Source organism: Xenorhabdus sp. PR6a (genome assembly GCF_028599065.1).
GTDB lineage: Bacteria > Pseudomonadota > Gammaproteobacteria > Enterobacterales > Enterobacteriaceae > Xenorhabdus > Xenorhabdus doucetiae.
Map to the genome: position 1 here is coordinate 1 of NZ_JAQRFJ010000007.1, position 57671 is coordinate 57671.

Consider the following 57671-nt stretch of genomic DNA (forward strand, 5'->3'; position numbering starts at 1 on the left):
TAGTAGACCTTCTCGCCGTCCACGATGGACTTGATCCACTTGTTCTGAAAGCGTCCGGCAAATGGTTGTGCTGACGGTGGTAATGTCGTTATGTCAATAAAAAATACAGGCGGTTGAGTGTGCGCAGGGATTACGAATGAATATTGGTACTCTTCTTCTTAACGCCGTCATTCAGGGAACAGAGGACTACTTTGATTATCTTAATACAAATGCACTTCCCTCAGCATTCTCCTTTTATGAACGGACTGGCTTCATTAGGCTAAATACTCCGATTGAATTCAAGCCAGTGTCCATATAGTATTTAGATAGCGTAAGTAAAGTAACGCATCGCTTGATACCGTAACGCATTCAGCATAATTGTCAGCATTGATTTGCATATCGATACCGAATTTTTGATACAAAATTACGGCAGCATTATGTTAAAAACCCTGCTATTAGCAGAGTTTTTCTTGTAAGTTTACTGATTATTTTTCTCTTGAGCCTTTAAATATGATGCTCGGTTAGTTGCTCTATTAATGTAATCATTGATAGCTGGACTTATGCTGATACCACATACTTTAGCCCAAAGAAGCGTATGTGACATAAAAATATCCGCTAAAGTAAAGTTATTACCTGCAATCCACTCGCTACCTTTATCAAATTTAAGTTGGTTAATTACTTGCTCGGATTCCTTTCTAAAGTAATTAACTAATTCTAAAGAACGTTTTTTTTCGGAGATAAAAATCAGTTGTTTTAGTAAATTCCAGATTGGAGATTCTAAGTCTGTAAGAGCAAAGCTTAGCCAAGAATTGATGATTGATTTTTCTTTTAAAGCAGTTGGATAAAAATTTTTCTCTGGGTATTTCTCGCATAAATAAAGACATATCGATAATGTTTCTTCTATCGATATATCGCCATCCACCATAAAAGGGACTTTTCCGCGAGAGTGAGGAGATGTAACGCTAGGAATATCGTTAAGTAAATCAACTTTGATCGTATCATACGATACACCAAGCTCTTCCAATGTCCACAAAACTCTTAATGAGCGACTTTTAGGAAAAGTGTATATTTTCATGTGAGATCCTTAATTGGAAATGTAAAACTAAGGTGTGTTGACATTTCGTGAGTAAAATTTGAACAAAATCATGATTTGGTATAATTATTTTTGCCAAAAAACAACCCAACCTCACCATTGTTAAAAGTTAGGATGCGTTCAGTACATCCCCTTCACACTGGATAAATGAAAAGCCGCATTTCTGCGGCCTGGATAGGGAGATAATTGTCGTCTTGGTTCAAGTCAAGAACAGACTATTTTTTATCTGCCCGGAAGACGTCGAAATAGTCAGGTGTGACAAGAAAAGGAACAAACTCGCCATTAGACAATGATGAGTTGGAAACATCTGATAATCTGAATTTCATTTCCTTAGCCAGATTTATCCCATTTGCCACAAGAGGATAGTCTTTATTTTTCGCACTTGTCATATAAGTTCCAAGGCTAATTAACGTTGGTACAGGTTTGGTTCCCCTCTCCAGAATAATGCTCATCCTGATATCCAGTTTTCCCATCATATCTTTTTGGGCCTTTTTTATTCTATCAAGCACATCTTTTGGGATCACCGCACCCGCATAAGCCTTTTGGTGAGAAAGAATAAATACATCCGCATCATTACCCAATTGACCATCGTCCGGTAATACACCCACAGCGACAGGAATAGTGAAATGTGCATAGGAATCAAATTTCTTACGATAGCACTCCACATACTCGGCATTTTTAAAAATAGTAGGGACTTTCTGTTTTAATTCAATGAGGCTTTTTGATTCTTTACGTGAATCTTCATAGTCATTACAGGATGACACTTCGATATCGATGTCACCCTTAACCAGTTTATGCTCAATTGAGGTGAGATCATCTGTATTTACTTTCGTTTCCACATCAACCTTACAACCGGAAAGAACCAGCGTTGAAGCCGCAATAACTAACCATTTTTTCATTTAAATACCTTTAGATAATTTAAAGTATGTTCATATTGTCATCGCATTTAATCATAAACTCTGCATGATTTTCACTATTTTTGTAACGCGCTAGCTATTCGTTATAACGGTTTGTGATGGCGATCTCCCTAGCGATATTTGGTTTGAACTTAAAAAAGCTCACTCATGACGCAATGGTTTAAATGATGAGCAAGCTTACCCTCTACTATCATTATTTACGATAATTCTCCATCCAATGTACTGCATAATCCAATATCTCTTTAGCCGGAACAAGCAATGTATTAGCAGAACCAATGGTACCTTTAAGAGTCAATTTTGGGTGCGAATAACAAAAATGTTCAACAATATCCTTAAAATAACCTTGATAAAACTGTTCACAAACGGAATCTATAGTGTCAAATTCCTCTAACATAACCCATACTATTTGGTTATTTTGCAATAATGGTACCTCCATCTTTCTAATATTCTTGTTTGGAATATTTGCCAAATGTTCAGCATGATGCAAAAGGCTCATAGTGTCATATGGAGCACCAATCATAAGAACTTTTCCCTGATGCTCTACCAATTTGGCAAATGGTGAGTCACTACCATAGCCATAATTTAATGAATGATTTTCGACGAAATACTCAGCATTATTTCCAATAGCAACTACAGAAGCACCAGGATTTTGACTTCGAATAGCTCCTTTAGTTGTCCTGACACACTCAGCAAATACACCATGATCTCTGCTTGCTCGTGAAAATGCTCGATCATATGGCATGATTTCTGGTTTTAATTCAGATGGAACATAACCATTAACATCCAGGCGATCTTCATAATTTTGTTCCCAATTCGTATAACATAGCAATGTTCCTCCAATTCCCACTACAGTTAAAAGAGATTGAATAAGATCATCTGCACCATTCAAACAATTGCCAACAGATCGCATAGCGACATGAGCCATAACAACATCGTCTTGTTTTATACCTATTTTTTGTAGTTGTTGAACAAGCATTGTCTTTGACCAATATTTATCTTCGCCTATTTGGATCATATATCTAACCCTATATGTGATTGGGATCGACTGACATTTTGGCTAATCCCGTGTGCCTAAGACTCACTGCCTTTAGCAAGGATATCAAACGATGATGATTCATAAAGAGGATAAAAAAACAACACAACAACTAAAAAGTCAATATATTGATTTTAAAAGAATTAAATCAAATAGCCGTCGTTTAAGGTTGGTTTATTGCATATTCTTCCATTTGGGTCTACCTTATCTATGTGTACTCAAAATCCTACTTGTTTAGTACACCCTCATTTGCTTCTTATTTCGCTCTTCCCCTCCCTGAATTCAGGGAGGGATTTTTGTTATTAAAAAATACCCTAAAACAAAATTTTCCTGTCATCCGTAATCGTATCAAAATCAACGATAATGATATCTTTTAATAATATCTTCCTGGCACACCTCTGTCATAAATTGAGTATTTATAATTAACTAAATTTGTTATAAATATTTCTACGCAATTCCATTATCAGTAAATTAAGCCTCATTATTTAATGAATATAATAACAAAAAGGTAATTTTACTCATTTTACAGTCAAGTACGGAAAAAATAGGAAATTCATCATGAATATGAAAAAGTCATTACTTTTTGCGGGATTGACAGTTTTTGGTACAATTCCATTTTCCAGTATTGCTGAACCAAATTCAAATCATGGATATATCGACACACCACCAAGCAGAGCACTTTTATGCCAAAAAGGCATTAATAAAAACTGTGGGTCTATCATGTATGAACCACAATCGGTTGAAGGTCCCAAAGGTTTTCCTCAAGGAGGGCCTCCAGATGGACAAATTGCCAGTGGCGGTGTTGGTCAATTCAAACAACTCAATGAACAAAGTGTAGATCGCTGGCATCATGTCACTATCAATAAAGGAATAAACCAATTTAAATGGACAATAACAGCCAGGCATAGTACCACTTCATGGCAGTTTTTTATTACCAAACCTAACTGGGATCCAAACAAGCCTTTAACACGCGCTCAATTTGATTTAAAACCCTTCTGTGAACATTTTGATCATGGCAAAAGACCAGACAAAACTGTCTCTATAAATTGTGATGTTCCTGAGCGCTCAGGGTATCATGTTATTCTCGGTGTGTGGACAATTGCTGATACTGCTAATGCTTTCTACCAAGTTATTGACGCTGATATTAAATAATATTTTTTAATTAATTTGACATATTATTTATCAGTGTTAGTTGAGTACAAAAAGTGCTGGTTATTTACCAGCACTTTTACCTAAAAAATTAAAATATTTTCGGATAAAATATATTTTCCGATTCAATTCCATATATGGAAAAACATGAAAAAATCAACTATTCTTAGAATCGCCAGACCAACAGATAACCTTAATAAAATTGCAGAAATGTATTGTCATGGCTTAAATTTTATTATATTAGGTGAATTCAAAAATCACGACAGTTTTGATGGTATTATGCTCGGGCACCCTAACCACTCTTGGCATCTTGAATTTACTCATCATCACAATACACAGGTTGGTAAGGCACCAACTAAAGATAATTTATTAGTATTTTATATAGAAGATAAAGTTGAATGGCAAGAGCAAGTAAAATCAATGCAAGATGCGGGATTTATTCTCGTTCCTTCTTATAACCCTTATTGGGATAAAAGTGGAAAAACTTTTGAAGATATTGATGGTTATCGTGTTGTATTACATCACAGTGCATCAGAGATTTAATTATTTATTTCATCGTTAATTGCTCACTTAAGAGATTATTTTTACCATATTGAAAATTTATTCAATTAGGTTATTAGTGATAGTTTTATTAAAGTAGACTTCTATTTTTCATCTCTAATAGCCTAAATAAACCACTATTAATACTTATCTTATGATAAAAACATTTTCTGTTCAGATTCCCTTCGTATACGTAGATCTGTTAATTCGCTCCCATCGGCACGATCCCATTTCAAAAATTCCCCTGCTGCACCTTGGTAATCACCTGCATTCAATTTCTTCAATAATGTTGAATGGGTAAAATTACCGATTCCCAAATTGAAAATAAACGAACATAAAGCATCAAATTGTCCTTGAGTTAGAGGCACTTTAACTAATCGCTCAATGGCTCCATAAATAGAGATAAGATCTTGATGCAAAAATGCTTCAGCCTGTTGCGCAGTAATCACTTGTCCGGGCTTTACTCCCTTTGTATGACCATATCCAATTGTCCACGGCGCTGCTCCAGTGGCGGGATCTGGATAGGCTTTCAACCTCAAACCTTCATAATTTTTGAGTTTACTAATACCGCTTTCACTAATTTCCATTCATCTTCTCCACGGCTAAATTGAGTGCCAGAGTTCATTTTTGTATAAAAAACAACCCGCAAACCAAGTGTAGACTAAAAAACAATCAATGAAGCTATTATTGTTAAGGGGTAATAGAGTCGCAACAGAGATAAATGCAAAATAAAATATTAAATTTCAATGTATTATGAGCATTTGCAAGATTTTTTTAAATTTTAAAAAAATAATTTAATAAATGCCTTGACTCTTTTTGCTTTGAGCATAAAATCTACCTCAGAATTTAGATTTTCGTGAAGTAAATCACAATTTATAACCCTCAAAGGAAATCATCATGAAATCTGTAAAATCTTTCCTCTCAAATGTACATTGCGTTGTTATCCGGTTATCAGCAACTCATTTTATGTAAGCTCTGCCGCAGCGATGTATTTATTATCTCCCCGCGATGCGAGGAGATAATAGGTTGCTTTCGTCTTGCGAACGGCAACTTGACACCTATGGAATATATTCCATCAGAAATTAGGGGTTGCTATCAAAATATTTTTCAACTAAGGCATATAAAATAGCAATGGTTTCAATATCTGGCACGCCGTCATAATATGTCGAACGAAAGTGCATTTGAAATGCTTTGATTAACAATTGAAAATTTTCTTCTTTTTCTGCTCCAGTAACGTCATAGCCATAGCGTTTAAACTTTTCTAAAATCTCGGCGACATCAGGCAAACGATGATCAAATTGTTCAATATATTTCTGCTTAGTTTCTTCGTCATACCATGCTCCAATTCCCGCATCATATAACTCTTTCCACGGAAAATGGGGACCCGGATCAGTTTTTCTTTGCCATGCAATATCTGAATGCCCGACAACATGAGTTGGCTGAATATCTGGATAACGTTGTAATATATTGATGGCAAGCTCTTTGATCGCATCGATTTGGTCAGGATGATAAGGAGGGAAAGTGAAAATACCATCATCATCACTGGCTTCATTCACAATCTCAATGCCAATGGATGTATCATTTAACCCTTCTCGTCCAGACCAATAACTTATTCCCGCATGCCAAGCCCTTTCAAGTTCATCAACTAAATTGAATATATGAATTTTATCAAACCCAGCAGCCCGATAAGTTGGATCATCTGGGTTTGGAACTAAGTAATGAGCACTGACAAACTCTCCGGTCAATGCCTGAACAGATTTTTCAAAGTTCAGAGCGGTATAGTGCATAACTAAAAAGCGGGAGCGTCTGTTAAAACTTTTAGTTGAACGGTATGAATTACAATCAATTTTATACATCGTTGTTCTCCTTTATTTTTTTGCTCTATGTAACACTGTAAACGTTTAATTACCTCTAAAAAACATATTTTTTATCACAGTTATAATAAATCAGCAGGCATTTGAATCCACTCTATTCCATTAGATAAAAAAAGACACTTGTCAGGCAAGTGTCTTTTTTTATTACTTTGGTTTCTTTATTTTTAATTATTGTGACTTTATCAATTACACACTGATTTAATGAATAATTTTATAGTCAAAAATGAATTACAGATTGCAAGGTAGCGAGTTGATAATAAAAAAAGATGTATCTTGCTTGCGCATAAAACTATACCAACTTAAGGTTCAATTTCAATATCTGTCAGCGGATAACAACTACAGGGTAAAATTTCCCCTTCATTGACAAACGCCAATGGCTTACAAGGATATCCTACCTTTCCTTTTACCAGACGAACACGGCAAGAACCGCAATATCCCTGCCGACATTGATATTCAAGCTGAACTTTACCGTGCTCCAGTGCTTCCAATAAATTATCGTGGGAACTTGAAGAATAATGGATGTATAAGCCCTGCCGTGACGGCAGGGTAACTTTATAATCAGCCATATCAGAGTTCGAAACCGCTGAGATCCTCAGTATTGACTTCCGAATCAATCTGACCAACCAAGTAAGAACTGACTTCGACTTCCTGTGGAGCCACTTGAACATTATCAGAAACCAGCCACGCATTGATCCACGGGATCGGGTTAGAGCGGGTTTCAAATGGCAACTTCAAGCCAACTGCCTGCATCCGAATATTGGTGATATATTCGACGTACTGACACAGAATATCTTTGTTCAGGCCAATCATGGAGCCATCTTTAAACAGGTAATCAGCCCACTCTTTTTCCTGTTCTGCTGCCTGTACAAACAGTTCGTAGCACTGTTGTTCACACTCTTTGGCAATTTCCGCCATTTCAGGATCATCCTGACCAGAGCGCAGCAGATTCAGCATGTGCTGCGTTCCCGTTAAATGCAGGGCTTCATCACGGGCAATCAGTTTGATGATTTTGGCGTTACCTTCCATCAATTCACGTTCAGCAAAAGCAAATGAACACGCAAAACTGACATAGAAGCGGATGGCCTCCAGCGCGTTAACGCTCATCAAACACAAGTAAAGCTGCTTTTTCAATTCTCGCAGATTGATGGTGACAGTTTTGCCGGCAACATCATGCGTTCCTTCACCGAACAGATGATAATAGTTGGTCATTTCGATCAGATCATCGTAATACGCGGAAATGTCTTTAGCGCGTTTTAAAATCTGTTCATTTTCCACAATATCATCAAATACGATAGCAGGATCGTTTACGATGTTACGGATAATATGCGTGTAAGAACGCGAATGGATCGTTTCTGAAAACGACCACGTTTCAACCCAAGTCTCCAATTCTGGAATGGAAATCAATGGTAGAAAAGCCACATTCGGGCTACGACCCTGAATAGAATCCAACAGCGTCTGGTATTTTAGATTGCTGATGAAGATGTGCTTCTCATGATCTGGCAGCGCGTTGTAGTCAATGCGATCACGGGAAACATCCACTTCTTCTGGACGCCAGAAGAAGGAGAGTTGTTTTTCAATCAACTTCTCAAAAATAGGATATTTTTGTTGATCAAAACGCGCCACATTCACAGACTGGCCGAAAAACATCGGTTCTTGTAGCTGATTATTTTTTACTTGCGAAAAAGTGGTATAGGACATAGCTTCCTCAAATTAAATCTTACACGCGCCGCCTTCACAATCGGAATCCGCTGACTCAACAACTTCTTCCAGATCACCCTGAACGTCTTCTGCTCCATCACGGGTGTTGTGGTAATACAATGTTTTCACACCATATTTATAAGCAAGCAGTAAATCTTTCAGCAATTGGTTCATCGGAACCTTGCCATTAGGGAAACGTGCCGGATCATAGTTCGTATTGGCAGAAATCGACTGATCGATAAATTTCTGCATAATCCCGACCAATTGTAGGTAGCCGTCGTTGCTCGGCATTTGCCACAACAGCTCGTAAGCGCCTTTCAGAAGAAAGTAATCAGGGACAACTTGACGCAGGATACCGTCCTTAGAGGCTTTTACACTGATATAACCACGTGGTGGCTCAATGCCGTTGGTCGCATTAGAGATCTGCGAAGAGGTCTCTGATGGCATCAATGCTGACAATGTTGAGTTACGCAAGCCATGTTGCTGAATGTCACGGCGTAGTGCTTCCCAATCCATGTGCAAAGGTTCACTGGTCAGTGTATCCAGTGTCTTTTTGTAAGTATCAATCGGCAAAATACCCTGTGCATAAGTGGTTTCATGAAACCACGGACAAGCCCCTTTCTCTTTTGCCAGCTCGTTTGAAGCTTTCAACAGATAGTACTGAATAGCTTCAAACGTTTTATGAGTCAGATTATTCGCGCTACCATCAGAATAACGTACGCCGTGTTTCGCCAGATAATAAGCGAAGTTAATGACGCCAATACCCAGAGTTCGACGCCCCATAGAGCCTTTTTCGGCAGCAATAATCGGATAATCTTGATAATCCAGCAAGGAATCCAGCGCACGAACGGCCAATTCGGCCAGTTCTTCCAATTCGGTCAGGCTTTCGATAGCTCCCAAGTTGAAAGCGGACAATGTACACAGTGCAATTTCACCATTTTCATCGTTAATATCGTTCAATGGTTTAGTTGGCAGTGCAATTTCCAGACACAGATTCGATTGGCGAACAGGTGCGATAGCCGGATCAAACGGGCTGTGAGTATTACAGTGGTCAACGTTCTGGATATAAATACGTCCCGTTGAAGCACGTTCCTGCATCATCAATGAGAACAATTCAACCGCTTTAATGCGTTCCTTACGGATATTGCTGTCATTTTCATACTGAGTATACAGGCGTTCGAACTCATCCTGATCCGCAAAGAAAGCATCGTACAATCCCGGAACATCAGACGGACTGAACAGAGAAATGTCGGCCCCTTTAATCAGGCGCTCATACATCAGTTTGTTAACCTGTACGCCGTAGTCCATGTGGCGGACACGGTTGCCTTCAACACCACGGTTGTTTTTCAATACTAATAGGCTTTCCACTTCCAGATGCCACAGTGGATAGAACAGCGTTGCTGCCCCGCCACGAACACCGCCCTGAGAACAGGATTTCACCGCAGTCTGGAAGTGTTTGTAGAATGGAATACAACCCGTGTGGAATGCTTCACCTCCACGGATTGGGCTACCCAATGCGCGGATACGACCAGCGTTTACACCGATGCCGGCACGCTGGGAAACATATTTAACAATCGCACTGGATGTCGCATTAATAGAATCCAGGCTGTCACCACACTCGATCAGAACACAAGAGCTAAATTGACGCGTTGGTGTACGAACCCCCGCCATAATTGGCGTTGGCAGCGAAATTTTAAAGGTGGAAATCGCATCATAGAAACAGCGGATATAGTCCAGACGCGTTTCTTTGGGATAAGTGGAAAACAGGCACGCAGCAACCAGAATGTAGAGGAACTGGGCGCTCTCATAAATCTCGCCAGTCACACGGTTTTGTACTAAATACTTCCCTTCCAGCTGCTTGACCGCCGCATAGGAGAAATCCATATCACGCAAATGATCAATAAAACTATCCATTTGCTCGAATTCTTCTTTGGAATAGTCTTCCAGCAAATGTTTGTCGTATTTACCCAAATTGACCATTTTTGCAACATGGTCATACAGCGCAGGCGGCTCAAACTGACCATAGGCTTTTTTACGCAGATGGAAGATCGCCAGACGTGCCGCCAGATACTGATAATCAGGCGCATCACCGGAGATCAGGTCAGCCGCAGCTTTGATCATGGTTTCATGGATATCGGAGGTTTTGATACCATCGTAAAATTGAATCTGGGAACGCAGTTCTACTTGTGATACTGAGACATTTTTCAGACCTTCGGCAGCCCAGGCAACAACCCGGTGAATTTTATCAAGATCAATTTGTTCTTTATGTCCATCACGTTTGGTAACTAGCAGACTCTGGTTCATGGGGAAATACACCTTCTCTCTTTTCGTATCTCACCTATATTCGTTTTCCTTGACCTCATGGCAGCACAATGCACCCAAAATGGCTGTGAGCCAGTTGGGGCTGAGTTAGCTACAATTCGCTACTGTTTTCACTACTACACAAGCTGCTACTACAAGATGACAAGAAACACAATATATAGGGGGAAATTAAAACGGTAATAACAAGATAATGTTATTTTCGGGTTTTATCAAGTGCACAAAGTCGAGAAGTTTTGTGGATAACTTGAGGATTAATTTTGGCAAAAAGCCGATAACCTGCGTAGTTACTTGATGTTACTTTCATAAGGCTATCGGCGAAACAGGGAAAATAAAATCTTAAAAATAATATCCAGTTGCCGTTTTATTAATCCCTTAGCGACCTTTGTCAGACAAATCGGGTGTGCAGCATATAATTCACGTCGACATTATGCCCAAGGCGAAATTTGTCTGTTAACGGATTGTAATGTAAACCAATAATATGTTGCTCTTTCAGCGTCGTCTTATCGACCCAACTTATCAGTTCAGAAGGACGGATAAACTTTTTCGCATCATGCGTGCCTTTTGGCACCATATTCAAGATATATTCCGCGCCAACAACCGCCATCAACCAGGCTTTCCGGTTGCGGTTAATGGTTGAAAAGAAAACATGGCCACCGGGTTTGACGAGTTTGGCACAGGCCTGAACCACAGACTCTGGGTCGGGCACATGTTCAAGCATCTCCAGGCAGGTCACAACATCGTAGGCATACGGGTGCTGCTCTGCGTGGCTTTCTACCGTTTCCTGAACATAAGCAACGGGAATACCGGATTCCAACGCATGCAAACGGGCAACTTGCAGGGGTTCAAACCCCATATCCAACCCTGTCACTTCCGCACCTTCACGCGCCATGCTTTCTGACAAAATGCCGCCGCCACATCCAACATCCAGCACTTTTTTACCAAAAAGGCCGTCAGCATGTTGCAAAATGTAGTTCAAGCGCAGTGGATTGATACGGTGTAATGGCTTGAATTCGCCGTCAAGATCCCACCAACGGGAAGCAACGGCTTCAAATTTTTCGATTTCCTGCTGATCCACATTGGCATGGGATGGAATGGGTGAATCGGGAGTTTTGACGTTCATCAGCAATATCGCTCCTGGGTACTGCTTCACAGAAAACTGGTTCACAGCAAACTGATTCACAGAAAATGTAACAGTATTATGGGGATGTGTGACAGAAAACTATTATACATGCCTTAATCTTGAAATACCCGCATCCAGTTTTTATAAAACTATCAATTTGTGGTATAATTTAAGCCTTTGAATTCGGAGTATGAGGGACAGTGGCTCCATGAGCGACATTGCCAGAGAAATCACACCGGTCAATATCGAAGAAGAGCTGAAAAGCTCGTATCTGGATTATGCGATGTCCGTTATTGTTGGACGCGCACTGCCGGATGTTCGGGACGGACTGAAGCCAGTACACCGCCGCGTGCTTTTCGCGATGAATGTATTGGGAAATGATTGGAATAAACCTTATAAGAAATCTGCCCGCGTTGTTGGGGATGTTATCGGTAAATACCATCCACATGGTGACAGCGCTGTTTATGATACGATTGTTCGTCTGGCACAACCATTCTCCATGCGCTATATGCTGGTTGACGGTCAGGGGAACTTTGGGTCAGTCGATGGCGATTCTGCGGCAGCGATGCGTTACACCGAAGTGCGCATGGCAAAAATTGCCCATGAATTGCTGGCAGACTTGGAAAAAGAAACTGTCGACTTTGTGCCCAACTACGATGGCACAGAGCAAATCCCTGAGGTCATGCCAACCCGTATCCCTAATCTACTGGTGAATGGTTCATCAGGGATTGCAGTCGGTATGGCAACCAACATCCCACCCCATAACTTATCTGAGGTGATCGACGGCTGCCTGGCCTACATTGATGATGAAAACATCAGTATTGAAGGCCTGATGGAACATATCCCCGGCCCGGACTTCCCGACAGCGGCTATTATCAACGGGCGCCGTGGCATTCAGGAAGCCTACCGCACAGGTCGCGGTAAGATTTACATCCGCGCCCGCGCAGAAATTGAAACTGATGAGAAAAATGGCCGCGAAACCATTATCGTCAATGAAATCCCTTATCAGGTCAATAAAGCCCGACTGATCGAAAAAATGGCTGAACTGGTCAAAGATAAGCGCATTGAAGGGATCAGTGCACTGCGTGACGAATCCGATAAAGATGGAATGCGCATCGTTATCGAAGTAAAACGTGATGCCGTTGCTGAAGTTGTCCTGAATAACCTGTATTCACTGACTCAATTACAGGTTTCATTTGGCATCAACATGGTTGCCCTGCATCAGGGACAGCCTAAATTACTCAATCTGAAAGATATTCTTTCGGCGTTTGTTTGCCACCGCCGTGAAGTCGTTACCCGCCGGACAATTTTTGAACTGCGTAAAGCTCGCGACCGTGCCCACATCCTTGAAGCATTAGCTGTTGCTCTGGTGAACATCGATCCGGTTATCGAATTGATCCGCCGTGCTTCCACGCCTGCTGAAGCGAAAACCAGTTTGATTTCTCAAGCCTGGCAGTTAGGCAATGTTGCCTCTATGCTGGAACAAGCGGGTGACGATGCTGCCCGTCCTGAATGGCTGGAACCACAGTACGGTATCCATGACGGTAAATATTACCTGACCGAACAGCAAGCACAGGCTATTTTGGATCTGCGTCTGCAAAAACTAACCGGGCTTGAGCATGAAAAACTGCTTGATGAGTATCGTGAGCTGCTGAAAGCTATCGCTGAACTCCTGTTCATTTTGGAAAGCCCGGAACGTTTGATGGAAGTCATTCGTGAAGAACTGCTGGTTATCAAAGAGCAGTATAACGATGCCCGCCGGACTGAACTGACTGAAAACTCCGCCGATATCAATATTGAAGACCTGATTAATCAGGAAGATGTGGTGGTTACGCTGTCCCATCAGGGATATGTCAAATATCAGCCACTGTCCGATTACGAAGCTCAGCGTCGTGGCGGCAAGGGCAAATCAGCCGCACGTACCAAAGAAGAAGATTTCATTGAGCGTTTACTGGTGGCCAATACCCACGATACCATCCTCTGCTTCTCAAATAAGGGCAAGCTGTACTGGATGAAGGTATATCAATTGCCGGAAGCGAGCCGTGGCGCCCGCGGTCGCCCAATTGTGAACCTTCTGCCATTGGATCAAAGCGAACGCATTACCGCCATTTTGCCCGTGCGTGAATATGAAGATGGGCTGAATATCTTCATGGCAACCGCAAGTGGGATTGTGAAGAAAACCAAACTCAGCGAATTCAGTCGTCCACGCAGTGCCGGTATCATTGCCGTGAACCTGAATGACGGGGATGAGTTAATCGGTGTTGACCTGACAGATGGCAGCAATGAAGTTATGCTGTTTTCCGCACAGGGTAAAGTCGTTCGTTTCCTCGAAGAAGAGGAAGAAACGCTGGAAGATGGCACTATCCGCGTAAAAGGTGTGCGTGCAATGGGTCGCACCGCAACCGGGGTTCGTGGCATCAAACTCAGTGAAGGCGATAAAGTGGTTTCTTTGATCATTCCTCGTGGAGAAGGAGAAATCCTGACCGTCACTGAAAATGGTTATGGTAAGCGTACTGCCGAAAGCGAATATCCGACAAAATCCCGCGCGACCCAAGGGGTCATTTCCATCAAAGTCAGCGAGCGTAATGGTCATGTGATCGGCGCTATTCAGGTAGAACCGACGGATCAAATCATGATGATTACTAACGCAGGAACATTGGTAAGAACCCGCGTGTCTGAGGTCAGTGTTGTTGGCCGTAATACGCAAGGTGTTACCCTGATCCGCACAGCCGAAAATGAAAAAGTGGTTGGCTTGCAGCGTGTGGCTGAACCCGATGATGATGACGAAGATGACACTATAGCGGTACCTTCTGATGAAGAGGTATAGTTAATTCGCGAAATAGTGCATCAAGAAATAGTAAGATAAGATATTAATATTATCTGCTTATCTGACTCTGATGTCACTGTATAAATAACCAGCAATGAAGCAGGCAGTTAAATGCCTGCTTTTTTTGTTCAATTTTTTGACAAAGAATTAGCCAGAAGCAAATGCTGCTTTGTATTCCCTGCTACACTAGTATATGCTGTAAGCAGTTATTATTAATCATATATTTCATCAGGCGATCTTTTGAGATATCTATCTTCTTTTCGGACGTCATTAAAGATATCACGTTATCTTTTTCGGGTGCTTGGTTTTATGCTATGGGCACTCGGCGCCTTATTAACCAGTTTTTATATAACCAATCTTTTTAATGCACTCAAATCAGATATTCGTCAAGAATATAATACCAACTACGATATAGCCTTTTCTCATATACGACATATCGCGAATATCCTGCGAGATTTTCAATTTATGGCGGAAAAACATTTATCACAGGAGAATGATAAAAAACAAACAATTGTACCGCATAATAACGACATTCTTTCATACATTCCCCTGAATGAGAATTCCGATTGTGAGCTATTACGCAAAACGTCAAATACTAATTTATATTCATTAGATCAATTGATCGCATTTTGGAGAGGCAATATTGCCGCTATACGTAGCGTAAATCAGGCTTTTTTCATTGGAGTACAAAGTAAATGTATGGTGAGTTTTTTCCCTCATCACAACATTACAGAGCCTGAAGCACTAAAAAAGATGATCGACGAGAATACTCGTAGGTTGATCAGCATGAGAAAGCAAAACAATGAACGAACGCTGTTTTGGATCCAACCTAACCCAAAAGCAGATGGCGGCAATCTTTATGTTTTTTCACCGATTTATATTAATGGGCATATGACTGGGATCATAGGCATCGAAAAATCTATCAGGCTGGACTCTTTTTTGCAAAGAAGAGATTGGCCTATTACCGTCATGATGTTAAACGAATCAAATCAACCCGAATTGCAATTTTCGATAAAAACGAATAATCGGCCCCGCGTTATCAATCTCAACTCGCAGTCGATGTATTTTGGTTACGATGAAAACTTTACCAGTTTGGTATTAATGCGGAATTTATCACCCTCTTCATTACGCGTTATCTATTCGATACCGCTAAAACATATTTACGATGAACTGAAAGCCAGCGTAATTAATAGTATCATCTTGAATATTATTTCCGCGATTGCGATTATCTTTTTTGTTTGGCTGTTTGAACGTAAAATGTTTTCTCCCGCAGAAGAAAACGCTATCCGCCTTGAAGAACATGAACAGTTTAACCATAAAATTGTCGCCTCAGCCCCTGTGGGGATAAGCATTTTAAGGGTCAGTGATGGCATTAACATTCTGAGTAATGAGTTAGCACATAATTACACTCGAATGTTGACGTATGAAGATCAAAAACGCATTGTCGATATCATTTGCGATAAAACCAGCAGCTATATTGATGTCGTTACCAGCAACAATAATCACCTGCAAATTAGTTTCGTGCACTCACGTTATCGTAATGAAGAAGTTGCAATTTGTGTACTGATCGATGTCAGCACCCGAGTAAAAATGGAAAAATCATTGCAGGAAGTGGCTTCAGCGGCAGAACAAGCCAACCAAGCAAAATCAATGTTCCTTGCCACCGTCAGCCATGAATTAAGAACACCACTATATGGCATTATTGGTAACCTGGAGCTAATACAATCTCATACATTGCCATCAAAATCTGCACGTTTGCTGGCAACAATGAATAATTCATCATTACTATTACTGAAAATTATCAGTGATATTCTTGATTTTTCGAAGATAGAATCCAACCAATTGAAAATTGCCCCCCAAAATTTCAGTTGCAAAGAGATACTATCGCATGTGATTTCAAACTACCTTCCCTTAGTTGTCAAAAAAGGTTTAGGCTTATACTGTTATATTGAGCCAGATGTTCCCGATATCATCCGTAGTGATCCTGTCAGGTTACAACAAATCATCTCTAACTTACTGAACAATGCGATCAAATTCACGGGATCTGGTTGCGTTGTCATTGAAGTATGCTCAAGACATGATTATCTGTATATCAGCATTAAAGACACCGGGCCTGGGATAGACGATAAATTGCAACTTCAATTATTTGAACCCTTCTTCCAAATCAGTGCCAATAAAGAAAGCGCTTCACAAGGTACAGGATTGGGATTGGCTATTTGTGAAAAACTGATCAATTTAATGGACGGTGATATCGAATTCGTCTCACAAAAATATGTTGGCAGTATCTTCTCTATTCGTCTTCCTTTATATAGCGCAAAATATCATGCCAAACCGTTATCCAACCGGCGGACACAAAAGAGGATTTTGCTAGAGATTTGTAATGAGTTTATGGAAAAGTATTTACAAAATTTTCTCATACAGAATCATTTCCAGGTCGTTCTTTATAATGAAAATGACGAAAATAACATAGATGGCACGGAAATACGCATTAGCGATCAAGCTTGTAAAGCCAATATTTCTGCCTATTCCTTTATCGAAATATCAGAAAAACATACTGGCCCGCCAGCACAAATTCGGGAAAATTATTGGTTACATAACACTTATGAACTCAGTGAGTTAGATAGTTTGCTGGATAATCTGATGACAGAACAGACTTTATTTTTACCCGCCGTTTCGCTATCAACAGCCCCTATTACAACTAAAACGATAAAAGCTGATATTCGCTTAAATACCATTAAAGTATTGGTTGTTGATGACCACCCAATTAATCAGAACCTACTGGTCGATCAATTAAATTCAATCGGGTTCAATACCTCCATGGCTAATGATGGTATTGACGCCATTGAATATCTGAATAACAACCCGATAGATATTATTCTCACGGATGTCAATATGCCAAATATGGATGGATATGAACTTTCTCAATATTTGAGGGACAAAGGTTATACCAAGCCCATTATCGGCATTACCGCCAATGCCTTGGCAGCAGAAAAACAACGTTGTACTAATGTGGGGATGAATGACTGCCTGTCAAAACCTGTATCACTGGCTATATTAAAAGAAACATTAATCAAATACAGTGATATTTAAACTCATATACTATTGGGCGTTAGTTAGATGCTGGAAAATCAGATGATGGAAAATCGGTAACCTCTGCCACCGACTTTCCATTAACAAAGATAATACATTGGTTATTTACCAAAATCTTTATCGATAGTGACAGAAGATAAATAGTTAAGCAATGCGATATCATTATCGACGCCCAGCTTTAACATCGCGGATTTCTTCTGGCTACTAATCGTCTTAATACTGCGATTGAGTTTTTTGGCAATATCGGTAACAAGCAGGCCATCGGCAAATAAACGCAGGACTTCGCTCTCTTTAGGCGATAAACGCTTATCCCCGTATCCATTGGCATTGACTTTTTCAAGTAACTTAGAAACACTTTCAGGCGTAAATTGTTTTCCCTTCTGCAAAGCAGAAAGTGCCTTAGGTAAATCAGTCGGCGCTCCTTGCTTTAACACTATCCCCTCAATATCAAGTTCAAGTATAGCGCTTAAAATAGCTGGATTATTGTTCATTGTAAGGACAATGACAGCTAAAGTTGGGTAATGACGTTTAACATATTTTATCAGGGTGATGCCATCACCATATTTATCCCCGGGCATTGATAAATCGGTTATAAGAACATCTGCTTCTATATGTGGCAAACTATTAATAAGCGTGGTTGAATTTTCAAACTCACCGACCACATTAATCCACTCGATTTGTTCAAGCGACTTACGGATGCCAAACAAAACAATGGGATGGTCATCGGCAATAATGACATTAAGGTTGTTCATATTATTGGTTACCTTGCTGCAACAGCTTTGTGACAAAGGAATCAATGAGGCTGATGCTATTTTTAATTTCTACTTCATTATTGTCTGCTATGTGTTTTTCCAACGCCTCACATGATGACCTAAGAAATTTTAAATCCAACATAGCAAACGCACCCTTAAGGCGGTGTACCGTTTGCGAAAGTGATATCAAATCATGTCGTTCTACATCAGTATACAGTCTAGTAATATCCATAGGTACTGTCTCAATAAACAATTGCCTGTAGTCACTGTCTACCAACTGAGCCTGATAGTTTTTGAGAATATTGCCAATATCACTGTCAATATTTTCAAGTAAATCAACACGTTTAACTCGAACACATGCTGGTTTAAAGATTGCAGAATCTTCTTTGGGTTCGCCAAAACTGAAATTTTCTTCAATTAGAAATGATATTGCGTTGATAATATCATCAACAAGATTGTAATTACACTGAACCAATCCTGGTTTCAGCGGCTTAAATTCCGCTAACCCTCCCACTAAGAATATAGTTGATTTTTCCTCTTCGTGCTGTTTTTCTTCTTTGTACCGTCTGTCCGTAAGTATAATATCGTACTCTTCCTTAATGTTCTCTTTCCTTTTATCGAAGTATGCTGCTCCATAATGATTGAGATAAGTATGGATGATTTTGCTGATTTCAGGGTTATTAATATCAATTAACGCCGTGATCCCTTCTAAAAGTTGAGGTATTTCACTATTATCACCATGCTGCGACAACGGTAGATTGATCACATAATGGGTTCCCAATCCCAACTTACTCTTAATATCAAGGTTCCCTCCCATTCTTTTGCACAACTGACTGCATAAATAAAAATTCATACCAGAATTGGTGGCGTGCTTATCTTCTACTGACTTATTCAAGAAAGGATAATTTAAACTGGTTAAATCCCTCTCACTAAAACCCGCCCCACTATCCATTAACTCAATCTGAATATGATTGTTATAATTACCGGATCTGTTAACAATTAACGATATTTGACCATAACTGGTCATCGCCATTGCATATTTAAATAGTAATGTAACAATTTTACTTAATGCTATATCATCCCCAATAAATAAAGATTCACGGGAAATATTAAAATGATAATAAACCATCAAACCTTTAGCGTTCAATATCGGCAAAGCGGCTTTCAGAATATCTTCCAGCCGTGAAGATAGAGAAAATATCGCATTTTTCGGCTGCCAGTCTCCCAGCTCCACTTCATTAAGCAATGAAATATTATCAACCCATTCAGTGATATATTCCGATTTAGCTAATAATTTAGCCAATAATTTTTGCGCATTTTCATCTTGTAATGACTGTTTCAATTGGCCGGTAATGTCATTAATCTTATTAATAGGATATTTTATTTCATTGTTAATATTTGAAAGCATAGATCGCCTGATTTGAATGCTTTTATCATATTCCCGATGAGCAAATTGCAAGCGTTTATTTGCCATGACTTCTTGATCTTTATCTTGCAGTAAAAATAGGTAAATCTCTGGTAATAAGCTATTGTTATACATTTTTACTTCATAAATCGCCTCATCAATGGATGTTTGAATCACACCATGATGTTGTTGCGCCATCGTCATCACTTTATTCAAATCCAGATGCGGCAGCAATTGCTCTGCAATTTTATTACTTAGCATTATCTGATTTGAGTCAAAATCATAGACCACGATCCCAATAGGAATATTGGAGATAATGTCTTTATTTAGAACATCCTTAATTTTTAGCTCATGATCCATAGCCGCATGTGGTGCAATATATCGCCTGCGAATATAAAATAATCCGCTGAGAGAAAGCAGAAAGAAAAGCAATATTGAAAGCAAAAGCCAGACATTCCTGAACAACAGATCCACAATCAGTGTCTTCAATGGAACCTGATAAACCAATTTATACGGCATGATATTAAGAGGCTGAGAGAATTCTAACCAAAAGCCGTTTAATGAAACCTCAACTTTATCGGAAATTTCCTGCTCGTGTAAGCTTATCGCATTCAAACGAAAGTTCGCTGGTAATATATCAACCGGTAATAAGTTATTAATAGGCAAATCAAAAGCAATAATGGTGGTTAATTGCCCTGCTGCATTAAATGCAGCTTTATAGGTATAGAAATAAATATTTTCACCATGCAAGACATTGATGGGAGAAATGCTCTCTTTTTCCTCCAATGCAGAAGATTGATCCAACATCTCAGTACGTCTGGCTTCAGGGGTCAGGGTCAGATAGCTCTCTTTAAACCTGATTTCTGGTTTTAACAGTGGATGAGTCGTTATCGATAATAAATTATTATCCTGTCCATTGAGATAATACATAGACAAATATTCATTATGCGCTCCCCAGAGGATATTCAGATAGCCAGACAAGTATTGGGCAAGCTGAATACTCGAATTGTTATATTGGCCAAAAATAATTGCATCAACGAACTGATAGCGATTTTCTAACCAGTAGATATCGGGGCGCATTTTAAACAATGGTGTATTCTCCTGAGTGGAGATTGGCAGACTATTTGACTGTTCAAAGATATGATTTGCATGGTAACGATAATCTTTAATCTGTAATCTCATCTTAGCGGTTACACTACTGATAGCATATTTTTTCTCCATCAACCAAATATCAAAATAGTTATACCCGAATAAAAAGAGAGACGAAAAAAGCAAAGTCACAAATAACGCGTAAAAACGAGGAATGGCGGAGGGCTTGATAGGTGGTTGTTTATACATTCTTTGAATGGTTGCCTTTAGTATGAATATATTTTGGTCAATGCAACATCAAGGCGTCAATAAATAAGCCTGTGTACTGCACTTAATATTAGCAGGTTAGCAAATAAAAAGGCCATTGCGGATCGAAGATTGAGCAAACAGTAAAAAAAACACCATTTTTTTCTTTAAAGGACTAGACACATCAAAATGATATAGGCATAATTTCGCGCCATGGAAGGATGGCCGAGCGGTCGAAGGCAGCGGTCTTGAAAACCGCCGATGGGAAACCATCCTAGAGTTCGAATCTCTATCCTTCCGCCAGATTTCGCCGGCTTAGCTCAGTTGGTAGAGCAACTGACTTGTAATCAGTAGGTCACCAGTTCGACTCCGGTAGCCGGCACCATATAAGAACCCGTTATTTCCCGTAACCATTCGGTGAGATAGCGGGTTTTTACTTTATGTATCTGACAAAATCTCCCACGTATATTCCTCCTCCTCAAGCTACAGCGTTATTTGACACACTAATAAATTATGTTACTCAACAAAGCAGTTTCTGATTATTTTTTAACTTAATATGCTTCTATTTTCTGCTTGTTTCTGCTCGTTCGGGCATCTCCCCATTACTAATGGAAACTTATTGGGTTCAGTTGGGTCACCTTAACAGGGTGTAATTATTTATTTACATCATATGTACCATAGATTTGACAGACATAAGTCGATCATTTAACCTGCTTGTCTTATAACACTTTCTCAACATATTCAGACATGAGGATCGCGTGAAAAATCGCACTATTGGCAGTATTTTTATCGTTGCCGGAACAACGATTGGGGCAGGGATGTTAGCCATGCCATTAGCAACGGCAGGTGTGGGATTTGGGACAACATTGGTTATGCTGGTCACCTTGTGGGCTTTGATGAGTTATACCGCCCTCCTGCTCGTGGAAGTGTATCAACATAATAAGTTTGATTCTGGATTAGGCACCATTGCGAAACGGTACCTTGGGTTTGGCGGGCAGGTGTTGACGGGCTTCAGTATGCTTTTCCTCATGTATGCCCTGACAACGGCTTATATTAGTGGTGCTGGGGAGTTGCTGGCGACCTCCCTCTCTTCTTGGTTGGATCAACCCATTTCTGTCTCTGTCGGGATCAGCGTTTTTACCCTTATTGCCGGCGGGGTAGTCTGTATTGGCACCCAATCCGTTGATTTAATTAATCGCCTGCTGTTTACCGCTAAAATCGTTTTTCTGGTGATTGTACTCGGCGTCATGTTGGTGCATGTTGATAAAATCAACTTGCTCTCCATGCCGATTGAGCAAGGGTTAGCGCTCTCAGCCATCCCCGTGATTTTTACTTCATTCGGATTTCACGGGAGTGTACCAAGCATTGTTGCCTACATGGGCGGAGAAACCAACAAGCTACGCAAAATCTTTGTTATTGGTAGTGCTATTCCACTGTTTGCTTACATTCTGTGGCAATTGGTGACGCTTGGGGCGATTTCTTCAAATACATTTGTGGGTATTCTTGCCCAACAATCTGGCCTGACTGGACTATTACAAGCCGTCAGAGAAGTGGTTGCTTCACCTAAAATCGATCTTGCCGTCCATCTGTTTGCCGATCTTGCACTAGCCACCTCATTCCTCGGTGTATCTTTAGGGCTATTTGATTATCTCGCTGACCTGTTTAAACGCCGCAATAATGCCAAGGGACGGTTGCAAACAGGGTTAATGACGTTTGTTCCCCCCTTACTATGTGCACTGTATTACCCTAATTTTGTTATGGCATTAACCTTTGCGGCGGTTGCGCTCTCCATTCTTGCGCTGTTATTGCCTTGCCTGCTGGTTTGGCGCAGCCGTGAAGAAAATGGTGAAGAGAATAAGGAAAGTTACCGTGTCAAAGGGGGTAAACCCGCGTTAGTCTTGGTTTTCCTGTGTGGGCTTGCCGTTATTGCTATTCAATTTGGCATTGTGACAGGCATACTGCCAAACGTGGGATGAGTTTATTCTGTCGAAGGTTATTCGCAGCAACAATGCGGATAACCTTGACACATTTTCTGTTAATTAAAAGCTCAAACCGGCGCCGACATAAAAACCATCGGAAACCTTATTACTGCGGTTCCCATGACTACCTCGTATGTCAATCACACGGTAGCCCACATCGACACTCAGGGGTTTGAAAAGCGTATAACGCGCACCTCCTGTCGCCTCAGTATAAGAATCCATTCCTGACGTTAAGCCTGATGGTGAACCGTAGGCTTCGCCATACAGAGATAAAGAAGAGGTCACAGCCCAACTGAGGCCAGCACCAACGGCTAATGCTACGCCATCTTTCCCTTCTTTAGGCGACAAATAAAGCCCTTTTGCGCCAACATGTGCTGCCAACGGACCAAATGGCAGGCCGAAGCCCAAACCTAAACTACCAAGCTGGCCATTGTGATCACTCCGAGTCCAGTTTCCCGTCAGCGACAAGCCGGCATCTTGATCACCAATCCCTACGGATGTGCTTGTATTGTGCTTTCCTATTTGTGCATCTACAGAGAGCGCATTTGCTGAACCTGTTATCAAAAGTAAACCAGCGGCACCAATAGCGATAAAACCTTTCATCATCTTGTCCTGTTAATTAATCAACGCCCATATGGACTGACACATTGTACTTTAATCAACGTGACGACATAGATGTCGAAAGCAAGGAAACGTTTAGATTTATAAAGATAAGTAAATATCGTAACTATTCATTACCATGACTATTCACCTACATTATTTATCGCCATAACCCATTGCTTAACTTGCTGACGCGAAACCTTTATTCCCCCGTTTTTCAGTTGGGCAGGTAATAAATAGCAGGTGACAGGCCGCTGGAAAGCGGCGATTTTATCTGCAAGCCAATCAATCAGCGTACCTGTCAGCGCAGGATATTGTGTTTCAATCACGGCGACTGGCCGATGGCCGAATTCAATATCAGGAATGGGCACAACAAAACTCTGCTCAATTTGCGGGTGTTGGTTAATGATCCGCTCAATGTCTTCTGGCTGGATACCCTCCCCGCCACTGAAAAATTGGTTGTCAAGGCGCCCTAAAATCCGCAATTCTCCCTGTTCGAATACGCCTCGATCCCGCGTCGAAAACCATCCTTCGTCATCGACCAGTGGCTTCAATTCACCGTTAAACCAATAACCACTCGCGATACTGTCGGCGCGGATCTGAATGTCTTCATCCACTAAGCGAAGGGATTTTCCGGGCAGTGGATTACCTACACCCGGCAGGCCATCCGCCCGTTTGACGCAAACTGTCGCGGCCGTTTCTGTCAGCCCATAGCCACACCAACAACGGATCCCCAACATTTCGGCGCGTTGGGTCAATGATGTCGGTATCATGGCACCGCCTAACAGCACTTCTTTTAAGGTTAATGAATATTCACGGGGTTGTTCCAACAAACGCCAGAGTTGAGTGGGGACAAGTGAGGCGTGAGTACAGCCAGATAGCGCACGATCCAGTGGGTATAAGTCCCGCAGCACCAATGTTGCTCCTGTTTGCAGCCAGCGCCAAAGTATCCCTTGACCTGAAACATGAAACAAAGGCAGGGACAGCAACCAGCTATCATCTGGCTGGAAATCCATACGGGAAAGAATGCCCTGTGCACTGGCAAGGTGGGCGCCAATGGAATGTACCGCCGCTTTGGGTAGCCCAGAAGAGCCGGAAGTCAGGATTAGGCTGGCAGGACGCTGGCTTTCCCACAATACCAATGGTTCTCCCTTTATCCATGACACCTGTTTTTCTGGAAACTTTTGTTGCCAGTCAAGGACGTTAACTTGAATAACAGACGACGGTGAGTCCGTAAAATCCACACCATAATCCATATTAAGATGAGGCAACAGATCCAGCAGGAGTCGGTCAGGTAATTGAGGATTAAGGAGCAACGCCCTTGCGCCACATCGCAGAACAGCAAGATAACACAGCAGAAGTTCCGCGCTGTTCTTGCCTCTTAGGATCACACCACAACCTTCCACGACGCCTTGTTGGTAGAAATGGGTCGCAATGGTATTGATTCTTTGCGTTAATTGATACCAATTCAGTTGCTCATCATACAACCGGATGGCTGGTTTCTTAGGCAAGACCGCGACCCAGTGCTGCCACGGCCATTGAGCCCATGCTGTTTCTGTCTGTTTTGTTGTGATAGGTTCCATTACTGACATTCACGACTCCATACCATTACCAGCTTATCAAGCGTGACACACGGAATGTCACTATTCGGCCAACAGCGGATGAGTTGTGACTGTATAAGATCCAAAGTATCCAAACCTGGGAGCGAATCCGGTGTGAGCCACTGAGCAAGCCGGGACAATTGTGTCAAACCAAAGCTACTCTCAAGGCTGGAGCTAATCACCGCCTCCATCCCCAACTGATGAGCTTCGATAATTAACCGGCGACAACGGTCAATACTGCCTACCAATGTCGGTTTAATGATGATGGCAGACACGCCCGCTTGGGCTTCTGGCGTAAAACCGGCTTCACGTACACTTTCATCCCACGCAATGGCGATCCCCGTTTCACGGGCAAATGCCAGAGATTCAGCCCTGGTTTTACAAGGCTCTTCAATGAAAGCAATTCTGTGCCGATAACTGGGATTAACGTATTTAGCAAAACCCTCTGCTTTTGTACGTGTCCAACTGCGGTTCGCATCTAATCGCAGTTGGAGATCAGGCACCGCTTCAAGCATCACATTCACGACCATGCCATCGCGAACGGCTTCATACAGCCCGACTTTTACTTTTGCTATCTTCTGGCCTGCCATATTTCCCAAACGCAAAATCACCTCATCGGGATCGCCCGTACATAATGGTGCCTTGCGATAATTAGCACTTTCAGGCAATTCTCCATGTAATTCAGCCAGTGCACAGCTTAAGCCAAACGCAACAGAAGGCAGAAAGTGCTCTTCTGGCGGCAGACCCAAACACCATTGTTGCAGCCATGCCACCGCTGAAACCTGAGCCTGTTCAAGCGTTTCATGGCTAAATTCGGGCAATGGGGAAATTTCTCCCCACCCCTCTCGCCCATTTTCCTGCAAATGGACTAAAAAACCATCACGGGTTTTCAGGCGTTGATAACGCAGGATAACACCGGCTTCCATGGGCAGGCTGAACTGGTATAACGTCGCTTTACGCATCATGATGAGTTACGGGTTACGCTTAAATTTACTGAAATCAGGATGGCGTTTTTCATTGAATGCATTGCGACCTTCCTGCCCTTCTTCGGTCATGTAAAACAGCATCGTGGCATTCCCCGCCAATTCCTGTAAACCCGCCTGACCATCACAATCTGCGTTCAGTGCCGCTTTCAGGCAACGCAATGCCATTGGGCTGTTTTCCAGCATTTCACGACACCAGCGTACCGTTTCTTTTTCCAATTCGGCATAAGGCACAACGGTGTTCACCAAGCCCATATCCAAGGCTTCTTCAGCAGAGTATTGGCGGCACAGGAACCAAATTTCACGCGCCTTTTTCTGCCCGACTATCCGCGCCATATACGATGCCCCCCAGCCACCATCAAAGGAACCGACTTTGGGGCCTGTTTGGCCAAAAATGGCGTTATCCGCTGCGATGGTTAAGTCACACATCAAATGCAGGACATGACCACCCCCGATGGCATACCCTGCGACCATAGCAACAACCGGTTTTGGACACGTACGGATCTGCCGCTGAAAATCCAGCACATTCAGATGATGTACTCCGCTGTCATCCTGATAACCGCCATAATCGCCACGGATTTTTTGGTCACCTCCTGCACAAAATGCTTTTTCACCCATCCCCGTCAGAATAATCGTCCCAACGGCTTCGTCATAACGGGCATCTGCCAGCGCCTGAATCATCTCTTTAACCGTCAGGGGACGGAACGCATTACGTACCTGTGGGCGATTAATCGTAATTCTGGCAATACCCTCAGCGGATTTATGGTAGAGAATATCGTCAAATCCTTGGGAACAATCTTGCCATTCAATCGGGGCATACAATTTTTCTTCGCCTGGGTAACGCATGTCTGTATTTCCTTAACCAAAAAGTGATAAAAAATGGCTCACTGTGCTCGAAAAAGCGACAGGATTACCATAGTGAGCATTATGTCCAACTTGAGGGATGGTGTTTAATGGCAGTGTATATTGCTGCGCTATGTGCTGAAATTTACGATCATTTTCTCCACAGAGATAAGAGAAGGGAATGGATATTTGCTGTAAAGCAGGAACCAGCCAAGGTTGCTGGCCTAAAGAGGTCTTTTCCAGCATATCCGCAATACGATTGCCGCTGTTTTGGCTGCGCAGTTGAATAAACTGTTCACGTTGCACTGCCGTTAGATCAGCAAATATCGGTTGTTGATACCAATCCGCCAAGACTGACCTCATCGGTTCTCGGCGAAAACGCTGCGCCCAATGCTTATCATGCTGCAATCGCCTGTCACGCTCACGGCGGGAAGACAGCCCCGGATTTCCTCCTTCCACCAGCAATCCCCGTAAGCCATCATGCTTGCCATAGATTGCGTGGTACATGGCAATTCGCCCTCCCAATGAGTAGCCAATCAACCAATAATCCTTAATCTGATATGCGGACAGCGTTGTATTCAGCAACGCGCTCATCTCTGCAAAACCGCCGCTTAAGTTCACATCAACGGAATGACCATGCCCCGGTAAATCAATCACCAATGAAGGATGTTGATGACACGCTGCCACCGCCGCAGACCAATCATCCCCGCTTCCCAATAGCCCATGTAACCAAACTAACCAAGTCCCTTGATGAGGTGAATGAAACGTTTGACAGTGAAGTTTCACAGGGCTGCCACCTGTTTCAGTAACGCTTGCAGGCATACAGCACCTTCATTGCCTGAAACTTTTAACTCAACCAGAGTGGTCTGTTTGCGTTGCCATGCCCGTTGGGCGCACAGTTTTAATTCCGGCCAACTTTGTGGTGCCGCATAGTTCAAGCCGAACATGGCAGCAGCATGATCAAAATTGACATCTTGCGGCATACAGTAAAAACGCTGGCGTGCCTGTGGCGGCGTGGGTAACAAGGAAAAAATCTGGCCGCCATTATTATTCACTATGATCAATAACATGGGGTTAGAAAGGTGGCGTAATAATGCTAAGCTATTCAGATCATAGAGCGCGGAAATATCCCCGATAATCGTGAGTGTCGGTTTATTCGTTGCCCGCTGTACACCGACGGCGGTCGCGATTAATCCATCGATACCACTGGCACCGCGGTTGCTGTAAACCGGATAACCCGCCGGAAGCTGCCCCAAAGCATCAATCAGGCGCACAATCAAGCTATTGCCAACAAACAGCTGCCCCTGCTCTGGTAACAAGTGATGCAGTTGATGCGCAACGGCCGCCTCGCTGAATTTTCCTGTCAGTTCGGTCTCAACACAGTGAAACATGCTGTTTGACCATGTCTGCAATTCATCTGCCCAAGGCATTCGTGAACAAGCGGGATGCTCCCGTAACCAGTCAGCCACAGGGCAAGTGAATTTACGTCCTCTGTGGTTTGCAGGATCAAGCCGGCCGGCAATGGGATCCACAATCCAATACTGCTCAGGTTGACATTGAGCCTGCCATTGCAACAGCCGTTTGCCGGTCAAGCTGGCGCCAAATTGAATGACCAATTGTGCTTGCGCCAGAATCTCTTGAGGGCGGGCGTGATTCAGCCATAGATCTGCATGTGGCAAAGGCTGCCCCGTTTGGGAAAGCACATCACCAATCAGCGGCCAGCCCATCACTTTTGCCCATTGAGCAACATATTGCCCCTCTTCGGCACGCATTCTCCCTGCCAATACAACACCCTGTTTTTTCTGCCAGATGTCCCAATCAACGGCTTTGAGGGTGGCCGATATTTCTGGCTGAACCAGCCACGGTTCATCCCCTTGCCACCACTCTCCCAGGGTGTACAACCACTCTTGATGTCCTGTCACCACATTGCCATACAAAGGCTCTGCAAACGGGCAGTTAATATGCAGGGCACCTTGTTTCAGGTTTGACATTGCATTATCGATAGAAGAAACCAGCCAACTGGCCGGAATATCGGTGGTTGGCCGAGGCAATGCTAAGGTTTGCGTGGGATGAGAAGCAAAAATACCGGTCTGACGAATCGCTTGGCTCGCACCACAATCCATGAGTTCAGGTGGCCTGTCCGCGGTGAGAAACACCAATCGCTCCCCCGTCAATCCTGCCTCAATCAAAGAAGGATACAAATTAGCCACTGCTGTTCCAGACGTCACAATCACCGCAACAGGCTCTCTACCCGCTTTTGCCAGCCCCAATGCCAAATGCCCTAATCCACGCTCATCAAAATGGGTATGACAGTTAAGCTTAGGGTTATCTGCGGCAGCCAATGTCAAAGGGGTCGAACGAGAGCCGGGAGCAATACAGGTATGACGCAATCCATGGCGGGTTAATGCTTCCAATAAAAGTTCCGCCCAACGGCGGTTAAGTGCGCTGTTTGACATATCATGCTCAAAAACTTTTCTTAAAAATGGCACCAAAGGATAAGCGATAATGATATAAAATATTCTTAATTTTAATGCGTGTAAAAACAACTTCCTTATCTTAGTTCAAGGAATGGTCATTTACTCATTAATCATACTGGTCAATAAGGTTCGCAATCCTGCGACCTTATTTTCTATTTCCAGCCATTCCTGCTCCGGATCAGAACCTGCAACAATCCCTGCGCCAGCGTACAACACCAACACGTTGTCGTGAATGCAGGCACAACGTAATGAAACCGCAAACTCGCTCTGCTCCAGTCCTAAATACCCCGCAGAGCCGGCATACCAATCACGCTTGAAAGGCTCATTGTTTGCCAAAAATTGCCGTGCCGCTTCACGGGGCAACCCCGCAACCGCCGCCGTTGGCTGTAAACGACGCAAGCAATCACTATCACAAACTTGATTCAATACGCCCCGAATAGGCCTGCACAAATGCTGAACTTTTCTCAGGCGGATCACATCGGGCGGGGCAACCTCGACCGAAACGACACTCCCTTGCAAACGCTGACAGATATCGTCAACAACAATAAGATTCTCATGCTGATTTTTTTTATCTTCCAGCAACCACTGCCCTAATTCAGCCGCTTGCTGATCATCTTCGGCATTTGCCACGGTTCCGGCCAGCGCTTCCGTATAAAATTGTAACTGATTGCGGTAGTAAAGCCGCTCAGGGGTCGAAGCCAGAAAAGCGTGCTCGGCACTGAACGCCAGCATAAAATGATAACAACCATGATTCACGCTACGGCTGGCGGCCATCAATTGTGCCGTGTGCAAGGGCGAATTTAGCGTCAATTCCGTTTTCCGGGCGATGACCACCTTTTCTATTTTGTTTTGGCTGATGGCATTGAGGGCATGTTCCAACAAACGATGCCATTGAGCACTTTCAGGCGTATGCTTTGCCTTCAAGATGGCCGTTTGTAGCGGCAAAAGAGGCTGGCCTGGAAGCAGTTGTTTGAGGAACTGGCGGGCATTTTCGAGATCGGCTTGGCCATCCACATGGATATATAAACGATTTTCCCCCCGATGGCGGCGCAATTCTAACCTCGGCAGAAACAGATAACTTTCGCCACCAATGATATTTTCATGCTGGGAAGGGGTAAAATTCACCTTATCCCAGGCATTCAACCCCCATAAACGCATTTGGGCGAATTGATGAGGCTGCCGCAGAAATGCCTCTGCGTCAGTCACCTTGCTAAACAGGCGAATTTGCCCACAAGCCACCACTTCTTCATCGCCATCTCTGTGCTGCCAATAAAATTGTGGATAATGAGACTGGGCAGACAACCATTCCAACCAATGGGCGCCACTGTCAACCGGTAAGACGGAAGAGAATGATTGAATCCCCGTTTCGCTGACGTTTTCGGTATTAAGCAACTCGCAGATATCAGCGATAATGTTGGTTATTTGGTTCACATCTCTCCCCATTAACGATACCTATTAACAGCATGATAAAAAACAGAATTATACGAACCACCAAGAATTATGAAAGCACTTATTATTTATGAGGTTTTTTTAGTCATTTTGTCAGTCACTGCGTTATGGGTAGTGATTTGAAATCAATTGGTTTTATATCATCTGTTTTTATAACATCCATTATATATTAACAACAAAAACAGCATTTAATTTCGAAATATAGTCACAGCACGATAAATAAACCACATTTTTATACTGAAAAAATCAGTTAATTTAATCTCGCTAATTTATTTCAAATAAAAACATTTACACTCAGCTTAAATATTTTTCATTGAAACCAGCTATAGCATTATATTTTATCTCCACAACTATTTAACCCAGAAGAAAACCATTTCAATGAATTGATTTTAAAGCAATAAAATAAATAACATGGCAAGAATATAATCAATGAAAATTATCATACATAAATATAATCACAATGAAAAATGAAATAATTGTAATTATTTTGAGAAATTTTCCCATTGATATAAATTCACACAGTGCGTATTATTTTGCCTCTTCAAAAATGAAGACTGTAAAAATTCATCTTAATCCAAATTAATTTCAATTCCGTCTGGTCCTGCTATTTGTAAAACCAATGTGCAGTATAAAAAGGGGATAGCGTGTCATATCTTTATTTCCGTCCGATGGGCTTTCATAGATATCGGTATAAACTGTTATCGTTATTTATTTCACTAAGTTGTTTAATAACAACAGAATCTGCTCAGGCAGATTATGATGCATTAATTCAACAAGCCAGAAAGGGTAATATTCCCCCCGTGCTCGAATATATTCGTCAGGAAGAAAAACGACAGCGTCTTTCTTCCGCGCAAGTTGCTGATTGGTTGCAAGTTGCAGGTTGGGGCGGATATGACGATGAGGTCATTTCTCTCTGGCAACGCTATCGCACTATGTCCATACCCGCCAGAGGGATCTCGGCGGTTGCCCGAGCTTATCGCAACCAACGTCAGTGGCCACAGGCCATCCAGATGTGGCGCACCGCCCTGACTTTGGATAAGCAGAACAGTGACAGCAAAACCGGCCTTATCATGACGCTCGCCGATGCCAAACAAGACAAAGAGGCACGCCGTTTGGCAAAAGATTTATTGGCTCGCCAACCCAACGCTGCTAATTACCGTTTGATGGCTTATGTTGATCAGGCGGCCGGCCGGATATGGCATGCCATGCAAATGCTTTCTATCGCACATGATCGGTTTCCCAATAATCAAGCCGTCACTCAAGACTACCTGTTCAGCCTCAAGGACAACCGAGTCAATGGCTCTGCATGGCGTCTGGGGCAACAACACTCGACACAATTAACCTCTGGGCAACTGCGCAGGCTGGAAGCCGATGCCGCAGCAGAATTAGTCCGCCTGTCCATGATGCCGAATCATAGCGAAAAAGAGCGGTTTGACATTGCTGAGCGAGCACTCGCACGCTACGAGCACATGCTTAATCAATGGCACAATTTGTCTGAGGCACAACAAGATTACCAGCGGGCACGTATTGACCGGCTTGGTGCTCTGCTTTCCCGCCATCGGATGCAAGACGTCATTGATGAATATCTCATCTTGCAACAACAATCCGAGCAGAAAAAAGGGGTAACGGTTCCAGAATATGCCCAGAAATGGGCAGCCGCCGCCTACCTGAATCTGCGCCAGCCAGAAAAAGCACGAGGTATTCTGCGATCCTTAAATTATTCCCATGAAAATCTCTCGGCGCTGGGGAAAACATCACGACCCAATATCCCGCTTGAGGATGATATCGTCCTTTTCTATGCAGAGATAGAAAGTGAGCATCTGGATGCAGCCCAACAGCTTGCTGACAATATCAAGCAGCGTAATTCCTATATGCTCAATGTCTTTGGCTCTCCCGTTCGTGTTCCTAATGATGACTGGCTACAAGGGCAGCAATTTTTAGCAGAGTCTGCGCAACTACGTGAAGATTTTCCCGCAGCAGAAAAACGCTTCACTCATTTAGCCCGCACCGCGCCCGGCAATCAGAAATTACGAATTGACCTGGCCGCTATCTGGCTGGATCGTGGTTGGCCACGTCGGGCTGAACGTGAATTAAAACAAATTGAAGGACTCGCCCCCCGTAATCTGTCGTTAGAAGTCCAGCAAGGCTATACCGCCATTGCCTTACAAGAATGGCATCAGATGGATTTACTGGCCGATGATGTAATGACCCGTGCCCCCGAAGATATGCTCGCTAAACGCTTTAACCGTCTGCGCAATGTACACCATATGTCAGAGCTGCGTATTCAGGCTAATCAAGGTATTAATTCAGATAATCCACAACGCGGCAAACACAATTCAGATGTTGAGGCGGTACTTTATAGCCCGCCCCTTGATGATAATTGGCGCTTATTTGCCGGCGGGGCTTACAATCGCAGCCAATTTTCCGAAGGCCGGGGCTTGAACCGTGATTTACGCGGCGGTGTGGAGTGGCGTTCACGGGATGTTTGGCTGGAAGGTGAAGTTTCTGCGCGTCATTATCGTCATGGCAGCAAAATGGGCGCACGAATTGCAGCCGGGTATGATGTTAATGACCAGTGGCGTTTGGGTGGCTCTGTTGAACGCCTTGCCCGTCATACCCCGCTGCACGCATTAAGCAACAATATCCATGCTCATGGCGGGGAAATTTATACGCGCTGGCGATCCAGCGAGCGTCGTCAATGGACTGCGCGTTTTGTCCCTTCGTTCTTCTCAGATGGCAATCATCGCTTTGAATACGGTATTGACGGCCAGCAACGCTTATACAGCGCGCCTTATCTCAAACTTGATGCAAAGCTGGAACTGAGTACGACTCACAATACTCAGCAAAATACCCCCTATTTCAATCCCAAAAGCGACTTTACCTTACTGCCTGAACTGGAAGCAGACCACATCCTATATCGGCATTATCAAATCGTCTGGAGTCAGCAACTGGCGGCGGGCATCGGGCAATATTGGCAGCAAGGGTACGGCAGTGGCCTTATCACTCTGGTGGGATACGGCCAGCGCATGACGTGGAATGATGTCCTTGATGCCGGGGTAAGGCTCACGCTGGATAAACGGCCTTACGACGGTAAACGAGAAAATAATCTGCAAGCGGCTTTTGATTTAATCTATCGGTTCTAAAGGATTTTTTATGACATATCACCTTTTTCGTCATTGGCTGATGATATTGACACTGCTGATTAGCCTGTTTATTCCCCCATTCGGCATGATGGCCTATGCCGAAAAACCTGATTTTGTCCCCCCCACGCAACGTCCCCTGCCGATGAACGAACGTCCTTGGCCTAAAAACGGGTTTGTGGTTCTGGCTTACCATGATGTTGAGGATGAGGGAGCAGATCAGCGTTTTCTGTCAGTCCGTACCAGCGCATTGAACGATCAATTTGCCTGGTTGCGGGAAAATGGCTACCAGCCGGTTACCGTCGATCAAATTCTTATCGCCAATCAGGGCGGGACGCCATTACCTCCCAAGGCAGTATTACTGACTTTCGATGATGGTTATAGCAGTTTTTACCATCGCGTTTTTCCCCTGCTTAAAGCCTATAACTGGCCAGGCATTCTGGCACCGGTTGGGATCTGGGTTGATGTCCCCGCCGGAAAACCGGTTGATTTTGGTGGCTTAATCGTGCCGCGGGAACGCTTTACAACCTGGGAACAAGTGGCTGAGATGTCCCAATCGGGTTTAGTGGAAATCGGCTCCCATACTTATCAACATCATTATGGCGCCATCGCTAACCCACAAGGCAATACAGAGCCTGCCGCGGCCGTTCGCATTTACGATCCGAAAACCGGTCAATATGAAAGTGAGCACGCGTTTCGCCAGCGGATGGAAAAGGACATTGCCACGATTACCCAAAGAATTATCGCTGCCACAGGCAAGCAACCGCGGGTCTGGATTTGGCCTTATGGCATAGATAACGGTGTTACGCTGGAAATCGCCAAACGCTACGGCTACAAAATGGCATTGACGCTGGATAATGGGCTGGCAAATGCTAACAGCCTTGATAATGTTCCGCGTATCTTGCTGACTCATAATCCTTCTCTGAAAGCGTTCGCTGAGCAAATCATTCAGGTGCAGGACAAACCGATCTTACGGATTGCCCATATTGATCTGGACTATGTTTACGATCCTGACCCCGTTCAACAAGCTCATAATCTTGACAAACTGGTACAACGCCTTGCCGATCTGCGCGTCAATACGGTTTTTCTGCAAGCCTTTGCTGATCCCAAAGGCGATGGCAATGTCCGTGAACTCTATTTCCCCAATCGCTGGCTGCCGATGCGTGCCGATCTCTTTAACCGTGTTGCCTGGCAATTGCACAGTCGTCTGAACATTGAAGTTTATGCATGGATGCCTGTTCTGGCATTTGAGCTGGCGCCTTCACTTCCGCGGGTGATGAGTTATGACGAAAGTCACGACAAACTGTTTGTCAACCCGACACAATACCGGCGTTTATCGCCCTATAACCCGGACAACCGCCGAAGAATCAAAGAGATTTATCAGGATTTGGCCTCCCATGCCATTTTTCAGGGCATCCTGTATCACGATGATGCCGTCATGTCCGATTTTGAAGACGCCGGTGCCGATGCTATCAAAGCTTATCAGGCCGCTGGTTTACCGGCCTCCGTTGCAGAAATTCGGCGAGATCCGGAACAATTCGCCCGTTGGACTCGTTTCAAAAGCCAATACCTGATTGACTTTACCCACGAATTAACCCAGGAACTCAAATCGATACGGGGTTATCAGATCAAAACGGCGCGCAATATTTTTGCCCTGCCGATCCTGAAACCCGACAGCGAAGCGTGGTTTGCCCAGAATCTGGATGATTTTCTCGCCCACTACGATTGGGTCGCGCCCATGGCCATGCCCTTGATGGAAAATGTGCCCTTAGCAAAAAGCAATGCGTGGTTATCCCGATTGGTCAAAACCATTGCTCAACGCCCAGAAGCACTGGCCAAAACCGTCTTTGAACTCCAGTCCGTAGACTGGCGCAAGCCTCTGGATAAGAGAGCGATACCGGGACATCAACTGGCTGAATGGATGCGTCAATTGCAGCTCAATGGTGCGCAGAGTTTCGGTTACTACCCGGATGACTTTATCAATAATCAACCAGAAATGAATGAGATCCGCCCTGTTCTTTCTCCTGAATGGTATCCACTTAATGATTGACCGTATTCTTGCTTTGATCGTGCTCTGTCTGGTATTGAGCATCCCCCTTGGCATCGCCGTCACGTTTACCGGCGAAGTGATGCTGAACTTTGTCTTTTTCTGGCCGTTGTTCATGTCGGCCATCTGGATCTCAGGCGGGATCTATTTCTGGCTCTATCGGGAAAGGCATTGGAAAGTGGTGGATCAAGCAGCCCCACAGCTTGAAGGTGAACCACTGATTTCAATTTTGATCCCTTGCTACAACGAAGGGCCGAATGTGCGCGAAACCTTGCTGGCAGCCTTAAACCAGCGTTATCCCTACGTTGAAGTGATCGCCATCAATGATGGTTCAACCGACAGCACGGCAGATGAACTCAATGCCATGGCGAAACAACATCAAGCCTTAAGGGTGATACACCTGAAACAGAACCAAGGCAAGGCCACGGCGCTGCAAGCCGGTGCCGCAGCGGCGAAAAGTGATTATCTGGTCTGCATTGATGGTGATGCCTTGTTAGATCGCGATGCCGCGGTTTGGCTGGTCAAGCCGATCATTGAAAATCCCCGTGTGGGTGCGGTAACCGGCAACCCCCGGGTTCGCACGCGATCCACGTTAGTCGGGCGCGTTCAGGTGGGTGAATTTTCCTCCATTATTGGCCTCATCAAACGCACCCAGCGGGTTTATGGTCAGGTTTTTACCGTTTCGGGGGTGGTTGCGGCCTTTAATCGCCGGGCACTGGCCGATGTGGGTTACTGGAGCAATGACATGATCACAGAAGATATTGATGTGAGCTGGAAACTCCAGTTACACCATTGGTCTATCTTTTTCGAACCCCGAGCCATCTGCTGGATCTTGATGCCTGAAACCCTGCGGGGATTATGGAAACAGCGGCTGCGCTGGGCGCAGGGTGGCGCCGAGGTTTTCCTGAAAAACCTGCGTCAATTGTGGTCATGGCAATATCGCCGCATGTGGGTACTGTTTGCCGAATTCTGCTGTTCTGTGATCTGGTCATTTACCTTTGCCCTTTCTATCATGTTATTTTTTCTTGGAATGCTCATCACATTACCGGAAAATATTCGCGTCTATACCCTATTTCCCCCCGGATACACGGGATTAGTGCTGGCGGCTACCTGCCTGCTCCAGTTTACCGTCAGCTTGATGATTGAACGACGCTATGAAAAACACGTTGCCTCATCGCTTTTCTGGGTCATTTGGTATCCGATGGTTTATTGGATGCTAAGCCTATTTACGACCCTGGTTTCTTTTCCCAAAGTGATGCTCAAAGTACACAGAAAACGTGCCCGCTGGGAAAGCCCTGACAGGGGAATAGAGAGAATCGAATCATGAAAGATCCCTTAATTTTTACTGAACAAAAATTATTGCCCCGTTTTATGGATATCCTGCTGACGATTCTGGCTTGGGTGGGTTTTATCTATTTATTTATCGTGGGATTATTTAACACTTCTCATCATGGCACCAGCGCTTTTACTTCAACACTGACTTCAACATTGACGTCAGAACTGGGATCTATCGCCCTTTATATTGCCATCGCCATATTCAATGCATTTCTGCTCATTGGCTGGGCAAAATACAACCAACATCGATTTAAGCTCGAGCGTCGCCACCACCGACCTGCATTAACGCACGCTGAGGTGGCACAGAGTTTTATTCTGGAACAAAAACGGTTAGATGTCTTAAAGCAGAGTAAAGTTTCCAGTATCACTTATGACAATCATGGACATATAATAGGGATCCATAAAGATGTATCAATATAGCGTTGTCAACATCGACGTTAGCAACATCGAAATTAGCAACCGCAGTCTATTTGTTGGCGATGAAATTATACCTTGAAGTTACCAATTAAATGATTTGGTGAGCAACGGCTTTACAACCTATCTCATTCGGTATCATTTTTGCATAGTCGCAATCGTAATGACAGTCATGACAATAGTGACAGAAGAATAATGGCAAAAATAGCTTGATGAGATAGGTTCTGGTTAAGAACAAATCTTATCAGTCGCTTCAACACGATTATTTACACTCGATTTTTGACGCTAGACTTTTGACACGATATGAAAGGCAAATGCTGGACGAAAAGCAAATACCGGAACTCGTTATGAAAATGATTGAACGGATTCATCATCTTTGTAAGCGTACTGTTTTTAGACATTGTGTTTCCAGATTATTTCTAAAGGTACTGATGACCTTATGCGTAAGCACTGTGATAGGTAATTCAGCCGTCATGGCTATGCCTGATACCAATGAAAAGCTCATCCTCAATCAACATGTTGTGCGGGTTGTTTCTGGCATTATCAGTTATAGCCACTGGCCTATTGCACCGGCGGCGCTGCATTTATGTCTGGTTCCCCCATCCAATTACATTAGCGCCTTAACCCACATTGATATGATTTCTGACCAAACAGAACTGCAAATAGAAACGCTGAGTTTCAACGTAGAACAACTTATAGAAAGATGTGATGTTATTTACTATGGCCAGGTTGATCCTCAACTTCAACACCAAGTGATTAGCCTGAAAGAGACGAAACCATTACTGACTATTGCTGAAAATAATCCGAATTGTGAAATTGGCAGCGCATTTTGCCTCAACATTAACAGCACACAGGCCACTTTTAGCCTTAACCTTGATATTCTGACGCGCAGCGGTGTGCGCGTACATCCGAATGTGCTGCAACTGGCTCGCAAGGTGGAATAATCTGTATGAAAAAACGTTATTCACTGATGCCATCTCGCCCAACTTTACGTCAGGCTTTTCACCGAATCCATCTGATTATTACGTTTATCATATTATCCGTCGTCGGCTTATTTTTATCCCTGCTGGCGCTGTTTGCCATGCAGAAGTATGCCGAAAATAATTTAAAGCTGATCTCCACAACCATTGCCCATACAGCACAGGCTGCCGTCGTCTTTCAGGATAAAACCGCAGCAAACGAAATATTGGAAATGATTGCGGTTCACGATAGTTTTACCGAAGCTAAAATTTTTGATGCCAAACAACAGGTATTAGCCTGCTGGCAAGCCAATCAGGGGTCGCGTACCGGCAACTTCCGAAAATGGATCGAGCGCTGGCTACTGCCTGAACCGATTACCCTGCCAATTTATCACCATCAACAAAAAGTCGGCTCAGTCTGGCTAATCGGCAACAGCGACCATATCATCACGTTTATTTATCAGGCTCTGCTGGTACTCTTTGCCTGCCTGCTGTTTAGTGCTGTGATTTCACTTTACCTTTCATTGCGTATGCATGATGGCATCGTCAGGGCATTGCAAAATATTACGGTCGTCGCCCATGATGTACGGCAACAGCGGACATTTTCACGGCGAGTGCCTTCTGCCCATATCGCTGAATTGCACAAGTTAAGTCAGGTTTTCAATCACCTGCTGGAAGAGCTGGAAGAGTGGCAACATCATCTGCAAACAGAAAAAGCCGCGTTAACCTGGCAAGCGCAACATGATTCTCTCACCGGTTTACCAAATCGGGCAACGTTTGAGCGTGTTCTTTCAACCGTGATGAACGATAAATTCATGCGTGAAAGTGCAGCAATATTATTTATTGATGGTAACAGGCTGAAATATGTCAACGATATCTATGGACATGCCGCCGGCGATCACGTTCTTGTCACGATAGCCGCCACGTTAAAAAGGAAAGTGAGAAAAACAGATACCGTTGCCCGGCTTGGCGGGGATGAATTCGCTATCCTGTTACCCTCTGCCAATCTGGACGATGCAGAACGCATTGCAAAAAATATCATCCATGCCATGGACACCCCCATTCTTCTGCCTAACGGACAACACCTGCGTATCACGCTCAGTATTGGCATTGCCTTATCCAACGGTGAACTAACGGCGGAACAACTGCTTTGTGAAGCGGATGCGGCGATGTATCACATTAAACAACGAGGTGGCGGCTGGTATTCCGCAGATACAACAAAACTAAACTATCTATCAAGGAACCCTCTATGAGCAGAAACCGTTATTGTCTATTTACCTGGGTATTTATTGGCACCCTTTTTCTCAGTGCTTGCCAGAACAAAGGGATGTTGACCGCAGCCCAAATCGCCGCGCTTAAACAACAAGGATTTCAACAAACCGATGAAGGCTGGCTATTTGGTATGTCAGAAAAAGTGCTATTTGGTAATAACCAATTCCACTTACGTCCCGAAGGTAAGACCAAGTTAAAAGAACTCGCCAATGTTTTATCCAAAGTGGGTATCCACCATGCACGTCTTGATGGCCATACGGACAACTACGGAGAAGTGAGCTACAACAATCAATTATCGTTAAAACGTGCTAACACCGTTGCAGAGGCACTGACACAGGGAGGGATGCAGCGTACTCATCTGACAACCCGTGGATTAGGGCCAAGCCAACCTATCGCCGATAACCGAAGCTCAAAAGGCCGGGCAGAAAACCGCCGTGTTGCCATCGTGATAACAACGCCGTAAAAAATGGGCGTTAATACAAGACTATTTAAAACAAGACCATTTAACACAGTTAACCTTAATATATTGATATCAATAAATAATAATTTTGCCATGGAGGGCAAAAATATTTTGTTATTTTGATCATTGCCACTAATTTCGAAATTTTTTGACCCGATCTTGCCGTATAGTCATATCGCTATTTCCCGTCGCTAAATTCTTCCTGTAACATAGCTGAGATTGTTTTCTCAAAAAAAGAACAACATTTTTTGTAATCAAGAAGTTAATGAAACTTTGCATATTTAGATAACAAGTCTACTGTTAAGTAATGGGCTTTATCAAAAAGGAGAAATGATGAGGCTGAATCTGAAATCATTCCGATCCCTGTATCGGATATTTGTGATGTTATTCATCACCCTCATTGTCGGCACAGGATTTATATTCTGGAGATTATTTTCCAATTATCAGGACAATATCCAGCCAGATGTGGAATTAGCATCTGTATTTATTTTACTGTCTCTGCTTACTCTCATCTCTGCGGTGTTTTTTTATCAATACACCAAAACCATCACTTTCCCAGAATATCACCTGAAAAAAGCGATCAAAAATAAACAATTCATTCCTTACATACAGCCCATTATTTGTAGTCAAAACAATCAAATCATTGGATGTGAAATTCTGGTTCGCTGGCAACATCCGGCTCACGGGTTATTGACACCCAATAAATTTATTGCACAAATTGAAAAGTCAGATTTGATTATTCCCTTAACGCATCACCTAATCACCCAAGTGCGAGACTATTTTGTACCGATTGCCCATCAATTACCGGTACATTTCCATTTTAATTTCAACATCAGTGCAAAACATTATAAAGATATTCAATTAGTTGATGATTGCCAAAATTTTCTGGGATCATTTCCCAAAGATACTGTCAAACTGATTTTGGAGATGACTGAACGAGAATTATTGGAGTCAGACGACCATACAATGAGTTTATTCAATAAGTTGAATAAATTAGGTGTATTAATTGCATTGGATGACTTCGGTACGGGTTACTCTAATTACAATTATTTACACAAGTTTAATATTAACTTAATAAAAATCGGACATAACTTTATCAGCAAAATGAATACCGATATGATTTCAAAACATATTGTGGAAAATATCGTTGATCTTGCTTTACGACTGCGTCTGGAAATTGTGGCAGAAGGGGTTGAAAACCAGGAACAGATCAATCAGTTAAAGAACTATTCAGTTGATTATTTGCAGGGATATTACTTCGACCGTCCAATGCCATTAGAAGAATTTGTCAAAAAATGGTTATGATAAAAATTCCCGCGGCATTCATTCAACACTATTGGCAATTGATGCAAAAACACACAACCCTCATGCTAAAACTCAATCAAGGCCTTATTTAAAAGCTCTTTTTGACTTTATTTAAGCCTATAGCATTCACTTTCCCAACGACAATTCCCCATCCGGCTTGCATTTATTTTATTAATTTATATTATATAAAAAAGTAAAATGTTGAGGTGAGAATATGATAATGAAGGCGAATCGCCCTGTGCAGCAAGCAATGCGAGAAGCGGCCGAAGGAGCGGCAGATGTATTACAGGCACTTTCCAATGATGACCGTTTGCTATTGATGTGCCAACTGAGTCAGGGAGAGGCCTCTGTCGGACAACTTGAAGAAGCCGTGGGCGTCCATCAGCCAACGCTGTCGCAGCAATTAGGCGTAATGCGGCGGTTAAATCTGGTGCAAACCCGTCGGGAAGGGAAACAAATTTTCTATCGTATTGAAGACGAACGCATTCTGACATTGCTTCATACCCTTTATACCTTGTATTGCCCGAAGCCGGAATAACAGGAGATTAGGATGAATATTGATTTTGCCCAGTTCACACCGGGGTTGAGCTTTAGTGGTGGAATATTGATTGGTCTGGCCGCAATTGTATTGGTGTTATTTTGTGGCCGGATTGCCGGTATCAGCGGTATTCTCGGCGGATTATTGCAGCCTAAAGAGAATAATCGCTCATGGCGGTTAGCATTTCTGGCAGGCATCATTATTTCCCCTGTGCTTTATAACCTGCTGTATCCATTACCAGAAATCACCATTACAGCATCCTTTCCTGCCACTATTATCGCCGGCCTTTTGGTGGGAATGGGCACACGGATAGGTTCCGGTTGCACCAGCGGGCATGGGGTATGCGGGCTTTCTCGCCTCTCTTTACGTTCATTGATCGCCACACTGATCTTTATGGCCGTGGGATTTATCACAGCAACCGTGTTGGGTTATTGGTCTTTCGTGGGATGAAAAAAATGGTGATGATATTTTCTCTGCTGTCTGGTGTCATTTTTGGTTTGGGGTTGATTATCAGCGGAATGGCAAACCCCGCTAAAGTTTTAGGTTTTTTGGATCTGGCTCATCCGTGGGATCCGTCTTTGGCATTCGTGATGATGGGGGCTATCCTTGTCGGTCTGGTCGGTTTCATGCTGGCTAAACGGCGTCAGTACGCACTTTGTGGTACACCGATGATATTGCCTGACCAGCGCCAAATAGACTGGCGTTTGATGGGAGGCGCCGCACTTTTTGGACTGGGATGGGGGATTGCCGGAATTTGCCCAGGGCCAGGCTTAGTGCTATTGGGGGCGGGGCATACAAAAGGGTCTGCCTTTATAGTGGCGATGATCATCGGAATGGTGTTGGTGGATCGTAAAAAATAACTGACAGATAAAAAATCCTCAGATTGTCAGTCTGGCGATTAGCGATTTATTTACAAACTCACTAACCTGAATTCTGGATAAGAAGTCTCGATAACGGATGCCGTCTGCGCCGCAGGCGGATAGCAAAACGAGAGAAAGGAAGAAACCATCACTGAACGTTTTCTATTCGGAAGACGATTTTTCAGTGATGGCTCAAACAGAATTTCGGTTATGTTACAAACCGCTTCTTGCCAGTTGAACAATATCAATCAGCGGTTGTGGCCAGACACCAAGGATCAACACCAGTAACCCCGAAAGCAACACAACAATCCCGCCGGAAGTCAATGCCCAATTGCGCGGTGTATCACGGTTCAGTGCTTTCGGTGCCGGCAGGTACAGGCTCACCATCACCCGCAGGTAGTAGTAAAGGCCGATGGCACTACCGACAACAACGGCACCCGTTAACCACCATAATCTGGCTTCAACACCTGTCGCGATGACATAGAATTTACCAATAAAGCCAAAGGTTAAGGGTATTCCCGCCAGTGACAACATCATGATGGTCATTACCGCTGACAGAATCGGTTTATGCCAGAACAGGCCGCGATATGAGAACAGTGAATCCGCATCCGGCCCTCGGTATGGGCTGGACATCAGGCTGACCACACCAAATGCCCCGATGCTGGCAAGCAAATAACCAACCAGATAAATACCTGCCGTCTCTTCTGCCAGCGTATGATCTTTGATGGCAACCAAGACCACCAACAGATATCCCAAATGGGCAATGGATGAGTAACCCAGCAGCCGTTTGATATTGCTTTGTGTCAATGCCAGCAAGTTACCAAACAGGATAGAGGCAATGGCAATCACCGTTAGCACAATACGTAAAGTTTCGCTTTCGGTGACCGGCGCTGCAATAAATAAGCGCATGACCACGGCGAAGATAGCCACTTTACTTGCCGTTGCCAGAAAGGTCGAAACCGGTGCCGGCGCGCCTTGGTAAACATCCGGCGTCCACAGTTGGAAAGGCACCAGGGAAAGTTTAAAGCCCAGTCCCACGATCATCATCCCCAAGCCCGCCAGAACCAACGGTTCATGCAGTTGACTGTCACTCAGGCTCTTGCCCAGTAATGCAAAAGACAAATCACCGGATTCTGCATACAGCAGCGCAATACCAAATAGCAGGAATGAAGAGGCGGCCGCGGACAACAGCATATATTTGATGCCCGCTTCCAGCGAACGTTTCTGGCGATACGCATAGCCCACTAAACCAAACAGTGGCAGAGTGATCAATTCAATCCCGATAAACAGTGATGCCATGTGGTTGGCAGAAGAGAGCAGAATTCCCCCAACCGCCGCGATCATCACCAACAGGTAAAACTCTTCTTTATTATCGGGATAATTTTCCAGCCATGAATAGGCAAAGGTCGTTGTTGCAAGGCTCGCAATCAGCACAAGGGCCGTATAGAACATGGCAAAACGATCGACATGGATCAATGGCGTGACATCCATTGGTTCCTGCTGCCCGACAAAATAGAGAGAGAACAGCGCCAGGTTTAAACCAATTACCGTCAAGGTGACATTAGTGAAATGATCGCGTCGCCACGCAATGGACAGCATCACAACCACCACCGTCAATCCGACGATCAATAGCGGCAACAGTGCGATCAATTGTTCAGAAGTTATTGTCATGGCGAATTACGGCCTTGTAGTTAAAAGTGAAGCTGAATACCAATGCTGGATGTTACCCATTGCTGCGGCTGAGGTATCAAGAATTGGCTGTGGGTAAACGCCCAAAATCACCAATAAGACGACCAACAGCAGCAAAATGGACATTTCACGCACATCCATCGGCTGTAATGGTTTATCCGTTTTTGGCGTACCGTAATAAGCCTTCTGCATCAAGTACAGTGCATAAACGGAGGCAAAAACCAAACCGAACACAGATACCGTCGTAATCAGGGTGAATTGACTAAAACTGCCGAACAGGATCATAAATTCACCCACAAAGTTACCGGTTCCTGGCATACCGAGTGTGGCTACCGCAAAAAACAAGGAGATCGCTGGCAAGAGTTGAATTCTTCCCCACAGACCGCCCATTTGACGCATATCACGTGTGTGCAGCCGTTCATATAATTGCCCACACAGAATGAACAACCCCGCCGCTGACAGACCATGTGCAATCATCTGGATCACTGCGCCCTGATAAGCCAGTTGGCTACCGGTATAAATGGCAATAAGCACGAAGCCCATATGGGAAACACTGGTATAGGCAATCAGGCGTTTGATGTCCGTCTGGCTGAACGCCATCCATGCACCGTAGAAAATGCCGATAACCCCCAGCCACATGGCAATCGGGGCAAAATTCGCAGACGCTTCTGGAAACAGTGGCAAGCTAAAACGGAGCAAGCCATATGCTGCGGTTTTCAGCAAGATCCCCGCCAGATCAACCGAACCTGCGGTTGGTGCCTGACTATGGGCATCCGGCAACCAACCGTGCAGGGGAACAACCGGCATTTTCACGGCGAATGCAATGAAGAAGCCCAGCATCAGCAGGTATTGAATGGTGTATGACATCGGTGTATTCAACAATTTTTCATAGTTGAATGACCATTCTCCCGTGGCATCATGATGAATGAAGGCCAGCGCCAGAATCGAAATCAACATCACCAGACCACTTGCTTGGGTATAGATGAAGAATTTCGTTGCTGCCGTGATACGGGTTTTCCCTTCCGAGCCTCTGTGTCCCCACAGGGCAATCAGGAAGTACATCGGCACCAACATCACTTCCCAGAAGAAGAAGAACAGGAACAGGTCGATGGCAAGGAAGACGCCCATCACACCGCCCAGTATCCACAACAAGTTCAGGTGGAAGAACCCTTGGTATGGCTGGTTTTCATTCCACGAACAGAGGATTGCCATCAAGCCCAGCAGTGCCGTCAGCACCACCATCAGCAAGGACAGACCATCCAGTGCCAGATGAATGCTGATGCCAAAACGGGGGATCCATGGCAGCAAGAATTCTGATTGCCACTGTGGAATGCCCTGTGGGTTGGTGAGTGTATAACCGCCCTGCAACCACAAGTGCAGGGAGAGTAACAGCGTCAGTCCCATCGCCAGAAGCGCTATCCAACGCGGCATGCGGATGCCGAAGCGCTCCGCCTGCCAACATAACAGGCCTCCGATGAAGGGCAGAAGAATTAGCCAAGGTAGTAGCATGGCGCAATGTGTCCCTTAATTAAACCAAAAGCAGCAGAGCTAAAACCAGCACTGCACCCAACCCCATAGAGGTCGCGTACCAACGGACTTGCCCGTTCTCACTCCAACGAAGCCCTTTATTGCCCCAACGCGACAATATGGCAGGAATGTTCATCAGTGAGTTCAAAGGATCACTTTGCAGCAAACGGGTAATGCCTTTGAATGGTTTCACGAATACCCAGTCATACAGCGCATCAAATCCCCATGCATGGAACCACCATGTGGAGAAGAAGCGCCCCAGCGCACTGTTTGCAGTGGCATTGACCACACTGCGTTTGCCAAGATACAGCGCTGCCGCCAGTAAAATACCAACAACGGCAACCACACCAGAAATCATTTCCAGTGTTACTTTGCCATCATGTCCGGCATGGCTTTCTGGCAGAACGCCCGCCAATGGCGGCACAATCAGTGCACCAACAAAGGTGGACAGCAGCAGCAAGATTGACAATGGCAAGGTATGGGTAATGCCTTTGACCGGATGAGCATGGGTTTTTTCTTCACCGTGGAACACGATAAAGATCATGCGGAAGGTGTACAGGGATGTCATCAATGCCCCGATCAGCCCCGCCAGCATCAGGTTCATATGACCATTTGCCAGTGCCCCCCACAGGATTTCATCTTTACTGTAGAAACCTGCGGTCAGTAATGGCAGGGCTGACAATGCCGAGCCGCCAACCAGGAAACAGAGATAAACAAATGGGATACGCTTGCTCAGGCCGCCCATTTTGAAGATGTTTTGCTCATGATGGCAGGCCAGAATCACTGAACCAGAAGCGAGGAACAGTAACGCCTTGAAGAACGCATGGGTCATGAGGTGGAAAATCGCGGCATCCCACGCTTGCACGCCCAAGGCCAGAAACATGTAACCAATCTGGCTCATGGTGGAATAGGCTAACACGCGCTTGATATCGGTCTGTACCAGCGCGGCGAAACCCGCCAATAACAAGGTGACTGCACCAATAATGCCGACCAGGTGCAGAATATCAGGCGCCATTAAGAACAAGGCATGGCTGCGGGCGATCAGATAAACCCCTGCGGTCACCATGGTAGCGGCGTGGATCAGCGCAGAAACCGGCGTTGGGCCTGCCATCGCATCCGCCAGCCAGGTTTGTAATGGCAACTGGGCTGATTTCCCTACGGCTCCTCCCAGAATCATCAAGGTTGCCCAAGTGATCGCGCCAGAACCGATTTCAATCTGTTGTGGCGCCAATACCGCCAGTTCGCGGAAACTCAACGTACCAAGCTGGTCATAAAGGATAAACATGCCAATAGCAAGGAATACGTCACCAACACGGGTCACAATGAAGGCTTTCATTGCCGCTGCGCCATTAGCCGGGGTTTTGTAATAGAAACCGATCAACAGGTAACTGCACAGACCTACACCTTCCCAACCGAGGTACATCAGCAGTATGTTATCTGCCAGCACCAATACCACCATGCTGGCGATAAACAGGTTGGTATAAGCGAAGAAACGGGAATATCCCTCTTCACCGCGCATATACCAAGACGCATAGATGTGGATCAGGAAACCAACGCCGGTCACCACACTGAGCATCGTCAGTGACAGGCCATCCAGCACCAGATTAACGGGGATGCTGAAATTATCCACTGCCATCCAGTTCCACAATGTTTGGCTGTAAACCAGTCCCCCTGCCTCATTCTGGGCAAGAAAATCCATCGCTACCCAGAATGTGGCCAAGGCTGCCAGCCCAACAGAACCACTTCCAATGGTGGCTGACACATTTTCAGACCAGCGGCCACGGGAAAATGCCAGCAGCAAAAATCCCAGCAATGGCAGCAGAATAGTTAAATAGAGTAAGTTCATCCGCGCATCTCACTGACTGTATCAATATTCAGGTTTTGGCGACGACGGTGCAACTGTAGTAACAGTGCCAAACCGATGCTCGCCTCGGCGGCTGCCAGAGTAATGGCCAGAATGTACATCACCTGACCATCAGGCTGGAGCCAATAGCTGCCGGCAACGACAAATGCCAGCGCTGAGGCATTGATCATAATTTCCAGCCCGATCAGCATGAATAACAGATTGCGGCGGATAATCAGGCAAGTGAAGCCCAATATAAACAGAATAGCCGCCAGAATGAGGCCGTGGTGTAACGCTATCATTATTGTTGGTCCTCCGCACGATTGCTGATCACTTCCCCTTGCCGATTTTCACGGCCAATGTGGTAAGCCACGACCAACCCTGCCAGCAGCAGCAAAGAGGCCAGCTCGACGGCCAATACATAAGGGCCAAACAAGCTAATACCCACTTCTTTGGCGCTGACCACTTCACCACTGATTTCGGCGGATGGCAGCGTACTGATGGCATAAACCAGCACAATCAACAGCACGATAGACAGGATTGACGGGCCAATCCAAGCCCTGGGTTGTAGCCATAGCCGCTCTTGTTCGACCACGGATTTGCCTAAATTCAGCATCATCACGACGAAGACGAACAACACCATAATCGCGCCCGCGTAAACGATGATCTCCAAAGCACCGGCAAAATAAGCCCCCATCGAAAAAAAGACGATGGACAGTGCCAACAAGGAAATAATCAGATACAACAGGGCATGCACCGGATTGGTATGAGTGATAACCCTGAGTGTGGCGAGAACAGCAATCAGCCCTGCGACATAAAATGTAAACTCCATGAATATCGCTCCTTATGGCAACAGGCTTTTAACGTCGATAGGCTTGGCTTCATTGTCGGCTTCGCCTTTGTCTTTGCCGTCAATCGCCATACCTGTCTTACGGTAAAAATTATAGTCAGGATATTTACCCGGCCCTGAAATCAGCAGATCTTCTTTTTCGTACACCAGATCCTGACGCTTGAATTCCCCCAGTTCAAAATCCGGCGTCAACTGAATCGCGGTAGTCGGGCACGCTTCTTCACACAGGCCGCAGAAAATGCAACGCGAGAAGTTGACGCGGAAGAATTCAGGATACCAGCGACCATCTTTATGCTCGGCTTTTTGCAGTGAGATACATCCCACCGGGCAGACCGCTGCACACAAGTTACACGCAACACAACGCTCTTCACCGTCAGGATCACGCGTCAGCACGATGCGCCCACGGTAACGGGGTGGCAGATAAACCGGTTCTTCCGGATACATTTTTGTTTCGCGTTTATGGAAGGCATGAAGCCCTATCATCCAAATACTGCGTACCTGGGTGGCGAAACCGACCACTAACTCTTTTAATGTCATGGTTCAATCACCCCTTTATTGAGCGTTGTATAAAATCACGGCGGCAGTCGCCAGCATATTAAGTAACGTTAACGGCAGACAGACTTTCCAGCCAAATGACATCACCTGGTCATAACGAGGGCGCGGCAAGGCGGCGCGGATCAAGATAAACATCATCATGAAAAATGCCGTTTTCAGCGCAAACCAGACGAAAGGAGGCAAGAGAGGCCCATTCCAGCCACCAAAGAACAGTGTGACGATTAAAGCGGATACCGTCACGATGGCGATATACTCGCCCACAAAGAACAGACCGAATTTCATGCCGGAATATTCAATGTGATAACCGTCGGCCAACTCTTGTTCCGCTTCCGGTTGGTCGAAGGGGTGGCGGTGACATACCGCAACCCCCGCAATGGCAAAGGTCAGGAAGCCAAAGAATTGGGGGATGATATTCCACACGTGTTGCTGTGAGTTGACGATATCCACCATGTTAAAGGAACCGGCTTGGGCGACAACGCCCATCATGGACAGACCGAGGAAGACTTCATAACTCAATGTCTGTGCTGATGCACGCATCGCACCCAACAAGGCATATTTGTTGTTACTCGCCCAACCCGCAAACAGCACGGAATAAACCGCCAAGCCCGCCATCATCATGAAGAACAAGATGCCAATGTTCAGGTCTGCGGCCATCCATGTTGGGCTTACCGGCACAATAGCAAAAGCCAGCAACATTGAGCTGAAAGCAATGACAGGCGCCAAGGTGAAAATGGCGCGGTCGGAAAAGCGCGGTGCCCAGTCTTCCTTAAAGAACATTTTGATCATGTCTGCAACAAGCTGCAATGAACCGCCCCAACCTACGCGGTTTGGCCCATAACGGTTCTGGAACAGGCCAAGGATGCGGCGTTCAAAGAAACTCATGAAGGCCCCGCAAACCACCACGACCAACAGAATGACAGCCGCTTTCAGTACCGCAATCAGGATTTCAATGACTTCGGGAGTAAACCAACTCATTATGCAACCTCCCGTAAGTTATGGACTGATTTGCCCGCCAGAACCGGCGGTATCCCCGGCATTCCCAACGGCAAGCCGACTTGCCCTTGAGCCAGATTGCCACTCAAGCGCACGGTTAAGCGCAGTTGCTGCCCTTCACAATCCAATGCCATCACCGCACCTTCTTTCACCTTCAAATGCTCTGCATCTTTATAATTGATCATCACATACGGCTCAGACATACGCGCCTGCATGACCTCAGAACGCTGCGACAGTTCTTCACTGCCGAACAGATGGAAATAAGGCGCAATATGCCATTGATCGTTTTGCGCAGTGAATGCGGCCGGAATAGCGTCAAAATAGTTCAATCCACCATCAACCGCTTCAATCAAACGAACACCCGGATCACCGAAACGCAGCTTGCCACCGACTTCCGCCTGAAATTTATTCCACGCCTGGGGTGAGTTCCAGCCCGGTGCCCATGCAAAGGGGATTTGCTGACGGGGTGCATAGGGGCTGTTGTTCCCTTCCATTGAGAAAGCAAATGCGGTATCGATATCCTGTGGCTGGCGCTGCTCATGCACACTGACATCAGCCAGCATCGCAGTACGGCCACTGTAACGATGGGGAGAACGTGCCAATTTTTGCCCACGAATACGGAATGCCGCATCCGGTGCCGCATTGACGATGCCTTTGAATTGCGGCATGGCTTTGACACAGGCGGCAATCACATGATCAAGCTGCGTCCAGTCGGTCTGGCACTGGGTATAGGTGGTATACAGTGAGTGCATCCAGCGCCAGCTTTCTAACATCACAATGGACTTGTCATAGAATGCGGGTTCGTAAACCTGAAAATAGCGTTGGGCACGACCTTCCTGATTCACCAACGTACCATCGCTTTCCGCAAAGCTGGAGGCTGACAGGATCAGATGCGCCTTATCCATGATGGCGGTGCGCTGGTGATCCACGACAATCAGGTTTTTCAGGCTATCCAACGCGTGATCAATTTTATCCGCCGGGGCATGGCGATAGAGATCATTTTCCATCACGATGGCGGTATCTGAATGGCCTTTGGCGATACGTTGTAAAGCCGCATCCAGTGGCTGCGCTTCCATCATCGCCAGCCCGATGCTGTTGGCATAGGCGGCAACATAGGAGAGGCCAACCTCCGAGCCTTTATCTTTCAGGGCCCATGCGATATTGGCAGCGGCCTGAATCAAGGCATCGCTGCCTGAATTGCTGCCACTGATAATCAAGGGCTTTTTCGCCTCACGTAATGCTTGTGCAATGATTTCCACCTTCGATTTCAGTTCATCCGGCAAATCATTAACGGCAGGAGCAATACTGTTCAGGGCGTGTGCCACGGCGAAACCCAAGCGAGCCTGATCATCAACCGGGGCACGGTAGTTCCATGCGGCAACATCATCCAACCGGGTATCATCGACGCTGGTCAGGAAGAGAGGGTACTTGGCATGTTGGCCGATATTCATCACCGCCGCAATTTGCCAGTCTGCCACTTTCTGGGCAGCAGCCATTTCACGCGCTTTCCCCTTCACGGCCTGACGCACAGATAATGCCATGCGCGCCGCCGTTTGCGTGAGGTCTTCCCCCAGCACAAACACCGCATCGTAATCTTCAATTTCACGCAGCGATGGGGTATAAACGCCGCCTTGCTGGAGAATTTCCAGCATCGTATCAAGGCGATGTTGTTCTTCCGCTGAAATGCCGCTGTAGAAGTTTTCCGCCCCTACCAATTCACGCAAGGCAAAGTTACTTTCAATGCTGGCACGCGGTGAACCAATACCAATGGCATTTTTTGCCTGACGCAAAATATCGGCGCCCCCCTGCATAACCTGTTCAGCATTCAATGAAATCCACTGATCGCCACGCAGTTGTTGTGGCTGGCGAGGCCGATCGTCACGGTTGACATAGCCATAACCGAAGCGCCCGCGGTCACACATAAAGTAGTGGTTAACGGTGCCGTTGTAACGGTTTTCTATCCGGCGCAATTCACCGTAACGTTCACCGGGACTGGTGTTACAGCCAATGCTGCACTGTTGGCAGATACTTGGCGCAAACTGCATATCCCATTTACGGTTATAGCGTTCTGAATGGGTTTTGTCGGTAAATACTCCGGTTGGGCAAATTTCAACGAGGTTACCGGAAAATTCACTTTCCAGAGTGCCGCTCTCAGGGCGGCCAAAATAGACGTTGTCATGAGCACCATAAACGCCAAAATCCGTTCCATCCGCATAATCTTTGTAGTAGCGGACACAACGGTAACAGGCGATGCAGCGGTTCATTTCATGAGCAACGAATGGCCCCAGTTCCTGATTTTTGTGAGTGCGTTTGGTAAAACGGTATTTTCGGAATGAATGCCCGGTCATGACCGTCATATCCTGCAAATGGCAGTTGCCTCCTTCTTCACAAACGGGGCAATCGTGGGGATGGTTGGTCATTAACCACTCCACAACACTTGCACGGAACTGTTTCGCTTCATCATCATCAATGGAAATATACGTGCCGTCTGACGCCGGTGTCATACAAGACATCACCAGACGCCCACGCGTATCTTCCGCGTTTTGATATTGCTTCACCGCACACTGGCGGCAAGCGCCAACGCTTCCCAGCGCCGGATGCCAGCAAAAATAAGGTATATCAAGCCCCAATGAGAGGCAGGCTTGTAACAGGTTATCAGCCCCGTTTACATCATATTCTTTGCCGTCTACATGTATCGTAGCCATAGTCAGCATGCTTCCCAATGGCCTGCCGTGGCAGGCGTTAATCAAAAATGAAAACCAACCTTACCAACGCTGCTTAAGCAAATTGGGCTGAATACCCGCAATCAGGCTGGTATTGCCGTAGTCGTTGAAAGAATGGTCTTTGGTGACAATGCCCGCTTCAAATTCTTCACGGAAGTATTTGATGGCACTCTGCAAAGGCTCTACGGCACCCGGTGCATGAGCGCAGAACGTTTTGCCCGGGCCAAGGAAACGACAGAGTTGTTCCAAGGTTTCGATGTCACCCGGCTGGCCTTTGCCACTTTCAATAGCACGGAGGATTTTGACGCTCCACGGCAAACCATCACGGCACGGTGTGCACCAGCCACAAGATTCACGAGCGAAGAATTCTTCAAGATTGCGGGTCAGGGAAACCATATTGATCTCATGATCCACCGCCATTGCCAGTGCGGTTCCCAAGCGGCTGCCCGCCTTGGCAATATGTTCAAAATCCATCGGCAGGTCCAAATGGTCTGCGGTCAGGAAATCGGTGCCTGCCCCGCCGGGTTGCCAGGCCTTGAATTTCAGGCCATCACGCATTCCCCCGGCGTAATCTTCCAGAATTTCACGGGCGGTTGTGCCAAACGGCAGTTCCCAAACACCCGGATTTTTGACCCGACCAGAAAAACCCATCAGTTTGGTGCCGGCATCGTTACTTTTGCCCTCACTCAAACCGATATACCACGCTTTCCCATGCTCAAGAATGGCAGGCACGTTGCACAACGTTTCGACGTTGTTGACACAGGTTGGTTTGCCCCATACGCCGGCAGACGCAGGAAAGGGCGGTTTTGAACGTGGATTGGCTCGACGCCCTTCAAGGGAGTTAATCAACGCGGTTTCTTCACCACAGATATAACGACCCGCGCCGGTATGCACAAACAGTTCAAAATCAAAACCACTGCCCAGAATATTCTTGCCAAGCAACCCGGCGGCTTTGGCTTCTTCGATAGCCTTACGTAAATGAACCGCCGCCTCGATATATTCACCACGCAGGAAGATGTAGCCACGGTAGGCTTTCAGGGCAAAGGCACTGATCAACATGCCTTCCACCAGCAGATGAGGCAGTTGCTCCATCAGTAAGCGGTCTTTGTATGTACCCGGCTCCATCTCATCCGCATTACACAGCAAGTAGCGGATATTCATGCTTTCATCTTTTGGCATCAGGCTCCATTTCAAGCCTGTTGAGAAGCCGGCACCGCCACGGCCTTTTAAGCCAGCGTCTTTCACCAGCGCGGTAATCTCATCAGGCGCCATGCCCTTCAGTGCTTTTTCGGCGCCTTTGTAACCATTCTTGTCGCGGTATTCATCCAGCCAGACAGGTTGTTGGTCAGCACGCAACCGCCATGTCAGGGGATGATTTTCCGCTGTGCGGATAATGTCTTTCACTCCTGAATGCGTTGTCATGGATATTGCTCCAGTAATTTTTCAATTTCTTCGGGCTTCACGTAACTGTGGGTGTCTTCATCAATCATCATGGTTGGCCCCTTGTCACAATTACCCAGACAGCAGGTCGGCAACAGGGTGAAACGCCCGTCTGCCGTGGTTTGCCCCGGACGAATGTTCAGGTGCGACTCTATCGCTGACTGAACGCCCTGATAGCCCGTGATGTGGCATACCACACTGTCACAATAACGGATAATGTGACGCCCGACGGGTTGCCGGTAAATCTGGCTATAAAACGTCGCCACCCCTTCCACGTCGCTGGCCGGGATGCCCAAGACCCCGGCAATGGCATAAATCGCCCCATCCGGCACCCAACCACGCTGCTTTTGCACAATTTTCAGTGCTTCGATTGACGCCGCACGCGGATCTTCGTAGTGGTGTTTTTCCTGCTCAATGGCATTACGTTCGTCAGCACTCAAAACAAACTCATCCGGTGCCTGAGCGTCCGTTACGTTAACCACATCAAGGCGTGCTTGCTTGTTTGCGTTAAATTCACTTTGCATCGTTAGCGATCCACATCAGACATAACAAAATCGATACTGCCCAGATAGACGATCAGGTCAGAAACCAGACTGCCGCGTATCACCGCTGGAATTTGCTGCAAGTGGGCAAAACTGGGTGTACGAATGCGGGTACGGTAGCTCATGGTGCTACCATCACTGGTCAGGTAATAACTGTTGATACCTTTCGTTGCTTCGATCATCTGGAATGATTCATTGGCTGGCATGACCGGCCCCCATGACACTTGCAGGAAGTGGTTAATCATGGTCTCGATGTGCTGCAAAGTCCGCTCCCTTGGCGGCGGCGTGGTCAGCGGATGATCCGCCTTGAATGGACCTTCTGGCATATTTTTCAGGCACTGCTCAAGGATGCGCAGACTCTGACGGATTTCTTCCACTTTCAGCATGACCCGGTCATAGCAATCACCGTTGTAACCGGTTGGCACTTCGAAATCGAAATTTTCATAGCCGGAATAAGGGCGCCATTTACGTACATCAAAGCTAATGCCGGTTGCACGCAGCCCCGCACCGGTAACGCCCCAGTCCAACGCCTGTTTCGCATTGTAAGACGCCACGCCAACAGAACGCCCTTTCAGCACACTGTTTTTCAGCGCCGCCTTGACGTATGAATTCAAACGTTTCGGTAGCCAGTCCAGCAATTCACGCAGAAGTTTGTCCCAACCCCGTGGCAGGTCATGAGCCACCCCACCGATCCGGAACCAGGCCGGATGCATACGGAAGCCGGTAATCGCCTCAACGATATCGTAAACTTTCTGGCGGTCAGTAAAGGCAAAGAAAACCGGGGTCATCGCGCCCACGTCTTGGATGAAGGTACTGATATAAAGCAGGTGGCTATTGATGCGGAACAGTTCGGACAACATGACACGGATGGTTTTCACCCGATCCGGCACCTCAATGCCCGCCAGTTTCTCAACCGCCAGCACATAAGGCATTTCGTTAACACATCCCCCCAGATACTCGATGCGGTCGGTATAAGGGATATAGCTATGCCATGACTGACGTTCCCCCATCTTTTCGGCACCACGATGGTGATAACCAATATCGGGAACACAATCGACGATTTCTTCGCCGTCAAGTTGCAAAATAATGCGGAATGCGCCGTGGGCAGAAGGATGGTTTGGACCGAGGTTAAGGAACATGAAGTCTTCGTTGTCAGTACTGCGCTTCATGCCCCACTCTTCGGGTTTGAAAGTCAAGGCTTCCATTTCCAGATCTTCTTTCTGCTTAGTCAGTACAAAAGGATCAAATTCCGTGGCGCGCGCAGCGTATTCCTTACGCAACGGATGCCCTTCCCATGTCGGCGGCATCAAGATACGGCGCAAATTCGGATGGCCGTTAAAGGTCATGCCAAACATTTCCCACGTTTCACGCTCATACCAATTGGCATTCGGGAAAATTGACGTGATAGTAGGGATATTCAGGTCTTGTTCAGCGAGCGCGACTTTCAGCATGATGTCACGGTTACGCTCAATGGAAATCAGGTGGTAAAACACCGAAAAGTCAGCCGCAGGCAGACCTGATCGGTGAGAGCGCTGACGCTCATCGACACCATGCAAGTCAAACAGCATGACATAAGGTTTGGGCAATTTTTTCAGGAAGGTTATTACTTCCAGTAACTGTCTCCGCTTGACCCAAACAACAGGCATACCTGTCCGGGTCGGCTGGAGGGTAAAGGCATCCGGGCCAAATTGACGATTAAGCTCGTTCACCACCGGATCATCAAGATGATCCCGCGTTGCCCAAGCCGGCCGGGCGCTTTCTTGCGCTATCTGATCTGTCATCATTCTTCACCACAACGCTTGATCAGGGTTTTTGTGATCGCAACACATTGCTCTATGGTTACGCTATATGGCTAAAAGCCTTAAATTTCGTCTGGCGTACGCAGATTTTTCACTGCAATACGTTCACCGCGCTTCCGTTCTCTTTCTGATTGCATATTGGCGCGGTAAACCCCTTGATCGCCAACGACCCATGACAGTGGGCGTCGTTCTTTGCCTATGGACTCCTGCAACAGCAGTAGTGCCTGCATATAGGCTTCTGGGCGAGGCGGACAGCCAGGAATATAAACATCGACAGGGATGAACTTATCGACCCCTTGGACGACGGAGTAAAT

The 57671-nt window shown here is 45.2% G+C and carries 46 protein-coding genes and 2 tRNA genes (1 of these 48 running past the window's edge); 18 read left to right on the forward strand and 30 right to left on the reverse strand.

Annotated elements, in window-relative coordinates:
• Window positions 1–457: 457 nt before the first annotated feature.
• The 3 genes from PSI15_RS03230 to aac(3) form a co-directional block, all read right to left on the reverse strand.
• Window positions 458–1054, reverse strand: a complete 597-nt coding sequence (locus PSI15_RS03230) for a glutathione S-transferase family protein (protein ID WP_273582275.1) — start codon at window positions 1052–1054, stop codon at window positions 458–460.
• A 233-nt stretch (window positions 1055–1287) separates the two neighbouring features.
• Window positions 1288–1971, reverse strand: coding sequence for a DUF7424 family protein (locus PSI15_RS03235; protein WP_045971376.1), 684 nt, complete (start codon window positions 1969–1971; stop codon window positions 1288–1290).
• Window positions 1972–2182: 211 nt separating this feature from the next.
• Entirely contained in the window at window positions 2183–3004 is an 822-nt protein-coding gene (gene aac(3) / locus PSI15_RS03240; protein WP_273582276.1) for an aminoglycoside 3-N-acetyltransferase, read from the reverse strand.
• A gap of 576 nt (window positions 3005–3580) precedes the next feature.
• Here aac(3) and PSI15_RS03245 point away from each other — a divergent pair.
• Both PSI15_RS03245 and PSI15_RS03250 read left to right on the forward strand, forming a co-directional pair.
• On the forward strand, window positions 3581–4174 hold the full coding sequence (locus tag PSI15_RS03245) for a lytic polysaccharide monooxygenase (RefSeq protein ID WP_045971377.1): 594 nt from the start codon (window positions 3581–3583) through the stop codon (window positions 4172–4174).
• Between the two features lie 144 nt (window positions 4175–4318).
• Entirely contained in the window at window positions 4319–4714 is a 396-nt protein-coding gene (locus PSI15_RS03250) for a VOC family protein (protein ID WP_273582277.1), read from the forward strand.
• 149 nt (window positions 4715–4863) lie between these two features.
• On the opposite strand, the gene PSI15_RS03255 is transcribed toward PSI15_RS03250, so the two are convergent.
• From PSI15_RS03255 to ubiG, 6 genes are all read right to left on the reverse strand, one after another.
• Window positions 4864–5298, reverse strand: a complete 435-nt coding sequence (locus PSI15_RS03255; protein ID WP_273582278.1) for a lysozyme — start codon at window positions 5296–5298, stop codon at window positions 4864–4866.
• A gap of 495 nt (window positions 5299–5793) precedes the next feature.
• Entirely contained in the window at window positions 5794–6567 is a 774-nt protein-coding gene (locus PSI15_RS03260; protein ID WP_273582279.1) for an N-acetylmuramoyl-L-alanine amidase, read from the reverse strand.
• Between the two features lie 317 nt (window positions 6568–6884).
• Window positions 6885–7151, reverse strand: coding sequence for a class I ribonucleotide reductase maintenance protein YfaE (gene yfaE / locus PSI15_RS03265; RefSeq protein ID WP_045971385.1), 267 nt, complete (start codon window positions 7149–7151; stop codon window positions 6885–6887).
• A gap of 1 nt (window position 7152) precedes the next feature.
• On the reverse strand, window positions 7153–8283 hold the full coding sequence (gene nrdB / locus PSI15_RS03270) for a class Ia ribonucleoside-diphosphate reductase subunit beta (RefSeq protein ID WP_273582280.1): 1131 nt from the start codon (window positions 8281–8283) through the stop codon (window positions 7153–7155).
• 12 nt (window positions 8284–8295) lie between these two features.
• Window positions 8296–10587: a class 1a ribonucleoside-diphosphate reductase subunit alpha gene (nrdA, locus tag PSI15_RS03275; protein ID WP_273582281.1), complete on the reverse strand. Its 2292-nt coding sequence runs from the start codon at window positions 10585–10587 to the stop codon at window positions 8296–8298.
• A gap of 403 nt (window positions 10588–10990) precedes the next feature.
• Window positions 10991–11725, reverse strand: coding sequence for a bifunctional 2-polyprenyl-6-hydroxyphenol methylase/3-demethylubiquinol 3-O-methyltransferase UbiG (ubiG, locus tag PSI15_RS03280; RefSeq protein WP_273582282.1), 735 nt, complete (start codon window positions 11723–11725; stop codon window positions 10991–10993).
• 208 nt (window positions 11726–11933) lie between these two features.
• Here ubiG and gyrA point away from each other — a divergent pair, with 208 nt between their 5' ends.
• Window positions 11934–14552 carry a DNA topoisomerase (ATP-hydrolyzing) subunit A gene (gene gyrA, locus PSI15_RS03285; protein ID WP_273582283.1) on the forward strand — a complete coding sequence of 873 codons (2619 nt, stop codon included), beginning with the start codon at window positions 11934–11936 and terminating at the stop codon, window positions 14550–14552.
• 240 nt (window positions 14553–14792) lie between these two features.
• A complete protein-coding gene (rcsC, locus tag PSI15_RS03290; protein WP_273582284.1) occupies window positions 14793–17642 on the forward strand; it encodes a two-component system sensor histidine kinase RcsC in 2850 nt (949 codons plus the stop codon).
• A 101-nt stretch (window positions 17643–17743) separates the two neighbouring features.
• Here the strand turns inward: rcsC and rcsB are convergent, their stop codons facing one another.
• Both rcsB and rcsD read right to left on the reverse strand, forming a co-directional pair.
• Window positions 17744–18394 (reverse strand): response regulator transcription factor RcsB, encoded by a 651-nt coding sequence (rcsB, locus tag PSI15_RS03295; RefSeq protein ID WP_273582285.1) that lies wholly within the window; start codon window positions 18392–18394, stop codon window positions 17744–17746.
• Window position 18395: 1 nt separating this feature from the next.
• Window positions 18396–21137 (reverse strand): phosphotransferase RcsD, encoded by a 2742-nt coding sequence (gene rcsD, locus PSI15_RS03300; protein ID WP_273582286.1) that lies wholly within the window; start codon window positions 21135–21137, stop codon window positions 18396–18398.
• A gap of 212 nt (window positions 21138–21349) precedes the next feature.
• On the opposite strand from rcsD, the gene PSI15_RS03305 reads away from it, so the two are divergent.
• The 3 genes from PSI15_RS03305 to tyrP all read left to right on the forward strand — a co-directional run bounded on the left by PSI15_RS03305 (window position 21350) and on the right by tyrP (window position 23110).
• Window positions 21350–21437: transfer RNA gene (locus PSI15_RS03305), tRNA-Ser, on the forward strand.
• A gap of 6 nt (window positions 21438–21443) precedes the next feature.
• Window positions 21444–21519: transfer RNA gene (locus PSI15_RS03310), tRNA-Thr, on the forward strand.
• Window positions 21520–21892: 373 nt separating this feature from the next.
• The gene (gene tyrP / locus PSI15_RS03315; RefSeq protein ID WP_273582287.1) at window positions 21893–23110 is read left to right on the forward strand and encodes a tyrosine transporter TyrP; all 1218 of its coding nucleotides are present in this window, start codon (window positions 21893–21895) and stop codon (window positions 23108–23110) included.
• Window positions 23111–23173: 63 nt separating this feature from the next.
• Here tyrP and PSI15_RS03320 read toward each other — a convergent pair whose 3' ends face one another.
• From PSI15_RS03320 to menF, 7 genes are all read right to left on the reverse strand, one after another.
• Complete coding sequence (locus PSI15_RS03320; protein ID WP_273582325.1) at window positions 23174–23716, reverse strand: YfaZ family outer membrane protein; 543 nt, start codon at window positions 23714–23716, stop codon at window positions 23174–23176.
• 140 nt (window positions 23717–23856) lie between these two features.
• Window positions 23857–25305, reverse strand: coding sequence for an o-succinylbenzoate--CoA ligase (gene menE / locus PSI15_RS03325; RefSeq protein WP_273582288.1), 1449 nt, complete (start codon window positions 25303–25305; stop codon window positions 23857–23859).
• The gene (menC, locus tag PSI15_RS03330) at window positions 25296–26276 is read right to left on the reverse strand and encodes an o-succinylbenzoate synthase (protein WP_273582326.1); all 981 of its coding nucleotides are present in this window, start codon (window positions 26274–26276) and stop codon (window positions 25296–25298) included. Before menC ends, menE begins: the two co-directional genes overlap by 10 nt.
• Before the next feature lie 9 nt (window positions 26277–26285).
• The gene (gene menB / locus PSI15_RS03335) at window positions 26286–27143 is read right to left on the reverse strand and encodes a 1,4-dihydroxy-2-naphthoyl-CoA synthase (protein WP_273582289.1); all 858 of its coding nucleotides are present in this window, start codon (window positions 27141–27143) and stop codon (window positions 26286–26288) included.
• A 12-nt stretch (window positions 27144–27155) separates the two neighbouring features.
• Window positions 27156–27962, reverse strand: a complete 807-nt coding sequence (gene menH / locus PSI15_RS03340) for a 2-succinyl-6-hydroxy-2,4-cyclohexadiene-1-carboxylate synthase (protein ID WP_273582290.1) — start codon at window positions 27960–27962, stop codon at window positions 27156–27158.
• Window positions 27923–29596: a 2-succinyl-5-enolpyruvyl-6-hydroxy-3-cyclohexene-1-carboxylic-acid synthase gene (gene menD, locus PSI15_RS03345; RefSeq protein WP_273582291.1), complete on the reverse strand. Its 1674-nt coding sequence runs from the start codon at window positions 29594–29596 to the stop codon at window positions 27923–27925. The genes menH and menD overlap by 40 nt, the downstream gene beginning before the upstream one ends.
• A gap of 120 nt (window positions 29597–29716) precedes the next feature.
• Window positions 29717–31048 carry an isochorismate synthase MenF gene (gene menF / locus PSI15_RS03350; protein WP_273582292.1) on the reverse strand — a complete coding sequence of 444 codons (1332 nt, stop codon included), beginning with the start codon at window positions 31046–31048 and terminating at the stop codon, window positions 29717–29719.
• A gap of 662 nt (window positions 31049–31710) precedes the next feature.
• Here menF and pgaA point away from each other — a divergent pair.
• The 11 genes from pgaA (at window position 31711) to PSI15_RS03405 (ending at window position 43396) form a co-directional block, all read left to right on the forward strand.
• On the forward strand, window positions 31711–34209 hold the full coding sequence (gene pgaA / locus PSI15_RS03355; protein ID WP_273582293.1) for a poly-beta-1,6 N-acetyl-D-glucosamine export porin PgaA: 2499 nt from the start codon (window positions 31711–31713) through the stop codon (window positions 34207–34209).
• Window positions 34210–34249: 40 nt separating this feature from the next.
• Window positions 34250–36256 carry a poly-beta-1,6-N-acetyl-D-glucosamine N-deacetylase PgaB gene (gene pgaB, locus PSI15_RS03360; RefSeq protein WP_273582327.1) on the forward strand — a complete coding sequence of 669 codons (2007 nt, stop codon included), beginning with the start codon at window positions 34250–34252 and terminating at the stop codon, window positions 36254–36256.
• Entirely contained in the window at window positions 36249–37580 is a 1332-nt protein-coding gene (pgaC, locus tag PSI15_RS03365) for a poly-beta-1,6-N-acetyl-D-glucosamine synthase (RefSeq protein ID WP_273582294.1), read from the forward strand. Before pgaB ends, pgaC begins: the two co-directional genes overlap by 8 nt.
• On the forward strand, window positions 37577–38008 hold the full coding sequence (gene pgaD / locus PSI15_RS03370) for a poly-beta-1,6-N-acetyl-D-glucosamine biosynthesis protein PgaD (RefSeq protein ID WP_273582295.1): 432 nt from the start codon (window positions 37577–37579) through the stop codon (window positions 38006–38008). Before pgaC ends, pgaD begins: the two co-directional genes overlap by 4 nt.
• Before the next feature lie 467 nt (window positions 38009–38475).
• Entirely contained in the window at window positions 38476–38946 is a 471-nt protein-coding gene (locus tag PSI15_RS03375) for a YfiR family protein (protein ID WP_273582296.1), read from the forward strand.
• Window positions 38947–38951: 5 nt separating this feature from the next.
• Window positions 38952–40214, forward strand: a complete 1263-nt coding sequence (locus tag PSI15_RS03380) for a diguanylate cyclase domain-containing protein (protein ID WP_273582297.1) — start codon at window positions 38952–38954, stop codon at window positions 40212–40214.
• Entirely contained in the window at window positions 40211–40696 is a 486-nt protein-coding gene (locus PSI15_RS03385) for an OmpA family protein (RefSeq protein WP_273582298.1), read from the forward strand. The genes PSI15_RS03380 and PSI15_RS03385 overlap by 4 nt, the downstream gene beginning before the upstream one ends.
• Before the next feature lie 378 nt (window positions 40697–41074).
• The gene (locus PSI15_RS03390; protein ID WP_273582299.1) at window positions 41075–41998 is read left to right on the forward strand and encodes a cyclic diguanylate phosphodiesterase; all 924 of its coding nucleotides are present in this window, start codon (window positions 41075–41077) and stop codon (window positions 41996–41998) included.
• A 214-nt stretch (window positions 41999–42212) separates the two neighbouring features.
• The gene (locus tag PSI15_RS03395) at window positions 42213–42536 is read left to right on the forward strand and encodes an ArsR/SmtB family transcription factor (protein ID WP_273582300.1); all 324 of its coding nucleotides are present in this window, start codon (window positions 42213–42215) and stop codon (window positions 42534–42536) included.
• A gap of 12 nt (window positions 42537–42548) precedes the next feature.
• On the forward strand, window positions 42549–42986 hold the full coding sequence (locus PSI15_RS03400) for a YeeE/YedE family protein (RefSeq protein WP_273582301.1): 438 nt from the start codon (window positions 42549–42551) through the stop codon (window positions 42984–42986).
• A gap of 5 nt (window positions 42987–42991) precedes the next feature.
• Window positions 42992–43396, forward strand: a complete 405-nt coding sequence (locus tag PSI15_RS03405; protein WP_273582302.1) for a YeeE/YedE family protein — start codon at window positions 42992–42994, stop codon at window positions 43394–43396.
• A gap of 213 nt (window positions 43397–43609) precedes the next feature.
• Here the strand turns inward: PSI15_RS03405 and nuoN are convergent, their stop codons facing one another.
• From nuoN to PSI15_RS03465, 12 genes are all read right to left on the reverse strand, one after another.
• A complete protein-coding gene (gene nuoN / locus PSI15_RS03410) occupies window positions 43610–45067 on the reverse strand; it encodes an NADH-quinone oxidoreductase subunit NuoN (RefSeq protein ID WP_273582303.1) in 1458 nt (485 codons plus the stop codon).
• A gap of 6 nt (window positions 45068–45073) precedes the next feature.
• Entirely contained in the window at window positions 45074–46594 is a 1521-nt protein-coding gene (nuoM, locus tag PSI15_RS03415) for an NADH-quinone oxidoreductase subunit M (protein ID WP_273582304.1), read from the reverse strand.
• Between the two features lie 19 nt (window positions 46595–46613).
• The gene (gene nuoL / locus PSI15_RS03420; protein WP_273582305.1) at window positions 46614–48458 is read right to left on the reverse strand and encodes an NADH-quinone oxidoreductase subunit L; all 1845 of its coding nucleotides are present in this window, start codon (window positions 48456–48458) and stop codon (window positions 46614–46616) included.
• Window positions 48455–48757: an NADH-quinone oxidoreductase subunit NuoK gene (nuoK, locus tag PSI15_RS03425; RefSeq protein ID WP_045971435.1), complete on the reverse strand. Its 303-nt coding sequence runs from the start codon at window positions 48755–48757 to the stop codon at window positions 48455–48457. Before nuoK ends, nuoL begins: the two co-directional genes overlap by 4 nt.
• A complete protein-coding gene (gene nuoJ / locus PSI15_RS03430; protein WP_273582306.1) occupies window positions 48757–49287 on the reverse strand; it encodes an NADH-quinone oxidoreductase subunit J in 531 nt (176 codons plus the stop codon). Before nuoJ ends, nuoK begins: the two co-directional genes overlap by 1 nt.
• Before the next feature lie 12 nt (window positions 49288–49299).
• Window positions 49300–49842, reverse strand: a complete 543-nt coding sequence (gene nuoI, locus PSI15_RS03435; protein WP_045958195.1) for an NADH-quinone oxidoreductase subunit NuoI — start codon at window positions 49840–49842, stop codon at window positions 49300–49302.
• A 15-nt stretch (window positions 49843–49857) separates the two neighbouring features.
• Complete coding sequence (gene nuoH, locus PSI15_RS03440) at window positions 49858–50835, reverse strand: NADH-quinone oxidoreductase subunit NuoH (protein ID WP_273582307.1); 978 nt, start codon at window positions 50833–50835, stop codon at window positions 49858–49860.
• Window positions 50835–53558: an NADH-quinone oxidoreductase subunit NuoG gene (gene nuoG, locus PSI15_RS03445; protein ID WP_273582308.1), complete on the reverse strand. Its 2724-nt coding sequence runs from the start codon at window positions 53556–53558 to the stop codon at window positions 50835–50837. Before nuoG ends, nuoH begins: the two co-directional genes overlap by 1 nt.
• A gap of 60 nt (window positions 53559–53618) precedes the next feature.
• The gene (nuoF, locus tag PSI15_RS03450; RefSeq protein WP_045971444.1) at window positions 53619–54998 is read right to left on the reverse strand and encodes an NADH-quinone oxidoreductase subunit NuoF; all 1380 of its coding nucleotides are present in this window, start codon (window positions 54996–54998) and stop codon (window positions 53619–53621) included.
• Window positions 54995–55540 carry an NADH-quinone oxidoreductase subunit NuoE gene (nuoE, locus tag PSI15_RS03455; protein WP_273582309.1) on the reverse strand — a complete coding sequence of 182 codons (546 nt, stop codon included), beginning with the start codon at window positions 55538–55540 and terminating at the stop codon, window positions 54995–54997. The genes nuoF and nuoE overlap by 4 nt, the downstream gene beginning before the upstream one ends.
• A gap of 2 nt (window positions 55541–55542) precedes the next feature.
• A complete protein-coding gene (nuoC, locus tag PSI15_RS03460) occupies window positions 55543–57342 on the reverse strand; it encodes an NADH-quinone oxidoreductase subunit C/D (RefSeq protein ID WP_273582310.1) in 1800 nt (599 codons plus the stop codon).
• A gap of 77 nt (window positions 57343–57419) precedes the next feature.
• On the reverse strand, window positions 57420–57671 hold the 3' end of the coding sequence (locus PSI15_RS03465; RefSeq protein WP_045971450.1) for a NuoB/complex I 20 kDa subunit family protein. 423 nt of this gene lie beyond the right edge of the window; the window shows 252 of its 675 coding nt (coding positions 424–675); its start codon lies off the right edge, out of view — the gene reads right to left on this strand; it ends in the stop codon at window positions 57420–57422.

What these genes read in the sequence shown, in the direction of transcription:
- PSI15_RS03230 (WP_273582275.1), bottom strand. Translation starts at nt 1,054, where the DNA reads ATGAAAATATACACTTTTCCTAAAAGTCGCTCATTAAGAGTTTTGTGG.
- PSI15_RS03235 (WP_045971376.1), bottom strand. Translation starts at nt 1,971, where the DNA reads ATGAAAAAATGGTTAGTTATTGCGGCTTCAACGCTGGTTCTTTCCGGT.
- PSI15_RS03245 (WP_045971377.1), top strand. Translation starts at nt 3,581, where the DNA reads ATGAATATGAAAAAGTCATTACTTTTTGCGGGATTGACAGTTTTTGGT.
- PSI15_RS03250 (WP_273582277.1), top strand. Translation starts at nt 4,319, where the DNA reads ATGAAAAAATCAACTATTCTTAGAATCGCCAGACCAACAGATAACCTT.
- PSI15_RS03255 (WP_273582278.1), bottom strand. Translation starts at nt 5,298, where the DNA reads ATGGAAATTAGTGAAAGCGGTATTAGTAAACTCAAAAATTATGAAGGT.
- PSI15_RS03260 (WP_273582279.1), bottom strand. Translation starts at nt 6,567, where the DNA reads ATGTATAAAATTGATTGTAATTCATACCGTTCAACTAAAAGTTTTAAC.
- yfaE (WP_045971385.1), bottom strand. Translation starts at nt 7,151, where the DNA reads ATGGCTGATTATAAAGTTACCCTGCCGTCACGGCAGGGCTTATACATC.
- nrdB (WP_273582280.1), bottom strand. Translation starts at nt 8,283, where the DNA reads ATGTCCTATACCACTTTTTCGCAAGTAAAAAATAATCAGCTACAAGAA.
- nrdA (WP_273582281.1), bottom strand. Translation starts at nt 10,587, where the DNA reads ATGAACCAGAGTCTGCTAGTTACCAAACGTGATGGACATAAAGAACAA.
- ubiG (WP_273582282.1), bottom strand. Translation starts at nt 11,725, where the DNA reads ATGAACGTCAAAACTCCCGATTCACCCATTCCATCCCATGCCAATGTG.
- gyrA (WP_273582283.1), top strand. Translation starts at nt 11,934, where the DNA reads ATGAGCGACATTGCCAGAGAAATCACACCGGTCAATATCGAAGAAGAG.
- rcsB (WP_273582285.1), bottom strand. Translation starts at nt 18,394, where the DNA reads ATGAACAACCTTAATGTCATTATTGCCGATGACCATCCCATTGTTTTG.
- rcsD (WP_273582286.1), bottom strand. Translation starts at nt 21,137, where the DNA reads ATGTATAAACAACCACCTATCAAGCCCTCCGCCATTCCTCGTTTTTAC.
- PSI15_RS03320 (WP_273582325.1), bottom strand. Translation starts at nt 23,716, where the DNA reads ATGAAAGGTTTTATCGCTATTGGTGCCGCTGGTTTACTTTTGATAACA.
- menE (WP_273582288.1), bottom strand. Translation starts at nt 25,305, where the DNA reads ATGTCAGTAATGGAACCTATCACAACAAAACAGACAGAAACAGCATGG.
- menC (WP_273582326.1), bottom strand. Translation starts at nt 26,276, where the DNA reads ATGCGTAAAGCGACGTTATACCAGTTCAGCCTGCCCATGGAAGCCGGT.
- menB (WP_273582289.1), bottom strand. Translation starts at nt 27,143, where the DNA reads ATGCGTTACCCAGGCGAAGAAAAATTGTATGCCCCGATTGAATGGCAA.
- menH (WP_273582290.1), bottom strand. Translation starts at nt 27,962, where the DNA reads ATGCCTGCAAGCGTTACTGAAACAGGTGGCAGCCCTGTGAAACTTCAC.
- menD (WP_273582291.1), bottom strand. Translation starts at nt 29,596, where the DNA reads ATGTCAAACAGCGCACTTAACCGCCGTTGGGCGGAACTTTTATTGGAA.
- pgaB (WP_273582327.1), top strand. Translation starts at nt 34,250, where the DNA reads ATGATATTGACACTGCTGATTAGCCTGTTTATTCCCCCATTCGGCATG.
- pgaC (WP_273582294.1), top strand. Translation starts at nt 36,249, where the DNA reads ATGATTGACCGTATTCTTGCTTTGATCGTGCTCTGTCTGGTATTGAGC.
- pgaD (WP_273582295.1), top strand. Translation starts at nt 37,577, where the DNA reads ATGAAAGATCCCTTAATTTTTACTGAACAAAAATTATTGCCCCGTTTT.
- PSI15_RS03375 (WP_273582296.1), top strand. Translation starts at nt 38,476, where the DNA reads ATGGCTATGCCTGATACCAATGAAAAGCTCATCCTCAATCAACATGTT.
- PSI15_RS03380 (WP_273582297.1), top strand. Translation starts at nt 38,952, where the DNA reads ATGAAAAAACGTTATTCACTGATGCCATCTCGCCCAACTTTACGTCAG.
- PSI15_RS03385 (WP_273582298.1), top strand. Translation starts at nt 40,211, where the DNA reads ATGAGCAGAAACCGTTATTGTCTATTTACCTGGGTATTTATTGGCACC.
- PSI15_RS03390 (WP_273582299.1), top strand. Translation starts at nt 41,075, where the DNA reads ATGTTATTCATCACCCTCATTGTCGGCACAGGATTTATATTCTGGAGA.
- PSI15_RS03395 (WP_273582300.1), top strand. Translation starts at nt 42,213, where the DNA reads ATGATAATGAAGGCGAATCGCCCTGTGCAGCAAGCAATGCGAGAAGCG.
- PSI15_RS03400 (WP_273582301.1), top strand. Translation starts at nt 42,549, where the DNA reads ATGAATATTGATTTTGCCCAGTTCACACCGGGGTTGAGCTTTAGTGGT.
- PSI15_RS03405 (WP_273582302.1), top strand. Translation starts at nt 42,992, where the DNA reads ATGGTGATGATATTTTCTCTGCTGTCTGGTGTCATTTTTGGTTTGGGG.
- nuoN (WP_273582303.1), bottom strand. Translation starts at nt 45,067, where the DNA reads ATGACAATAACTTCTGAACAATTGATCGCACTGTTGCCGCTATTGATC.
- nuoM (WP_273582304.1), bottom strand. Translation starts at nt 46,594, where the DNA reads ATGCTACTACCTTGGCTAATTCTTCTGCCCTTCATCGGAGGCCTGTTA.
- nuoL (WP_273582305.1), bottom strand. Translation starts at nt 48,458, where the DNA reads ATGAACTTACTCTATTTAACTATTCTGCTGCCATTGCTGGGATTTTTG.
- nuoK (WP_045971435.1), bottom strand. Translation starts at nt 48,757, where the DNA reads ATGATAGCGTTACACCACGGCCTCATTCTGGCGGCTATTCTGTTTATA.
- nuoJ (WP_273582306.1), bottom strand. Translation starts at nt 49,287, where the DNA reads ATGGAGTTTACATTTTATGTCGCAGGGCTGATTGCTGTTCTCGCCACA.
- nuoI (WP_045958195.1), bottom strand. Translation starts at nt 49,842, where the DNA reads ATGACATTAAAAGAGTTAGTGGTCGGTTTCGCCACCCAGGTACGCAGT.
- nuoH (WP_273582307.1), bottom strand. Translation starts at nt 50,835, where the DNA reads ATGAGTTGGTTTACTCCCGAAGTCATTGAAATCCTGATTGCGGTACTG.
- nuoG (WP_273582308.1), bottom strand. Translation starts at nt 53,558, where the DNA reads ATGGCTACGATACATGTAGACGGCAAAGAATATGATGTAAACGGGGCT.
- nuoF (WP_045971444.1), bottom strand. Translation starts at nt 54,998, where the DNA reads ATGACAACGCATTCAGGAGTGAAAGACATTATCCGCACAGCGGAAAAT.
- nuoE (WP_273582309.1), bottom strand. Translation starts at nt 55,540, where the DNA reads ATGCAAAGTGAATTTAACGCAAACAAGCAAGCACGCCTTGATGTGGTT.
- nuoC (WP_273582310.1), bottom strand. Translation starts at nt 57,342, where the DNA reads ATGATGACAGATCAGATAGCGCAAGAAAGCGCCCGGCCGGCTTGGGCA.